This window comes from Candidatus Pseudothioglobus singularis PS1 (assembly GCF_001281385.1).
In the GTDB taxonomy this organism is placed as follows: domain Bacteria; phylum Pseudomonadota; class Gammaproteobacteria; order PS1; family Pseudothioglobaceae; genus Pseudothioglobus; species Pseudothioglobus singularis.
This window is the reverse complement of record NZ_CP006911.1, coordinates 576,537-632,693: the sequence shown is the minus strand read 5'-3', so window position 1 is coordinate 632,693 and position 56,157 is coordinate 576,537. Positions and strand designations below refer to the sequence as shown.

64 protein-coding genes and 5 tRNA genes (2 of these 69 running past the window's edge) are annotated in these 56,157 nt (G+C 37.0%); 30 read left to right on the top strand and 39 right to left on the bottom strand.

Going from position 1 to position 56,157, the window contains the following annotated elements:
* The 7 genes in view from W908_RS03250 to W908_RS03220 are tightly spaced (at most 13 nt apart) and all read right to left on the bottom strand, a layout consistent with a single transcriptional unit that may run on beyond the window.
* A protein-coding gene (locus W908_RS03250) for a PilC/PilY family type IV pilus protein (RefSeq protein ID WP_053819907.1) crosses the window boundary here: on the bottom strand, window positions 1-159 show its start. Its footprint begins 3,345 nt before the window's first position; 159 of the gene's 3,504 nt are visible here — the first part of the coding sequence; the start codon lies at window positions 157-159; the stop codon falls past the left edge of the window.
* A complete protein-coding gene (locus W908_RS03245) occupies window positions 160-693 on the bottom strand; it encodes a hypothetical protein (protein WP_053819906.1) in 534 nt (177 codons plus the stop codon).
* Between the two features lie 13 nt (window positions 694-706).
* Window positions 707-1,243, bottom strand: coding sequence for a hypothetical protein (locus W908_RS03240; protein WP_053819905.1), 537 nt, complete (start codon window positions 1,241-1,243; stop codon window positions 707-709).
* An 8-nt stretch (window positions 1,244-1,251) separates the two neighbouring features.
* Entirely contained in the window at window positions 1,252-2,751 is a 1,500-nt protein-coding gene (locus tag W908_RS03235) for a prepilin-type N-terminal cleavage/methylation domain-containing protein (protein WP_053819904.1), read from the bottom strand.
* Window positions 2,741-3,199, bottom strand: coding sequence for a type IV pilus modification PilV family protein (locus W908_RS03230; RefSeq protein ID WP_053819903.1), 459 nt, complete (start codon window positions 3,197-3,199; stop codon window positions 2,741-2,743). Before W908_RS03230 ends, W908_RS03235 begins: the two co-directional genes overlap by 11 nt.
* A 10-nt stretch (window positions 3,200-3,209) precedes the next feature.
* Window positions 3,210-3,731, bottom strand: a complete 522-nt coding sequence (locus W908_RS03225) for a GspH/FimT family pseudopilin (RefSeq protein WP_053819902.1) — start codon at window positions 3,729-3,731, stop codon at window positions 3,210-3,212.
* Between the two features lie 3 nt (window positions 3,732-3,734).
* Window positions 3,735-4,748 (bottom strand): type IV pilus twitching motility protein PilT, encoded by a 1,014-nt coding sequence (locus tag W908_RS03220; RefSeq protein WP_053819901.1) that lies wholly within the window; start codon window positions 4,746-4,748, stop codon window positions 3,735-3,737.
* Between the two features lie 80 nt (window positions 4,749-4,828).
* On the opposite strand from W908_RS03220, the gene W908_RS03215 reads away from it, so the two are divergent.
* Window positions 4,829-5,587, top strand: a complete 759-nt coding sequence (locus tag W908_RS03215; protein ID WP_053819900.1) for a prepilin peptidase — start codon at window positions 4,829-4,831, stop codon at window positions 5,585-5,587.
* A 57-nt stretch (window positions 5,588-5,644) separates the two neighbouring features.
* Here the strand turns inward: W908_RS03215 and W908_RS08785 are convergent, their stop codons facing one another.
* Entirely contained in the window at window positions 5,645-6,070 is a 426-nt protein-coding gene (locus tag W908_RS08785) for a tetratricopeptide repeat protein (protein ID WP_053819899.1), read from the bottom strand.
* A gap of 508 nt (window positions 6,071-6,578) precedes the next feature.
* Here W908_RS08785 and W908_RS03200 point away from each other — a divergent pair.
* Window positions 6,579-6,779, top strand: a complete 201-nt coding sequence (locus tag W908_RS03200) for a DUF6356 family protein (RefSeq protein WP_053819898.1) — start codon at window positions 6,579-6,581, stop codon at window positions 6,777-6,779.
* A 60-nt stretch (window positions 6,780-6,839) separates the two neighbouring features.
* Window positions 6,840-7,307, top strand: coding sequence for a hypothetical protein (locus W908_RS03195; RefSeq protein WP_053819897.1), 468 nt, complete (start codon window positions 6,840-6,842; stop codon window positions 7,305-7,307).
* Here W908_RS03195 and W908_RS03190 read toward each other — a convergent pair whose 3' ends face one another.
* Window positions 7,308-7,658 (bottom strand): nucleotide pyrophosphohydrolase, encoded by a 351-nt coding sequence (locus tag W908_RS03190; RefSeq protein WP_053819896.1) that lies wholly within the window; start codon window positions 7,656-7,658, stop codon window positions 7,308-7,310.
* Between the two features lie 100 nt (window positions 7,659-7,758).
* Here W908_RS03190 and W908_RS03185 point away from each other — a divergent pair, with 100 nt between their 5' ends.
* The 3 genes from W908_RS03185 (at window position 7,759) to W908_RS03175 (ending at window position 9,831) form a co-directional block, all read left to right on the top strand.
* Window positions 7,759-8,148 (top strand): hypothetical protein, encoded by a 390-nt coding sequence (locus tag W908_RS03185; RefSeq protein WP_020027736.1) that lies wholly within the window; start codon window positions 7,759-7,761, stop codon window positions 8,146-8,148.
* A gap of 19 nt (window positions 8,149-8,167) precedes the next feature.
* On the top strand, window positions 8,168-8,497 hold the full coding sequence (locus tag W908_RS03180; RefSeq protein WP_020024459.1) for a hypothetical protein: 330 nt from the start codon (window positions 8,168-8,170) through the stop codon (window positions 8,495-8,497).
* Window positions 8,498-8,577: 80 nt separating this feature from the next.
* A complete protein-coding gene (locus W908_RS03175; RefSeq protein WP_053819895.1) occupies window positions 8,578-9,831 on the top strand; it encodes an NAD(P)/FAD-dependent oxidoreductase in 1,254 nt (417 codons plus the stop codon).
* A 10-nt stretch (window positions 9,832-9,841) separates the two neighbouring features.
* On the opposite strand, the gene W908_RS03170 is transcribed toward W908_RS03175, so the two are convergent.
* The 3 genes from W908_RS03170 to W908_RS03160 form a co-directional block, all read right to left on the bottom strand.
* On the bottom strand, window positions 9,842-11,155 hold the full coding sequence (locus tag W908_RS03170) for an NAD(P)/FAD-dependent oxidoreductase (protein ID WP_236849165.1): 1,314 nt from the start codon (window positions 11,153-11,155) through the stop codon (window positions 9,842-9,844).
* Between the two features lie 7 nt (window positions 11,156-11,162).
* The gene (locus W908_RS03165; protein ID WP_053819893.1) at window positions 11,163-12,317 is read right to left on the bottom strand and encodes a saccharopine dehydrogenase family protein; all 1,155 of its coding nucleotides are present in this window, start codon (window positions 12,315-12,317) and stop codon (window positions 11,163-11,165) included.
* Between the two features lie 76 nt (window positions 12,318-12,393).
* Window positions 12,394-13,431 carry a trans-3-hydroxy-L-proline dehydratase gene (locus W908_RS03160; protein ID WP_053819892.1) on the bottom strand — a complete coding sequence of 346 codons (1,038 nt, stop codon included), beginning with the start codon at window positions 13,429-13,431 and terminating at the stop codon, window positions 12,394-12,396.
* Between W908_RS03160 and W908_RS03155 the strand changes: the two genes are divergently transcribed.
* On the top strand, window positions 13,421-14,554 hold the full coding sequence (locus W908_RS03155; protein WP_082345005.1) for an Ldh family oxidoreductase: 1,134 nt from the start codon (window positions 13,421-13,423) through the stop codon (window positions 14,552-14,554). The two genes, W908_RS03160 and W908_RS03155, sit on opposite strands and share 11 nt — an antisense overlap.
* On the opposite strand, the gene W908_RS03150 is transcribed toward W908_RS03155, so the two are convergent.
* The 5 genes from W908_RS03150 to W908_RS03130 form a co-directional block, all read right to left on the bottom strand.
* Window positions 14,551-14,868, bottom strand: coding sequence for a hypothetical protein (locus W908_RS03150; protein WP_053819891.1), 318 nt, complete (start codon window positions 14,866-14,868; stop codon window positions 14,551-14,553). The two genes, W908_RS03155 and W908_RS03150, sit on opposite strands and share 4 nt — an antisense overlap.
* Before the next feature lie 27 nt (window positions 14,869-14,895).
* Window positions 14,896-16,083, bottom strand: coding sequence for an acetyl-CoA C-acetyltransferase (locus W908_RS03145; RefSeq protein WP_053819890.1), 1,188 nt, complete (start codon window positions 16,081-16,083; stop codon window positions 14,896-14,898).
* Between the two features lie 164 nt (window positions 16,084-16,247).
* The gene (locus tag W908_RS03140) at window positions 16,248-17,888 is read right to left on the bottom strand and encodes a Na/Pi cotransporter family protein (RefSeq protein ID WP_053819889.1); all 1,641 of its coding nucleotides are present in this window, start codon (window positions 17,886-17,888) and stop codon (window positions 16,248-16,250) included.
* Entirely contained in the window at window positions 17,885-19,447 is a 1,563-nt protein-coding gene (gene glpD / locus W908_RS03135; protein ID WP_053819888.1) for a glycerol-3-phosphate dehydrogenase, read from the bottom strand. The genes W908_RS03140 and glpD overlap by 4 nt, the downstream gene beginning before the upstream one ends.
* Window positions 19,448-20,242 (bottom strand): HAD-IIB family hydrolase, encoded by a 795-nt coding sequence (locus tag W908_RS03130; RefSeq protein WP_053819887.1) that lies wholly within the window; start codon window positions 20,240-20,242, stop codon window positions 19,448-19,450.
* Window positions 20,243-20,448: 206 nt separating this feature from the next.
* On the opposite strand from W908_RS03130, the gene W908_RS03125 reads away from it, so the two are divergent.
* The 6 genes from W908_RS03125 to W908_RS03100 all read left to right on the top strand — a co-directional run bounded on the left by W908_RS03125 (window position 20,449) and on the right by W908_RS03100 (window position 26,190).
* A complete protein-coding gene (locus W908_RS03125; protein WP_020024475.1) occupies window positions 20,449-21,222 on the top strand; it encodes a DeoR/GlpR family DNA-binding transcription regulator in 774 nt (257 codons plus the stop codon).
* The gene (locus W908_RS03120) at window positions 21,219-22,256 is read left to right on the top strand and encodes an ABC transporter ATP-binding protein (RefSeq protein WP_053819886.1); all 1,038 of its coding nucleotides are present in this window, start codon (window positions 21,219-21,221) and stop codon (window positions 22,254-22,256) included. Before W908_RS03125 ends, W908_RS03120 begins: the two co-directional genes overlap by 4 nt.
* Window positions 22,257-22,314: 58 nt before the next feature.
* Window positions 22,315-23,592, top strand: a complete 1,278-nt coding sequence (locus W908_RS03115; RefSeq protein WP_020024477.1) for an ABC transporter substrate-binding protein — start codon at window positions 22,315-22,317, stop codon at window positions 23,590-23,592.
* A 65-nt stretch (window positions 23,593-23,657) separates the two neighbouring features.
* Window positions 23,658-24,533, top strand: coding sequence for a carbohydrate ABC transporter permease (locus tag W908_RS03110; RefSeq protein ID WP_020024478.1), 876 nt, complete (start codon window positions 23,658-23,660; stop codon window positions 24,531-24,533).
* Complete coding sequence (locus W908_RS03105) at window positions 24,530-25,348, top strand: carbohydrate ABC transporter permease (RefSeq protein ID WP_053819885.1); 819 nt, start codon at window positions 24,530-24,532, stop codon at window positions 25,346-25,348. Before W908_RS03110 ends, W908_RS03105 begins: the two co-directional genes overlap by 4 nt.
* Entirely contained in the window at window positions 25,345-26,190 is an 846-nt protein-coding gene (locus W908_RS03100) for an endonuclease/exonuclease/phosphatase family protein (RefSeq protein ID WP_053819884.1), read from the top strand. The genes W908_RS03105 and W908_RS03100 overlap by 4 nt, the downstream gene beginning before the upstream one ends.
* On the opposite strand, the gene W908_RS03095 is transcribed toward W908_RS03100, so the two are convergent.
* The 6 genes from W908_RS03095 to W908_RS03070 form a co-directional block, all read right to left on the bottom strand.
* Window positions 26,187-26,708: a DUF4442 domain-containing protein gene (locus tag W908_RS03095; RefSeq protein WP_053820777.1), complete on the bottom strand. Its 522-nt coding sequence runs from the start codon at window positions 26,706-26,708 to the stop codon at window positions 26,187-26,189. The genes W908_RS03100 and W908_RS03095 overlap by 4 nt on opposite strands.
* Before the next feature lie 57 nt (window positions 26,709-26,765).
* Window positions 26,766-26,841 (bottom strand) — tRNA-Asn (locus W908_RS03090).
* Window positions 26,842-26,918: 77 nt separating this feature from the next.
* Window positions 26,919-28,178, bottom strand: a complete 1,260-nt coding sequence (gene icd / locus W908_RS03085) for an NADP-dependent isocitrate dehydrogenase (protein WP_053819883.1) — start codon at window positions 28,176-28,178, stop codon at window positions 26,919-26,921.
* Complete coding sequence (gene rimI, locus W908_RS03080; RefSeq protein WP_053819882.1) at window positions 28,178-28,699, bottom strand: ribosomal protein S18-alanine N-acetyltransferase; 522 nt, start codon at window positions 28,697-28,699, stop codon at window positions 28,178-28,180. Before rimI ends, icd begins: the two co-directional genes overlap by 1 nt.
* Complete coding sequence (gene ilvA / locus W908_RS03075; RefSeq protein WP_053819881.1) at window positions 28,638-30,131, bottom strand: threonine ammonia-lyase, biosynthetic; 1,494 nt, start codon at window positions 30,129-30,131, stop codon at window positions 28,638-28,640. Before ilvA ends, rimI begins: the two co-directional genes overlap by 62 nt.
* On the bottom strand, window positions 30,115-30,876 hold the full coding sequence (locus tag W908_RS03070) for an HAD-IA family hydrolase (RefSeq protein ID WP_053819880.1): 762 nt from the start codon (window positions 30,874-30,876) through the stop codon (window positions 30,115-30,117). The genes ilvA and W908_RS03070 overlap by 17 nt, the downstream gene beginning before the upstream one ends.
* Window positions 30,877-30,969: 93 nt before the next feature.
* Between W908_RS03070 and dksA the strand changes: the two genes are divergently transcribed.
* The gene (gene dksA / locus W908_RS03065) at window positions 30,970-31,383 is read left to right on the top strand and encodes an RNA polymerase-binding protein DksA (protein ID WP_053819879.1); all 414 of its coding nucleotides are present in this window, start codon (window positions 30,970-30,972) and stop codon (window positions 31,381-31,383) included.
* Window positions 31,384-31,400: 17 nt separating this feature from the next.
* Here the strand turns inward: dksA and thiL are convergent, their stop codons facing one another.
* The 8 genes from thiL to cgtA are packed head-to-tail and all read right to left on the bottom strand — an operon-like array spanning window position 31,401 to window position 37,756.
* On the bottom strand, window positions 31,401-32,333 hold the full coding sequence (thiL, locus tag W908_RS03060; RefSeq protein ID WP_236849164.1) for a thiamine-phosphate kinase: 933 nt from the start codon (window positions 32,331-32,333) through the stop codon (window positions 31,401-31,403).
* Between the two features lie 3 nt (window positions 32,334-32,336).
* Window positions 32,337-33,275 (bottom strand): histone deacetylase family protein, encoded by a 939-nt coding sequence (locus W908_RS03055; RefSeq protein WP_053819878.1) that lies wholly within the window; start codon window positions 33,273-33,275, stop codon window positions 32,337-32,339.
* 42 nt (window positions 33,276-33,317) lie between these two features.
* Entirely contained in the window at window positions 33,318-33,896 is a 579-nt protein-coding gene (locus tag W908_RS03050; RefSeq protein WP_020024488.1) for an NfuA family Fe-S biogenesis protein, read from the bottom strand.
* Window positions 33,889-34,734, bottom strand: coding sequence for a pantoate--beta-alanine ligase (gene panC, locus W908_RS03045; RefSeq protein ID WP_053819877.1), 846 nt, complete (start codon window positions 34,732-34,734; stop codon window positions 33,889-33,891). The genes W908_RS03050 and panC overlap by 8 nt, the downstream gene beginning before the upstream one ends.
* A complete protein-coding gene (panB, locus tag W908_RS03040) occupies window positions 34,734-35,516 on the bottom strand; it encodes a 3-methyl-2-oxobutanoate hydroxymethyltransferase (RefSeq protein ID WP_053819876.1) in 783 nt (260 codons plus the stop codon). Before panB ends, panC begins: the two co-directional genes overlap by 1 nt.
* On the bottom strand, window positions 35,513-35,986 hold the full coding sequence (gene folK, locus W908_RS03035) for a 2-amino-4-hydroxy-6-hydroxymethyldihydropteridine diphosphokinase (RefSeq protein WP_053819875.1): 474 nt from the start codon (window positions 35,984-35,986) through the stop codon (window positions 35,513-35,515). Before folK ends, panB begins: the two co-directional genes overlap by 4 nt.
* On the bottom strand, window positions 35,980-36,753 hold the full coding sequence (gene proB / locus W908_RS03030; protein WP_053819874.1) for a glutamate 5-kinase: 774 nt from the start codon (window positions 36,751-36,753) through the stop codon (window positions 35,980-35,982). Before proB ends, folK begins: the two co-directional genes overlap by 7 nt.
* On the bottom strand, window positions 36,740-37,756 hold the full coding sequence (gene cgtA / locus W908_RS03025; protein WP_053819873.1) for an Obg family GTPase CgtA: 1,017 nt from the start codon (window positions 37,754-37,756) through the stop codon (window positions 36,740-36,742). Before cgtA ends, proB begins: the two co-directional genes overlap by 14 nt.
* A gap of 247 nt (window positions 37,757-38,003) precedes the next feature.
* Here cgtA and W908_RS03020 point away from each other — a divergent pair, with 247 nt between their 5' ends.
* Window positions 38,004-39,263, top strand: a complete 1,260-nt coding sequence (locus tag W908_RS03020) for a 3-deoxy-D-manno-octulosonic acid transferase (RefSeq protein WP_053819872.1) — start codon at window positions 38,004-38,006, stop codon at window positions 39,261-39,263.
* Between the two features lie 12 nt (window positions 39,264-39,275).
* Here W908_RS03020 and thiC read toward each other — a convergent pair whose 3' ends face one another.
* Window positions 39,276-41,144, bottom strand: a complete 1,869-nt coding sequence (thiC, locus tag W908_RS03015; protein ID WP_053819871.1) for a phosphomethylpyrimidine synthase ThiC — start codon at window positions 41,142-41,144, stop codon at window positions 39,276-39,278.
* Window positions 41,145-41,182: 38 nt separating this feature from the next.
* On the opposite strand from thiC, the gene hemB reads away from it, so the two are divergent.
* Window positions 41,183-42,175: a porphobilinogen synthase gene (hemB, locus tag W908_RS03010; protein WP_082345004.1), complete on the top strand. Its 993-nt coding sequence runs from the start codon at window positions 41,183-41,185 to the stop codon at window positions 42,173-42,175.
* Between the two features lie 27 nt (window positions 42,176-42,202).
* Window positions 42,203-42,655 (top strand): hypothetical protein, encoded by a 453-nt coding sequence (locus W908_RS03005; RefSeq protein WP_053819869.1) that lies wholly within the window; start codon window positions 42,203-42,205, stop codon window positions 42,653-42,655.
* 11 nt (window positions 42,656-42,666) lie between these two features.
* On the opposite strand, the gene W908_RS03000 is transcribed toward W908_RS03005, so the two are convergent.
* From W908_RS03000 to rpoZ, 4 genes are all read right to left on the bottom strand, one after another.
* Window positions 42,667-43,332: a nitroreductase gene (locus W908_RS03000; RefSeq protein WP_053819868.1), complete on the bottom strand. Its 666-nt coding sequence runs from the start codon at window positions 43,330-43,332 to the stop codon at window positions 42,667-42,669.
* Between the two features lie 33 nt (window positions 43,333-43,365).
* Complete coding sequence (locus W908_RS02995; protein WP_053819867.1) at window positions 43,366-44,247, bottom strand: DMT family transporter; 882 nt, start codon at window positions 44,245-44,247, stop codon at window positions 43,366-43,368.
* A gap of 25 nt (window positions 44,248-44,272) precedes the next feature.
* Window positions 44,273-46,189, bottom strand: coding sequence for an acetate--CoA ligase (gene acs, locus W908_RS02990; RefSeq protein WP_053819866.1), 1,917 nt, complete (start codon window positions 46,187-46,189; stop codon window positions 44,273-44,275).
* 137 nt (window positions 46,190-46,326) lie between these two features.
* On the bottom strand, window positions 46,327-46,671 hold the full coding sequence (gene rpoZ / locus W908_RS02985; RefSeq protein ID WP_053819865.1) for a DNA-directed RNA polymerase subunit omega: 345 nt from the start codon (window positions 46,669-46,671) through the stop codon (window positions 46,327-46,329).
* A gap of 53 nt (window positions 46,672-46,724) precedes the next feature.
* On the opposite strand from rpoZ, the gene dnaQ reads away from it, so the two are divergent.
* The 5 genes from dnaQ (at window position 46,725) to W908_RS02960 (ending at window position 48,923) form a co-directional block, all read left to right on the top strand.
* A complete protein-coding gene (gene dnaQ / locus W908_RS02980; protein WP_053819864.1) occupies window positions 46,725-47,399 on the top strand; it encodes a DNA polymerase III subunit epsilon in 675 nt (224 codons plus the stop codon).
* A gap of 73 nt (window positions 47,400-47,472) precedes the next feature.
* Window positions 47,473-47,549 (top strand) — tRNA-Pro (locus W908_RS02975).
* Between the two features lie 48 nt (window positions 47,550-47,597).
* Window positions 47,598-47,674, top strand: a tRNA-Arg gene (locus W908_RS02970).
* 13 nt (window positions 47,675-47,687) lie between these two features.
* Window positions 47,688-47,763 (top strand) — tRNA-His (locus W908_RS02965).
* Between the two features lie 215 nt (window positions 47,764-47,978).
* The gene (locus W908_RS02960) at window positions 47,979-48,923 is read left to right on the top strand and encodes a DMT family transporter (protein ID WP_053819863.1); all 945 of its coding nucleotides are present in this window, start codon (window positions 47,979-47,981) and stop codon (window positions 48,921-48,923) included.
* A gap of 68 nt (window positions 48,924-48,991) precedes the next feature.
* Here W908_RS02960 and W908_RS08780 read toward each other — a convergent pair whose 3' ends face one another.
* Window positions 48,992-49,129 carry a hypothetical protein gene (locus tag W908_RS08780; protein WP_158404000.1) on the bottom strand — a complete coding sequence of 46 codons (138 nt, stop codon included), beginning with the start codon at window positions 49,127-49,129 and terminating at the stop codon, window positions 48,992-48,994.
* Window positions 49,130-49,216: 87 nt separating this feature from the next.
* Between W908_RS08780 and W908_RS02955 the strand changes: the two genes are divergently transcribed.
* Together W908_RS02955 and W908_RS02950 are read left to right on the top strand one after the other, a co-directional pair.
* On the top strand, window positions 49,217-49,834 hold the full coding sequence (locus W908_RS02955; RefSeq protein WP_053819862.1) for a hypothetical protein: 618 nt from the start codon (window positions 49,217-49,219) through the stop codon (window positions 49,832-49,834).
* Window positions 49,835-50,115: 281 nt separating this feature from the next.
* Window positions 50,116-50,188 (top strand) — tRNA-His (locus W908_RS02950).
* 33 nt (window positions 50,189-50,221) lie between these two features.
* Here W908_RS02950 and W908_RS02945 read toward each other — a convergent pair.
* Window positions 50,222-51,310: a tetratricopeptide repeat protein gene (locus W908_RS02945; RefSeq protein ID WP_053819861.1), complete on the bottom strand. Its 1,089-nt coding sequence runs from the start codon at window positions 51,308-51,310 to the stop codon at window positions 50,222-50,224.
* Window positions 51,311-51,459: 149 nt separating this feature from the next.
* Between W908_RS02945 and W908_RS02940 the strand changes: the two genes are divergently transcribed.
* On the top strand, window positions 51,460-51,870 hold the full coding sequence (locus W908_RS02940; RefSeq protein ID WP_053819860.1) for a hypothetical protein: 411 nt from the start codon (window positions 51,460-51,462) through the stop codon (window positions 51,868-51,870).
* Between the two features lie 66 nt (window positions 51,871-51,936).
* Here the strand turns inward: W908_RS02940 and W908_RS08810 are convergent, their stop codons facing one another.
* The gene (locus W908_RS08810) at window positions 51,937-52,083 is read right to left on the bottom strand and encodes a hypothetical protein (protein ID WP_197503587.1); all 147 of its coding nucleotides are present in this window, start codon (window positions 52,081-52,083) and stop codon (window positions 51,937-51,939) included.
* A gap of 156 nt (window positions 52,084-52,239) precedes the next feature.
* On the opposite strand from W908_RS08810, the gene W908_RS02935 reads away from it, so the two are divergent.
* From W908_RS02935 to aspS, 5 genes are all read left to right on the top strand, one after another.
* Complete coding sequence (locus tag W908_RS02935; protein ID WP_053819859.1) at window positions 52,240-52,743, top strand: hypothetical protein; 504 nt, start codon at window positions 52,240-52,242, stop codon at window positions 52,741-52,743.
* Window positions 52,744-52,854: 111 nt separating this feature from the next.
* On the top strand, window positions 52,855-53,748 hold the full coding sequence (gene htpX / locus W908_RS02930) for a protease HtpX (RefSeq protein ID WP_053819858.1): 894 nt from the start codon (window positions 52,855-52,857) through the stop codon (window positions 53,746-53,748).
* A gap of 3 nt (window positions 53,749-53,751) precedes the next feature.
* Window positions 53,752-54,531: a type I methionyl aminopeptidase gene (gene map / locus W908_RS02925; RefSeq protein WP_053819857.1), complete on the top strand. Its 780-nt coding sequence runs from the start codon at window positions 53,752-53,754 to the stop codon at window positions 54,529-54,531.
* 169 nt (window positions 54,532-54,700) lie between these two features.
* A complete protein-coding gene (locus W908_RS02920; RefSeq protein WP_236849163.1) occupies window positions 54,701-55,234 on the top strand; it encodes a DUF502 domain-containing protein in 534 nt (177 codons plus the stop codon).
* Window positions 55,231-56,157: the 5' portion of an aspartate--tRNA ligase gene (gene aspS / locus W908_RS02915; RefSeq protein ID WP_053819855.1), read on the top strand. Its footprint extends 828 nt past the window's final position; 927 of the gene's 1,755 nt are visible here — the first part of the coding sequence; it begins with the start codon at window positions 55,231-55,233; its stop codon lies off the right edge, out of view. The genes W908_RS02920 and aspS overlap by 4 nt, the downstream gene beginning before the upstream one ends.

The following is a 56,157-nucleotide window of genomic DNA, read 5'->3' as shown; positions in this document are numbered from 1 at the left end:
AGAATTAACAGTTGCGCCCATAGATCCGGATGTATCAAGCATGATGTATATATTAGCTGGAACATCGGCCTTTCCAGTTCCAGGAGGTGGTGACTTTGCATCTATACCAAAGGCGCATATCAATAACAGAGAACCAACTAGTGCCTGAAGTTTTCTCATTTAGTTGCCGCCCTCTTGCTCGATTGCAAATTTTTCATAACTCTGCTGGTGATTAAGAGATTGAATAATCACTGACTCAACTACATCACTGGCAACGCTTTCAACTGAGTAGGCTATGACTGCTTTAGAATTTTCCCAAGACCACCTGGCAATTGGAAATTCATCATAAAAGCTGTTAGGTTTGTTTTCTTTAACGCCATAAATGGACTCAGCCCAAGTTATAAGGGAAGGAGATTCTGATACCCTCATAAGCTCAATTTGAACGAGCTTATTATATAAAAAGACAAAATGTATAGGGACACCTTGAAATGCTTTTTCACTCTTACAAACCTCTTCTCCAGGAGCAAATAAAAACTGCTGAGAGGCGCCTTTTATTTCGGGCTCCACAAATTCAGAATCAATTTTTAATTTGCTTACTGTTGATTTGTATGAGTCACCAAACTTGAAAGATTTGAAATCACACTTAGCCTGAACACTTCCGACAAATAGAAGCTGCAATAATAAAGTAAAAATGAGTATCTTGTTTTTTGACATATTTAATTTCTATTTAAAAAATCATTGAATCAATCACTTCGACCTGACTCAAAAAACTATCCACCCCTGACGCAGAGTTTAAACTACCTTGAGATCTAATTCTATACATATACTTGGTATTAGTTGCAGCAGCCCCATATCCGCTCCCCTCGCCAACATCAAACCCAACACCTTCACCGCCCTCATAGGCAACCTGACCTAATAAAGCAATAGTACATTCATATTTCTGATTTTGAGCTCTATTTTTTAGAATCTGGTTTTCAGAGTTGAGTTGCCATTTACTCATCCTGGCGCTCGACACTGAATGACATAAAGAGCCAGAGGCAGTATTTTTACAGGGTGCACCGGATGCTGATTGCGTCTTTAACCAAATCCTAGCCTCTGCAATGCAGCTCTCTGCAGAGTAAAAGGAGTCTGATTTGGTAATACTTTTGCCAACCATCTCAGAGGATTGTTTTGTTGAGTAATAAAGACCAATCCCCATAGTCATCATGACCAGCATTAAAGTTAATGAGACAACAATAATGAAGCCATGACGTTTTTTTTTCATATATTTATTCATTGTTTCATATTTCTAACTAAAACAGTTGATGTAAAAACATCTCTAAAAAAATCATCATTTTTATTAATAATATAATTTCCAGGATGGTAGTCTTTCTTTGAAAATTTCCTATTTTTTCCATACTTTCCTTTTGATCTTAATGATAAAGAAATTGAAACTAACCACTTGCTGCCAGAACTTTCACTAATAAAGGTTAAGGCATCAGTTCGATTTTTTGTTGGAATACTTCCAACCAAAGCTCCAGTATTTGGATTGAATATCCTAATTCCTGGATTATTTAGTGTGCCAACATATAAATAACCATCTGAACCAAATGCAATTGGACCAGGAACAGGGTTCGCAGAAATAAAACCAGTAATCACAGAATCACTTACTCTGAAGATCTTTACCACATATTTATTATTAGCAGAAATATAACCATTACTTTTTGAAAATGCAATATGCCCTGCAGATATTTTGTCATACACATCTCTTCCTGATTGAACCTCTCCAATCTTGGTGCCTTTAGATGTGCTATACATATAAACCGTAGTAAAGCTTTTATTTCCTGCGTATAAAATTCCATCAGGGCCAATAGCAATTGAAGAAATGTTAATACTTGTAGGAATCTCACCAATCTTTGATCCTGTTTCTGGATTATAAATTCTTATTCCAGTTGCTCTATTAAACCCAGCATAAATTAAACCACTCGAATCTACGGCCAAAGCACTAATTGCTTTATCTGTTTGAAAAAAACTCTTTCGTCCTGATTTGTTTTTAAATGGCTCATAAATCGTTATTCCTTCTTTCATTTCAGAGCCAGAATATAATTTTCCACCATTCCCAGAAGCTAAAGCTCCATTCTTAGATGTCCCAATAATCCATCCATCAGGCTGAGCTCTTGATTTGGTAGAGATATCAAATAACTCAATATTATCATTATAGTCAGAACCAGAAGCTAAAAATGTACTCGTAAGAATATCAACAAATTGTAAATCTTCAATATAGTCAGCCATCACATCCTTAGCTCCAACTCTGGGTGCTGCAAGGAGTGCATTATTTGTTCCAAGAATCGTTCTTCGTTTAAATAATCGATTTCTAGTTCCATGCTTTGAACTAGTATAAGGCTCTGTCCAGAATCTTGTTTTGACTCGCTCAACTGTGCTCGATGTAACCACACCTGAGGCATTAAGCGTGTCAAAGACTTCGTCATAAATAATTGTTACCTCGTCGCAGCATTTATTTCCACTATCAGTTGTGACAAGAGGTGCAGCAATGGTTCCATATGTCATTAATCCATTTCCATCTCGATATTCGAAACCAGCCATTCTAATTTCACGCTCAAGGATACTCATTACTGCTCTTCCCGAAGTATGAAGCTCTGCAACATCTATATTCTTTTTGTATTGCTTCTGAATAAGCTCAAATGAAGCATAAGTTGCTGCAACAATGATCGAACTGACTGCTAGCGCGACCAGCATTTCAACAAGAGTAAAGGCTTTTATATTATGGCGCATAGAAGATCCTCTTCATAAAGACAGACTTTTTGTTACTCTTCGCATTTAACTCAAGTGAGACTATATAGACATTATTTTGACCAACTTGTTTTTTTTCAACTCGAATAATTCGCTTATCTGAAGTTCTCTTATCACCAACCTCGCCTTTTATTTTGTTGCACCAGTTTTGCAATCGCTTAAGCTGGTCATCCTTCCCTGTTCCAGTCGTAATAGAGGAGCAGTTGCTCAGATCCTTGCCGTTGTATTCCATAATATTAGTTTGGTCAGCATTCAATGATTCAATAATTTCAGTGTTCTGATACTTTAATTTTTCTTTATCGATAGTATCGCTCATAACTCCATTAGATACAGTAACTAAGGCATAAACACCAGCAAAACCAATTGCAGTAATAGCAACAGAAACGAGCGCTTCAATAAGGGTAAATGCTTTTTTATTTTTTATCATCATCACAATTAACCTACAAATCTGAAAAAGATGAATCGCCAGGACGCTTTACTTTCTTTTCAAAGAGACCTGTCGCTCCAAAAATAAGTGTTTGCAATGTTTGGTTGCCTTTGCCGCAATCCCTTTGGACTTGATGAAGCTGAATTGAATTAGATGCTGTTGCCGTTCCATCAGAATTAAAGCATTGGTTGGCAACGCCTAAAAGTCTTGATTTATCGCTGATAACAAGTTTTGGAATATTTGGATCTAAAGATTGCGCTGAGCCTGATAAAGTGCAAGTTTTATTGGTGAGAAGATAAGCCGTATAAGTGGCTCCATTTGCTGGCAAGCTTCGATTCGCTCTCACAAGAACTGTTTGACTTCTATTTAAGGCTTCAGCTCGCGCTTTTTCAAATAACTGATTTAATGATTCGAAATCATTACGATGCTCTTGTTTGCAATTCCATCCTGTCAATGCGGGCCATCCAGTGCCTGCGATAATGCCGACTAAAGCAATCACTACCAATAGTTCAATTAGTGTAATTGCAGGCTTCACTAATTAATCTCTTAACTCAACGTCTTCGTAGTTAATTTTTCCAGAAGCAACTAGGCCTTCAACTGAGTGATTCATAGTGACCATGCCTTCACCTCTTGCAGTTTGCATAATGCCACTTATTTGGAAAATCTTACCCTCTCGTATCAAGTTCCTGACCGCATGATTACAGACCATAATCTCAAAAGCGGCAACGCGTCCCTGCCCATCTGCAGTCTTAACAAGCTGCTGAGTCACAACGAGTCTTAGGGATTCCGCAAGCTGAGATCTGACTTGGCCCTGCTGCGCCGCTGGAAAGACATCAATAAGACGGTTAATGGTATTAGGGGCTCCGGATGTATGAAGCGTGCCAAAGACAAGGTGTCCAGTTTCAGCAGCAGTAATAGCAAGCTGAACTGTTTCAAGATCTCTAAGCTCTCCAACCAGAATGACATCAGGGTCTTCACGAAGAGATGCCTTAAGGGCGGTCGCAAAAGATTTGGCATCCCTCCCAACTTCCCTTTGAGAAATAGCGCACTCCTTCGGATGGTGAATATATTCAATGGGATCTTCAATCGTAAGAATATGACCCTGCTTTGTGGCATTAATTCCATCAATAATTGAGGCCAAAGAGGTTGACTTGCCGGATCCTGTTGGCCCTGTAACAAGAACCAAGCCATTGGGTTTATCAACAATTTCTTGCATAACATGAGGAAGATTAAGATCTGCCATTGAAGGAATATTAGTTTCAATTTTTCTTAACACTGCAGAGAGGCCATCCGAAGTATAGAAAAAATTGACACGAAAACGATAATCTCCAACCTCTATTGCAAGATCCACATCACGAACCTCTGAGAAATGAGTTAACTGATCCTCAGTGAGCGATTCATGAGCAAACTCTCTAAGCTGAGCTGAAGAAATAACATCCTCTTCGGGGGTAATCATCTCACCATTGACGCGCAACATGACAGGCTGATTCTCCTTCAAATGAATATCAGAAAATTTATATTCTTCGATATATCTGCCTATGATCTCGTTCAAAACCCACCTCAAATTATTTTTTTATTTATTAAAACATTATATAGGACTAAAAAAAACCTTTCTAAGATAAAATATTAAAGATGATAATATCTTTAATAGTTTTCCTTGTTGGATTGGTATTTGGGTCATTTTTAAATGTTTTGATCTATCGACTTCCTCTAGGTATATCGCTTCTTAAACCCATAGGGTCTGCCTGCCCTCATTGCAACTACAAAATCAAGTGGTATGAAAATATTCCTGTTTTTTCTTATTTATTTTTAAAAGGTAGATGCTCTAGTTGCTCTGATTCAATATCTAAGAGCTACCCTATTGTTGAACTTATTACTGCAGCAGTGACCTTAATGCTCTATTCAAATTTTTGGATAGGCTGGGATATGATCATAACCATCTCTCTTTTTTACGTCTTGATTGTGTTGTCATTTATAGACTTAAAGTACAGGGCTGTTCCAGACTATCTCCTAATCATCGTCGTCATTCTGGCCATCCTAGTGGGGGACATCATCAATATCTTATTATTTACCGGTGGTTTTGTGCTGCTTGAGCTTGCCATTACATTCTACATTCAAAACATCAAAGCAAAAATTACTCAAAACAAGGAACTAGAAAATCAAAGAGCTCTCGGTGAGGGTGACATGCCTATTGTTGGGGTTATTGGTGGCCTTCTGGGGGTTCAGCTAGGCATTACGGCGATCTTTCTGGCTGCAGTTCTAGCCTTGTTACCGGCAATTTATAACCTATATTCAAAAAAAGAAATAGAAACTGCCTTTATTCCATTTCTATCCTTGGGCCTTTTAGTTACAATTTTTAGTGGGATTAATTTATTTACCCTGTTCACATAAAAGGCAAAAAAAAATATAGTTGTTGTTTGTAAGAAAAGACTTTAATTTAAAATGAGACTAGTACTTCCAGAGCTCATACTCATCCCAAATTACTTTAGCGCCGTTGAAATTATTTTCATAGGCAAGTTTGGTCCAATACTTTGCATTTTTGAATGATTTAATAACCCCATCACCCTCAGCATAAATTTTTCCTAAGATATATTGAGCCTCAGGTTCATTTTGTTCAGCAGCTAATTTAAGCCACTTCACTGCTTGGGAATAGTCCTTAAGAACTCCCTTACCATTAAAATACAAAATACCTAGATTTGATTGTGCCTTAGCATCCCCTTTTTCAGCAAGTGGCTTCCATTCCTTAGAGGCTGTTTTAAAGTCACCATTTCTATAGGCATCCCATCCATCGTTAAAGTCTGCATGAGCTGAACCCATCATAATTAAAGGCAGGAATGCAGAAAGAAAAAGAGTCGATATTTTGTTCAATTTCATAATCAATTGTTAGAAGTTTCTAGTTGCATAATATACACGTGAACATATCAAATTTTAATAATCTTCCACTAAATTATTAAACTAAAAGCCTTTTAGGAAAGTATTTTGTTCGTTACTTTAAATCAGACTTAAAGCTCCAATTATATTTTTTCCAAATATAAAGACTGATAACTCTCGTTATGACTCCCAATATTACCAAAACTATAATTGAGTTCTTCATTAATGGCATCAATTGAAAAATAGAAAAGTTCTGGCTGAACAACAAAAGGCTAATCGCCATACCCAATGCCACTCCTATAAGCAGAGTAGGCCAAAAAGAAAAACTGATTAAAACTTTCTCTTTTAACGAATAATTCGACTTTATTTTTTTCATAGTTATTTCCTAATGACATAAAAGATTTCTTAAGCTCATAAAACTTACAAATAGTATAATCACTCAAGACAATTTAAAATCCTTAGCAGAAGTAAGTGTATATACTGAAGACTTAATTTAATGATTGAATTTTAAATGCTAAATATTTTTTCAAAGCACCCAAAAGAAGTTGGCGAGACCTACCTTCAACACTTTGTTGCAGCCTGTAAATACAGCTTCGTTTTATTTGGACTATTTGTCATTGCTATTATTCATGCAGTCTTTCCATTTGTCTTTAAAAAAACTGTGAGTGAAAAAATTTTAGAGTTGGCAGATGAGTTACAAAAGAGGAAATAATTCGCACAAAACACATTAATAATTCACAAATTACGGTTTGACTTACACTAAACTCTGATTATGAAAACTTTATTTACAACATTATTTATATTCTTATTTACATCGGCCTCAAACGCCGCTATGTCTCCTCGTTTCTATGAAACTGAAATACTTGGTAACTGGATTTGTAAGGACTTCTATCCAGGTTATGCAGCCTTTGAGATGATTAGATATAAAAAAGATGGGACATGGAACAGCTTTGGTGAACTCATTGTTGATTTTCCTATCGAAGAAAATAAAGTAAAGGTTGTATACAGTGCTCTTGGGACTGGTGTCTGGGAGATTGAGGATCAAAATTTAGTAAGTATGATTGATTCAATTAAAGTTACCAATAGAAATCATCCATGGCTTGACCAATACTTTAATATGCAAGAGCAGTTCACCCTTAACGAAAGAAACTCAGAACAGATCATGGTTTTGGCGGATGACTACATTAACTTGCAACCGTCATCAGGTAAGCCCTATGAGTGCTTTAAAGTTGAGATTTAACTAATCACCCCTCTGATTATATTTTTTTGCATTTCCCTTCGATAGAGTCACAGGATACTTCTGTGCATTTTTAACTAATTTTTCCTCTATTGCCCTTTCTAAGTTAACATCTAATAAATCACAAAAACGAAGTAAATACATCGCGATATCAGCGACCTCACTATTAATTAATTCAAGCTGCTTTTTATTAGGTAGCTGTGACTCCTCAGGTTTAAGCCATTGAAAAATCTCGACAAGCTCTGAAGATTCAACGCTCAGCGCCATAGCTATATTCTTAGGGGTATGAAACTGCTCCCAGTCTCTTTCAGAAGCAAACTCTTTCAGTTGGTTTTGTATATCAAATATATCCATAATTTTTAAATTGTTTTATTTCAACTCGATATGAAAAAAATTTAGTATACTTAACCCGCTTGATTTTACTCAAGTTTTTAAATAACTAATGGGGGTCATTATGAGTATTCCACTTCTTTGTCATGTTTTTTTAATTCTGTTTGGCGGTTTCTTTGCCATTCAGCTTTCATTTAATTCTCAGAAATTTGCAGAATCCAATCGAATGGACTCGCCTCAAGCAGGCTTTGCATTTAAACCAGCAGGGTTCCTCATGTTTGGCTTTGTTTTAATGCTAATTGCAACTTTGCCAATGTTACAAATTGGAGGCTTTAGCTCTGCAAAAGAACTTGTTGCTGGTGTTGGAATTTTTACTCTTTCTGCGTTTATTTTTAATATGGGACTTGTATTAAAAGTTTGGTCAACATTTGATGGTGCTGATCATGAACCAAAAAATGCGATTAGACCTCTAATTCCTCTAATAGCAGTTATTATTTATTTTGTAACATCTTAATTAATTATAAGGAGACATTATGTCAGTATACAAAGCACAAGAAGCAGCAAGAGAAGCCAATGATATGGAAGCATATGCTGCAACACTTCATGATGATTATCAATTTGTTATGCACCTAGATAACTCAAAAAAGAATAAAGAAGAGTCCATGGAAATGTTTACATTTATGATGAACAGTGATGATTTTGTTACACATGATTCACGCTGCCTTTATGAAAGCAGTGAGGCAATGGTAACTCATGGCGTCATGAGCTTTCCTGATGGAACGCGTGAGGCAGTATTAGCCTTTCATCAAATCAAGGATGGGCAAGTTATTAGGATGGAAACAGGTGCAACACTCCTTCCTTAAAGAGATATAAATTCAAGAAAAGGCGCTTTAGGGCGTCTTTTTTATTTACTATATTCATAGGAATAGATAACGAATTATTAATGCTACAAAATAACCTTTGGGAAAATAGCTCAAAAGAAAATATAGGTTTTGAGCAACTAAAAGACTCAGTTGTCTCTGACTTAACGATTGTGGGTGGCGGCTACACGGGCTGTTCAGCTGCTTTATCTGCCGCTGAAAACGGACTTTCAGTAACGCTTATTGATAACAAAATTGGGTTTGGAGGTTCAGGCAGAAATGTTGGTCTAGTGAACTCGGGGTTATGGCTTCCTCCAAAAAAAGTTGAGAGTATCCTTGGAAAAGATTCAGGCATTAAACTCAACAAGGCTTTATCCAAAGCGCCAGATTTAGTATTCGAACTTATAGACAAATATAAGATAAATTGCAGCGCCAAAAGAAATGGAACCCTTCACTGTGCACATTCTCAAAAGGGCTTTAAGGATATTCAAGATCGCTATCAACAGCTCACTGAGCGTGGTGCAGAATTAGAACTTTTAGATCAAAAAGAGGCAGAAAAAAGAATTGGTTCATCTAAATTTCATGGCGCCCTACTCAATAAAAAAGCTGGCACAATTAATCCACTAAGCTACTGTCGGGGTTTAGCTAGAGCGGCGCAATCTAAAGGGGCAAATATTTTTGAAGCATCCCTAGCAACAAAAATTAAACGCAAGGACAATTTCTGGGAGATTCAAACAGAGAGTGGGTCAATTCAATCCAAGATGTTATTGATTGCAACGAACGCCTACCAGCAAAATATAAAAGGCATTGACCCATCAAAATATACACCTGTATATTATTTTCAAGCAGCAACAAAACCACTATCCAAAGATTCTTTAGAGGGTGTTTTGACGAATAAAGAAGGATGCTGGGATACGGCCACTGTGATGTCATCTTTCCGACTAGATGATGAAAATCGTTTCATCATTGGTGGTATTGGAAACCTTGGTCCTAATATTTCTAAAATTCACTCATCATGGGCCAAAAGAAAAACTCAATCTATTTTCCCTTCTCTAAAGAATATTTCCTTAGATTATTTCTGGGGCGGTCAAATTGCGATGACAGATGACCATATTCCAAAAATTTATAAAATTGGTCAAGGTGCATATTCAATTTTTGGATATTCAGGAAGGGGGATCGGCCCTGGAACCTACCTTGGTAAATCTATCATTGAGAGTTTTTTAACTGGTAGTGAGGAGTCTTTACCGATTAAACCAACTCATAGTAACAATGAGATGTTTGGAAAGCTAAAAGGGAATTTTATTGAGTTTGGAGCAAAACTAAACCATCTTGCTTAGTGCCTCGTCTTTAACGATCTTTTCCAACCCCACTAAATCTTTGTTTTGTGATGTACCACGCTCCCAGATCTAAGAGAGGTCTTGGAGGGAGCCATTTAGCTTCTTCAGTCCCTAAACAGTCACTCACTAATTCGAGATCATTACCACTTGCAAGTTCAGCAATAGCTAGTCCAAAAGCGGTTCCCTTAGTAATGCCAGAGCCATTATAGCAACCAGCAAAATAGAGGTTAGAAGACAGCCTTTTAAAGATATTTGTTTTATTAGCGGTGACTCCTTCAACACCCGAATATAAGTGCTCAAATGGCACGTGGCTGAGATCTGGAAATCGATTATCAAATGACTGACGGTGAATTTTTTGTCTTGCCATTAGTTGGCCTTTATTTAATAAGCGATGATTATTGTATTCAGCAGTGTTCCTAATTGAAATCCTTTTATCATCAGTCAGCCTAACCGTTGCACCGCCGCTGTGAAGAGACAAGACACCCCATGACGTTTCAGTACCTAGTGTTTCAATTTCATCCTGAGTCAGCACCCTAGTGATACTTCCTGAGAGGGTAACGCCGACGACTCTTTGTTTTTGTTGACCACTTGCCAAAGGCTCATAATTACACGCCATAATTACATTTTCAGCTCTAATCGTTGACTCTGGCGTCCTCAAAGTATTAATTTTGCCTTTCCTGATATCGATGACTGGTGAATTCTCATAAAGCTCAACATTTTTGGGAAGCTTGTCAGCAAGACCAAAAACAAGTTGCGCTGGCTGAACCAAAGCGCCATTCATGACCTTAACACCCTTTTGATACCAATTTGTTCCCAGCTTTAGATGACTTTGTTCCTGAGAAAGTGGCTCATGTTTAATCTCCCTTTTCTCTAGGTAATCAACAAAATAATCGCATTCTAAGAATGAACTTTCGTCAGCAGCCATATGGTATATACCAGACTCCTTAAAGTCACAATTAATATGGTTTTCATTTATGACGGCGCTAAGAGATTCAAGGCCCGCTTGATTGATACGGTCAATCCTTTTATATTGTCCAAGTTGATCCTTTTGATATCTCCCAGAAAAATGACTATGCGCTACTGCGTATCCTGAGTTTCTTCCAGATGCGCTTTGGCCAATCTCTCTAGCCTCAAGCAAAATAATCTTATCACTTGGATTCAGTTCAGCCAATCTTCTTGCACACGAAAGACCTGTGAAACCTGCACCAATCACAAGCCATCTCGTATCTATATTTGAGGTTAAATTTGACTGCGGATTTCTCCGGGGTATTAAATCTGCCCAGCCCTTAGTTTCATGATCAAATTTAAGGCTCAACTGGCTCACCCAATGATTAATTCAAGTGGTCAACTAAAACAAAGTGATCACTTATGTCATCCGCTTGTTTAAGCCATCTATCAACGAGTTTACTATCATGAGGCGCTGCGCTCACGCCAGCAGAAATTTCATTGCCCATAACTGCTTCAACAGCGAGTGCTACTGAGCATGAGACGAGTTGAGCCATTGCACTACCCATTGAGTTACCAAGTGTGTCTAGCAAAAATTGCTTGTGCCAAACAACCTTAGAGTCATTTTTAACCTTGAGCTCAACAGTCAAAATGACCCGATCAACTTCATCTTCTTTGTAAGAGTAATTGCTCCATAAATCATCACTAATCTCTTTAAGCCTAGCTTCTGAATCTGCACTATTGAGTGAGTCTACCTCTGAAAAAATATTACTCCATGCACTCTTCCAACCCTTATATCTGAGAGTTCCTCTGACGAATTGCTCAATTTTGAGGTCATCATCCATTTGGTATTGCTCTATAAAAGGACGTGAATCACGATTAGGATACACCTCAAATTCATCCTCGCCCCATGGCATTGGGAGTGGATAAATCTCTACGGACTCCCATGGCTTGGTTACAGTATAAACTTCACTATTTCGGATACTCACAGAGGTTGACATTAATGCCTTAAGAACGCCGAGAGGTGACCAACTAAACTTGTAGCAAAAGTCATTTGGAACATCACTCAGACCGCCACAATAACTTAAAAAAGAATGGCTATTTTCTTTAGAAAATACGCTTGAATTTCTATACTCTTCAACTAAGGCGTGTGACATACTATGATCGATACCTGGATCCAGTCCAACTTCGTTTACAAGGCATAAACCCTTCTTTATGGCAGCGCTGTTTAAGTCTCTCATCTCATCTGAGATATAAGAGCTAGATACGAAATGTGCATCTAAAGAGATGCAGAGTTCAGCAACTGGCACATGAAAGTTGCCTGGCAGCATTGAAACAACTACATCACCAGCATTTGCGTATTTTTTAACTGCTTCAATTGAAAATGGAACAACCTGGTAATCTCCATCCACTCCTGACAAGGCTTCTATTGCCTTGTCTACTGTTCGATTGTAAACAATGACAGAATGTCCATGCTCAATTAGTTTTTTGAGTCCTGGGATAGCTGAAAGACCAGTCCCTAACCAATGAATTGTAGGCATTTATACTCCTTAAATAATTTTTAACTATAAATTTATTTTTACACTAGTTTTTAGATAAATCTTCAAAAATAAATATCTATATTGACTGTTTTTTGGGCCAGGTATCGCTGAGTCGGTAACCCTCTGGAAAAAGGTCATCTGGATCAATTGTCAGTTGATGCGTTCCAGTAATCCAAGCCCTCCCTCTTATAGATGGGATAATTGCATTTTGATTGCCAATGAGCACTTCATCTAGTATCTGACAGTCAAACCTTGAATTGAGAATGGAGCGACCTATCATGCGGTCTCCTTTAATTAACTCTCCTTTTGCATGAAGCACTGCCATTCGCGCTGAGCAGCCTGTTCCACATGGAGAGCGATCAAGCTTGCCGGGATCAATAACCACAGTATTCTTACTCACCTTAACGCCCTCTTCCTCAAAGATTGGGAGCGCAAACTCACAGAATGAAATGTGATTCCACTCGGAATTTTCTGGATGCTTAAAGCCTAGCTGTTGATTTGCTGCTAAGGTAATCTTTGCTCCTAACTCGGATATATCTCTAGCCTCATGAGGCTCTATTTCAAAACCAATCTCACGCGCATTAACCAAAACAAAACTATCTCCCCCATAGGCAGTGTCGACCTTCAAGGTTCCAACACCTTCGACCTCTAAAAAAACATTAAGCTTATCGGCAAATGACGCAACATTATGAATCTCAATACTTACTGCCTTGCCATCTTCACAATAGGCTTTAATCGGAACAAGGCCCCCTGGCGCCTCAAGGATAAATTCTGTGATTGGCTCATTGATTGGAATGATTCCAGTATTTAATAGGACCGTTGAAACGCAGATCGAGTTTGAGCCCGACATGGGAGGTGTATGCTCAGGCTCCATAACAATAAAACCTTGGACTGCTTCAGGATTTTTAGCAGGAACTAAAAGATTGACATGTTTAAAAACGCCCCCTCTTGGTTCATTTAAAACGAACTGACGAAGAGATTGATCTTCATGAATCCATCTTGCTTGCTCCCAAAGGGTTTTGCCTGGAGGCATTTCAACTCCTGAAACAATAACATTACCCACCTCGCCTTCAGCATGGCATGAGACAATTTGAATAGTTTTATTGTTTTTCATTTTGATTGCGTGTGATTTTTTTATTGCATGTTATCATTTTTTTGTAACTTGGCTGCTGAATTCCTTATACTTAGCAACTTACCTTCCTGAATGGATATTTAATAAGAGGATTAACCTAATGACTTCAACGACATCCGAACTGAGCCTTGATGAGATTTTCAACCTAGCTAAAGCAGCGCTTATAAATAATGGCGCTAATGAAGAGAATGCTGATGCAGTTGCAACTACCGTTACAAATGCTGAGAGAGATGGCTCAGTCTCTCATGGTTTATTTCGAATACCTGGGTATGTTAAGGCTCTTAAAAGTAACAAAGTAGATGGCTCTGCTAAGCCAGAAATTGAGGAAGTTACGCCAACAATATTCAGATGTGATGCTCACAATGGTTTTGCGCCACTTGCACATAAATATGGACTTGAAAAATTAATCCAAGCAGCTCACACTTTTGGAATCGCGGGGCTAGCTATTCAGCGTTGTCATCACTTTGCAGCCCTATGGCCTGAAGTAGAGGCAATCAGTGATGAGGGCCTCGTTGGCCTAACGTCAGTTTCATACACACCGGCAGTTGCTCCTTCAGGAGGAACAACTGCATTATACGGGACTAATCCAATGGCATTTTCATGGCCAAGACCTGGAAAAAACCCAATCGTTTTTGATATGGCAACAGCATCAATGGCTAAAGGAGAGATTCAAATTGCAGCACGAGATGGGCACTCTGTTCCTCTTGGAACTGGACTATCTCCATCAGGAGAACTGACGACAGATGCAGCGGAAATTGATAAAGGGGTTTTACTTCCATTTGGAGGCCATAAGGGGTCTGTCATTGCTCTTATGATTGAACTTCTATCTGGCCCACTAGTAGGTGAAACTTTTTCATATGAATCAAAGGAGCGTGATAACGGGGATGGAGGGCCAGTTCAAGGTGGGCAGTTTATTCTTGCAATGTCTCCTAAAATATTATCTGGAAAGGATACCTCCAGTCAAACTGAAGATTTTCTAGAAAAATATAAGTCAATTGATGGCGTTCGAGTTCCAGGAGCTAGAAGACATAATAACCGAAAAGATACTGGACCAAGACAAGTCAATACTGCCTTAATAGAAACAATATCCAACCTTGGATCTTAAAGCAAACTAGAGTATAGAAAATCTGCCAAATCAACAGTATCATTTTGTGGATTTTTATTACAATAATTTACGGTTGCTATATAAACCAACTCAGGATCAGGCTTTGCAGGATAGCTAGAAGTTTCATAATTTCTTCCAGTGTAATAACCGCTAAACCAAAACATAATCATTGTTTTAACGTCTGGATTATTGTTTTGAACTAGTTCATTCACTTTCTCACATTTCATATATCCGACTGCTAGATAGGCATGACTACTTCCTACAAGAAATAAATTGGCTAATACTAAGCTGAAGATAATTAAATATTTTTTCATTAATAGTTCTGAATGATTATTGGAGAACTACTGAAGTCTTTCAACAGCCATAGCAACACCCATTCCTCCACCAATACAAAGAGTAGCGAGACCTTTATCTGCTTTATCACGCTCCATGCCATGCACAAGTGTTACTAAAATTCTAGCACCTGAAGCACCAATCGGATGACCTAACGCGATAGCCCCTCCAGTAACATTTACTTTAGACTTATCCAGACCAAGAGAGTCATTCACGGACATGGCCTGCGCTGCAAATGCCTCATTAGCCTCAATTCTATCAAGTTCAGAAGCTTTCCAGCCAGCCTTTTCTAAACACTTAGTACTTGCAGGTATTGGTCCAGTTCCCATAATTTTTGGGTCAACACCAGCACTAGCATAAGAAACGATTTTGGCCATGGGTTTCAAGCCAAGCTCCTTTGCCTTAGATGCACTCATTACCATTACAGCGGCTGCTCCATCATTGATACCCGATGCATTGCCTGCAGTAACTGTTCCATCTTTCTTAAAAGCGGGCCTTAGCTTTGACAAGGATTCCTCAGTTGTTCCATGCCTTGGAAATTCATCAGTATCAAAAACGATATCTTCTCCCCGTCTTTGAGGAATAGTAATTGGTGTAATTTCATTACGAAATAAATCAGAAATCTGAGCAGACTCTGCCTTTTGCTGAGACTCTGAGGCAAAGTGGTCTTGAGATTCTCTTGAGTAGTCAAATTTTGAAGCAATATTTTCAGCAGTAACGCCCATGTGATAGTCATTAAATACACACCACAAACCATCAACTACCATTGTATCAACCATCTCCCATGGACCCATTTTTTTGCCTTCTCTTGACTTCGGTAGGACGTGCCCAGAAAGACTCATATTTTCTTGACCACCTGCAATAACGATTTCAGCATCCCCACAAGCGATAGCTTGAAATGCTAGCTGTACTGCCTTTAAGCCGCTCCCACAAACCTTATTAATGGTCATTGCTGGTGTCACATTTGGGAGGCCAGCATCTAAAGCTGCCTGCCTAGCTGGATTTTGGCCACTGCCAGCAGTCAGCACTTGACCCAAAATTACCTCATCAACTTGGTCATTAGCTACTCCTGTCTTCTCGAGCAATGAGGCAATAACAGCAGAACCTAACTTATGGGCTGGAATTGACGAAAGCGAACCTCCAAAAGAACCTAAAGCTGTTCTGGTAGCAGAAACAATTACTATTTCATTATTCATAATTTACATTATTTTTTTTAATGGAATTATTATAGAGGTTGAAAAACAAGAGACTTACTTAATCTTGTGTATCTAATCATTATAAGGGCCCTACAAAAGGAGAAATAAAGAGCCCTTAAGATGAATCTTCACAATTAAAGCGCTTACTTATTGCACCTTAATAATTAACTATTTTGCTTCAGCCTTGTTTCCAATATCTCACCAGACGCAAATAATATTGGATAGGCTATTGATGATAAAAGGCTATTTATTCTTTTATAATCTCTTATCACGTCGATATGCATTGAGCTGGTCTCAAGGCTGTCAGTGACTCCCTTTCCAATTCGCTGAAGATGTTTAGAGACTGATTTAGTTTCCAGCTTATGAAGCTCTTGTTTTTTTCCATAAAGGACTTTAGCTAACTCACAATCATTCGACATAAATGTACTAATAGCGAGATCATAATCAGAACAAACTACTTCATGAATAGAAATAATCTCACTGAAACCTTCTTTAGAAAACTGTATATGTTTTGAAATTTTCTTTTTAGAAATGTCCATTAAACTATTATTTACAATATCACCTATATGCTCCATATTCGTAGTAAAGTTAAGTATATTGAGTGCTTGTTGGCTTTCTGCTGGAGTAAGTTCTTCTTGCAATATTTGAGCAATATAAAGCTTTATGGAGTCAAAGAGATTATCAACAGTATCCTCATTTTTGATAATTTCATTTCTTAACAGATCATTATCATCTCGCATTACTGCAAGTGATGACACAACCATATTTTGAGAGACTTCTGCTATCCTAAGCGCCTGCCTCTTAGCATTCGCAAGAGATACAGCAGGCATAGAAAAATCATCTGATTCTAAAAACTTTGAATCACTTTTAGTATCATCAGTATTGCTCTCTAGTTCAAGTTTAGAAGTAAAGCCAAGAATCTGAGTTGAAAATGCAATACCTATAACAGCAACTATAAGATTCAAAGTAAGGTGATAAAGCGCCGGAACTAGTTCCATTGAAGCAAAGCTTAGGAAGAATTGAGCAAATAAATCAACAAATGGATAAAAAATTATAATACAAAAAATTCTTACAAGTAAATTAGCAATTATTGGAGTCTTCTCAACTACAGAAGAATTCCAGCTTGAAATAAGAGGCAGCATACCACTTCCAAGGTTCGCCCCCAAAACAAGATAGAGCCCTTCATTTAACCCAATAACGCCTGTTGCTAAAAAACTAACAGACAATAACACGATTGCTAAACTTGAATAAGAAAGATAGGTCATCACAAGAGCCAAAAGAACAAAAAATATTGGCTGATTACTAAAAATCTCTAATAGTGACTTAAACTGCTCAAATTTAGAAAGTTCTCCTGCAGTATTTGATATCAATAATAGTGCAAATAAAATTAAACCTAAGCCGCTCACTGCGCGAAAAACATTTTGCCACTTGTTCTCTTTTGAGCCTATAAAACCAAAAACACCAATAGCTAACAATAATGGAGCAACAGTCGTAAATTTCTGAGATGCAATGAGAACTGCAATTGAAGTTCCTACATCTGCCCCCAACATTGTTATAAATGCTGATCCAACCCCAATAAGATTTTGGCCAGCAAAAGATGCGGAAATTAAAATCGTAGCAGTACTGCTTTGAAGAAGAGCTGCAACTACTAAGCCCGATAAAAATGCTGGAAAGATTTTTCCTTCTGATCGACGAGCAAAGCGCTTTAAATTCGTACCATAAGCCCGCATTACGCCTGTACGAACCATTCTTAAGCCCCATAAGAGGAGCGCTACTGAGCCTAAAAGTTCGATGAGTATACTCATACAGTCTCCGCTATGTTATCTTGCTTAACAGAACTTTCAGAAGTTTTACTCAGCTTTTGGTATTTTTCTAAAAATTGATCTAGCTTTTGTTTTTCATTTTTTGTTAGAGACAGTCCAAGCTTTGACCTTCTAAATAAAATATCTTCAGAGGTTCTAGCCCACTCATTTTGGACCAGGTAGACGACCTCTTTTTCATAAAGACCTGAGCCAAAACTCTCGCCAAGTGACTCTATATTTTTAGCACTAGGAAAAATATCAAATGAGACTGTCCCATATGACCTGACTAAGCGCTTGACAATCTCTTCATTTAAGAAAGGATATTTTTCCTGAATCTTATTATTTAAGTCAAATAGCCCATCGACATCAATATCTCCCCCTGGAAGAGAAGAATTATCAGTCCAAGGACCACCTCTTTGCCCAAGGAATGTTTCGATATGCTTAAGAATGGCCTCAGATAGGCGGCGGTAGGTCGTAATTTTACCCCCAAAAATATTAATCATCAGTGATGAGTCATGCTCTTCAGCTTTAATGACATAATCACGAGTGGCTTCTTGTGCTTTGCTTGCTCCATCATCATAAAGAGGCCTGACCCCTGAATAACTCCAAACAATATCTGATAGTTTGATTTCTGAATTTAAATAGGCATTAGCTGAATCACAAATGTATTGTTTTTCTTCTTCACTTATCTCAACTTCACTAGCTGATCGACCATGATCAATATCTGTAGTTCCAATTAACGTGAATTTATCTTCATATGGAATCAAAAAAAAGATTCGACCATCATCATTTTGACAGATAAAGGATTTATCATGATCATAGAGCTTATTAACAACGATATGACTCCCCCTAACGAGACGAACATTTTTGGTATTTTTATTGCTAAAGGACTCTTGCAATACATCATCAACCCATGGTCCAGATGCATTGATAAAACATTTCGCTTTAATTGTATTCTGAGTATTATCTATTGAGTCAGTAGTGGTAATAAGCCAAATGCCATCAGACTTAGTAACTTTTGTTACCTTAGTGTAGTTTTGTAATTTAGCGCCATTTTTAGCTGCATCAACAGCATTTAAGATAACCAGTCTTGAATCGTCAACCCAGCAATCAGAATACTCATATCCAAACTTATATTTACTTTTAAGGGTGCTTTCTAAGACGCCATTATTCAAATTGACTGAGCTCGTACCTGGCAGTATTTTTCGAAACCCTAAGTGATCATATAAAGCAAGGCCTAACCTCAAAAGCCAGGCAGGCCTCATTCCTTTAGAGTGAGGCAAGACAAATCTCATCGGCCAAATGATATGGGGCGCCATTTTAAGAAGCACTTCACGCTCTTTTAGAGACTCTTGTACCAAGCGGAATTTATAGTGCTCTAGATATCTGAGGCCACCATGAATTAGTTTTGTTGAATTAGATGATGTGCCAGATGCAAAGTCATTCATTTCACATAGACAAACTGAATAACCTCGACCTGCTGCATCTCTTGCAACGCCAAGACCATTAATACCTCCACCGGCTACAAAAACATCATAAATTTTTTCACCTTCTTTTAGCATCTAGTTATCTTTTAATATGAGGTCTGCCAGTTCAACAAAGCCTTCGCCTGAGTATTTTGAGGTTATATATTTTGGCGGACTATCAATTTTATGCATCATATCTACAACGTTAGCAACGCCAATCGAATTATTAAAAAAACCAAACATCATAGAATCATTTGGAGAATCTCCAACAAACAAGGTTTTGCTCTGCATTTCTTCATCATTAAGACCAAAGCTTTCTTTAAGAATTTTTAAGCTAGTAGTGAGTTTATTGTGCTCACCAATCCAGCAATTTACATGAATCGAGCTCACTTTTGCTGTAGCGCCATTATTCTCAGCAATGTCAACAATTTCATTGATTTTATCAATAGAGAGTTTCGGAACATCCTCAGCAAAATCAATAGCTAAATCTGTAACGCGATAATCTTGATCAGATGCTACAGCGGTTCCTGAAACGCTACTGAGAACGGTGTCTTTAATTTGATGAAGAAGTTTAAAGTTAGACTGTCTTTCTAATTCGGTTTGACTGTAGACATTGTGCATTTTTTTATTCATATGGTCATATTGGTAAAAAAAAGCACCGTTTTCTCCAACCACCCCATCGACTGGCCACATCCTGGCAATGTGATCACACCATCCTGCGCATCTTCCAGTAACAGGGATTACTTTATATCCCGAGAGGGATAATCGCTCCATAGCATTATAGGCATCGCTTTTCAATCTTCCCTCTGTGGTCAATGTGTCATCAATGTCTGTAAGAATGAACTTTATATTGTCAAGTTGAGTCGAAGACATAGTTGATAGATTTTTCATTTATTTACCTGAGAATTAAAATTTAATAATTTGCACTACAGCAATTATTTAAATGAAAATAATTATTTTCATATGAACATATATATGAATATTTTAGCATAATTGTCATTTAAATATAGAAAAATATTCATTTGACTAAAAAATATTGTTCATTTTTTATCTTTTATGTTAGAATTAGCGTTCAAATGAACAATTTGGAGCTATAGATGGATTTAACTGCTAGACAAGCAGAAATTTCTGACCTACTTCGCCAAGAAGAATTTATTACTGTTGAAAGTCTTGCTGACCGTTTTAGTGTCACAACTCAAACAGTAAGAAGGGACATTAACGTCCTTTGTGATTATGGGCAAGCAAAACGAAAGCATGGAGGTGTAGAGCCTTTATCCACTGATGGTAATCTTGCTTATGGTACAAGACAGGTGCTTAATAGAGTAGCCAAAAGATCTATAGCAAAAGAGGTTGCCAATCAAATTCCAAATGGTAGCTCTATATCTCTTGGGATAGGCACTACCCCTGAGATGGTTGTGAGAGCACTTTTAAAACATAAAAATCTTAAGATTTATACCAACAACCTAATCATTGCTCAAACTGCAAGTACGAATTCCAGTTTTGAGGTATACAGCTCGGGTGGCAGAATACGAAGTGGTGATTTTGATATGGTTGGAAGTCCTGTTGAAAACTTCTTTAATTCATATAAGACTGACTTTGGAATATTTGGCGTTGCAGGTGTTGATAATGATGGTGTATTACTAGACTTCTCTGATGAAGAGGTTCAGATAAGAAGAGTTATCCTTGATAATTGTCGCGAAAGCCTTTTAGTTTTGGATCATGAAAAATTTGGCCGAATTGCCCATGTGCGAGGAGGACAGATTGAAGAGGTTACTAAAGTTTTTTGTGACCAGAACCCCCCCAATGAAATTATTCAAATAATAGATGATTCAGAATCTCAATTAATAATTTGTGATAAGGAAGATGTATGAGTGCAATTGAAGTAAAAAATCTATCCAAAAGCTGGGGTGATATTGATGCCGTAAAAAATGTTTCTTTTTCTGTCAAAGAAGAATCATTTACAGTTCTACTGGGTCCTTCAGGTTGCGGTAAGTCAACAATTCTTAAAATGCTATCGGGCCTGGAAAATGTGACCTCTGGAACAATTAAAATTGAAAACAAAGATGTTACTGAAGTTGAAGCCTCAAAAAGAGGAGTCTCTATGGTCTTTCAGTCCTACGCCCTATTCCCTCACCTGAATGTCAAAGAAAACATACAGTTTGGTTTAAAAGTAAGAAAAGTGCCTCCTGCTGAACGTGAAAAACGAGTCAATGAAGCAGCAAAGGTTGTTGGACTATCTGATTTACTCGATCGAAAACCAGCAAATTTATCAGGAGGTCAGCGTCAGCGCGTTGCTTTAGCTAGATCAATTGTATCAGATCAATCTGTTTGCCTGATGGACGAACCATTGTCAAACCTAGATTCAAAGTTACGAGCAGAAATGCGCGATGAAATTCGTGACCTTCAGAAAAGGTTAGGATTGACTGTTGTTTATGTGACACATGACCAAGTAGAAGCAATGTCTATGGCTGACCAAATAATACTTCTCAATTCTGGTGAAATTATTCAAAATGGCGCCCCTGAGGAAATATATAACTATCCCAATAGCATTTTTAGTGCTCAATTCATTGGGCTTCCACCTATGAATATTTTAAAACTCAAAGATCTTCATATTGCATCTCTTAGCAAAGAGAATCAAGAAAAAATTAAAGCCAGTAATAATTCTATTAATCTTGGAATAAGACCCGAACACCTGGTTTTTTCCAAAAAAGGACTTCCTGTTGTTGTCAATGGAATTGACTACTTTGGGGGTGAGACTGTTTTTAAAGTAAGTCACTTAGATCAAGAGTTCTTTCTACGTGAACCAAGACAGCCAAAAATTAATCTGAATGACAAGCTAAATATTAGCTGGAGTCCAGATGATATGCATTTGTTTAAAAAAAATAATCAACGTATAACTTCGTAGGTGCGTTGATAAATAGCAAATGAAAAGAACTACGATTATATAAACGAGGAGAAAGTAAATGAATAAGCTCTTAAAAAAAGTTTCGTATAGCTTGTCTGTTGCTCTTGGTATTTCAATGATATCAAGTGCTGCAATAGCAAAAACGGAATTAACAATGTACTACCCCGTTGCTGTGGGTGGCGCATTAACGCAAACAGTTGATGCAATTGTTGCAGATTTTATGTCAGAAAATCCTGACATTGAAGTAAATGCAATTTATTCAGGCAACTATGATGATACGAGAATAAAGGCACTTGCTGCACTTGAAAGTGGAAAGCCAGCACAGTTGTCTGTTATGTTTTCAATTGATGTTCATGAATTACGTGAATTAGATGCAATCATACCGTTTGATGATGTTGTTTCAACAAGTGAAGAAAAAGCATGGTTAAACTCTTTTTATCCATCACTAATGGAAAATGGAATTGCAGCAGGAAAGACTTGGGGTATTCCTTTCCAACGCTCAACTATTGTTATGTACTATAACAAAGATGCATTTCGTGAAGCTGGTCTAGATCCTGAAACACCACCAGCAACTTGGGGTGGTCTTCTTGCGGCATCAAAAGCACTAACTAAAGATGACGGCTCTCAGTGGGGTCTTATGATTCCATCAACTGGCTATCCTTACTGGATGTTTGGTGCTCTTGCAATGCAGAATGGTCAAACACTTATGACAAGTGGTGATAAAACTAACTTTGATCATCCAGATGTTGTTGCAGCACTTGAACTTTGGAAGGCATTCGGAAGTGAACATAAAATCATGCCAGAGGGAACGATTGAATGGGGTACGCTTCGTCAAAACTTCTTAGAAGGCAAGACAGCTATGATGTGGCATTCAACTGGTAACTTAACTACAGTTAAAAAGAATGCTAACTTCGACTTTGGTGTTGCAATGCTTCCAGCAGGAAAGCGTCGCGGAACACCTACAGGTGGAGGAAACTTCTACATGTTTAAGGACACTACTGCAGAAGAACGTGCAGCGTCAATGAAACTAATTAAGTTCATGACTGCTCCTGAAAATTCTGCCAAGTGGTCTGTAGCAACTGGCTACATGGGTGTTAGTCCTGATGCATATGAGACAGATACTTTGAAATCATATGTTTCAGATTTTCCACCAGCGGCAGTTGCTCGTGATCAGCTAGCATATGCAACAGCTGAATTTTCAACATACCAAACGAGTCGAGTTAAAAAAGGATTGAATGATGCAATCCAAGCAGCACTCGTTGGAAGTAAATCTCCAAAAGAAGCTCTTTCAGAGGCGCAAGCCGCTGCAGAGCGTATTTTAAAACCTTACCGTTAATTTGGTAATTTTGGTGGACGTCAAGTGACGTCCACCAATTAATTCTAAGACTAAATAAAATAATAATGAAAGATAGTACTCGTAATTTTCAAGGTTGGTTATTGTTTGCACCTGCAGCAATATTGCTTTTGGCATTTACTCACTATCCAACCATAACGACCTTTATTCATAGTCTTTATACAAATAAATCTTTTATAAGGCCCAGAAGATTCTCTGGCATTGAAAGTTATGAAAGTATGTTTAGTGATCCAATATTTGTTAAAGTTTTCATAAATAATATGTGGCTTGCTCTTGGAACTATTCCTACATCAATTGGGCTAGCAATTATTATGGCCTTAATTGTTAATAAAGCTATTCCTGGAAGAGGACTACTTCGAATGGCTTACTTTACTCCAACCATGCTTCCGATGATTGCAGTTGCTAACATATGGTTGTTTTTCTACGCACCAGAAATAGGATTGATCGACAAAACAATGGCTATTTTTGGCTTTGAAAGTACAAACTGGCTTGGAAGCCCATCAACTGTGCTTCCTTCAATTATGGTTATGACAGTTTGGAAAGAAGCTGGTTTTTTTATGGTTTTTTATCTTGCAGGCTTACAGACCATTTCACCAGAACTTGAAGAGGCCTCAAAGCTTGAGGGTTCATCTCGTTGGAATTATTTCTGGCGAATTCAATTTCCTTTGCTGTTGCCAACTACCTTATTTGTACTGATTAATGCTTTTTTGAATTCTTTTAAACTTGTAGATCATCTTTTTGTTTTAACAAAAGGAGGTCCAGATAATGCAAGTAATTTAATCCTATATTACATTTATGAGACTGCTTTTGCATTTTTAGATATTTCTTATGCCTCAGCATTGACGATATTCTTGCTTGCACTACTTGCCCTTACTGCTTTGGCGCAATTTTTATTTATTGAAAAAAGAGTACACTACAGATGACATATAGCAAAAGAATTTCATCTAATATAGAACTAATGGGTGCATATATACTTGCAGCATTTTGGGTACTCCCACTGCTGTATGCTTTTTGGGCTGCGTTTCATTACAGTAGTGATGCTATTCATTTTGATATTCTAGCGCCGCTTACACTAGATAACTTTCGTGAGGCATGGAGTCAGGCTCCTTTTATGCGATATGGCTTGAATACATTCCTACTTGTTTCCTTTATACTGCCATTGCAGCTATTAATTTCTACTCTGGCGGCCTATGCATTTGTTCGTTTTAAATTTACTGGTGCAAATGTTGCATTTGCCTTAGTGTTGGTTCAGTTAATGATTACTCCAGAAATATTGATTGTACAAAACTATGTAACACTTTCTAAACTAGGCTTAATTGATACAATAACTGGTATGGGATTGCCTTATGTTGCTAGCGCATTTTGTATCTTTTTATTACGCCAAACATTTAAATCAATTCCAAAAGAATTAGAAGATGCAGCTCAATTAGAGGGTTGTAGTACAATGGGAATTTTATGGAAGGTCTATGTTCCTTTGGCGACGCCTACTTTTATTGCATTTTCTTTAGTTTCTGTCAGCCACCATTGGAATAACTTTTTATGGCCACTCATTATTTCTAACTCAGTTGAAACTAGGCCACTGACAGTTGGTTTAGGTATTTTTGCTGCGCCTGAGACGGGTGTTGATTGGTCAGTTATGTCTGCTGCAACATTAATTTCAGTAGCGCCCCTTTTGATTGCTTTCCTCATATTTCAAAAACAGTTTGTCCAATCATTCATGCAGGCTGGAATTAAATGATTCAAATCCTAAGCTGGAATATCCAGAATGGAGAAGGTGTTGATGGGAAAATTTCTTTAAATAGAATTGCTGATACTATTTTTAGTATGGCTACTCCCGATGTTATTTGTCTTCAGGAAGTCTCTCGTAATTCAATCCTTAAAGACAATACAAAGCCTGATCAATTAAAACAATTATCAAATTTATTTTTAGACTATAAAGCTTTTTATGGTTCAGCGTACGATGTTTTAAGGGATGGAGAGGGCCAAAGAGAGCAGTTTGGCAATATCATACTTTCAAAACTACCTGTCTTATCTTCTTTTAATCACATACTTCCACAACCGACAAATAGTAGTTTCAGACATATGCCTAGACAAGCTTCAGAAGTTACTGTCCAAACACCCTCCTTTCCTTTGTGCGTTATTACAACTCACTTAGAGTACGGTTCTCAAAATCAACGTTATGAACAATTTAAGCGAATTTTATCCATTAAAGATGATATTGATAATTTGTCAATTAACCCTGCAACCATCCAAGAAGATAGTCCATATGCTAAACTTGAACGTTCAAATAAAGTTGTCATTTGTGGAGACTTTAACTTTGAATCAAGCTCTAAGGAGTATGGTCTTATCTCAAGTTACAGTGATAAGCCTCTAATTGACTCTTGGACGCATCTAAATTCAAATTTAAAGCATGCGCCTACCTGTGGAATTTTTGACAAAAAACAATGGTCAGAAGGCCCTCATTGCAGAGACTTTGCATTTGTAAGTGACAACCTTAAAAATAATATTGGAAACTTCATAGTCAATGAAGAAACTGATGCTTCAGATCACCAGCCTATAGTCCTAACGATTACTGATTAATTAGTTTTTTTACGCTTATTTTTGAAGAATGTTTTGTTGGCAATATAAACTGTTTTTCGAACCTCACAAAAAACAATACTTTTATCTTTATTTGTTAACTTGGTCTTCTTAACGATTTCAAATTCATTATTCTCTGTTGCCTTCTTCTTAATCTCATTCAGCTCTTCTAAAGTATATGTAAATTCTGCATAAAGATCCTCCCTTGCCGGCCTTCTAAATAGAATTTCAGCAGCTTTATCCCAAACTACATAATCATCGCCAATTAAGTTCATCAACTGAGTCATTGGAAATGGATCTACCGCAGAAAACATACTACCGCCAAATATGGTATTGACGTAGTTTGCATTTTTGTAACTATAGGGTAGTTTTATTTTTATCTCAGAAAAATCCTCAGAAATGTAGAGAACTTTTGCAGAGGTCCTTCTATACATTGGAGATAAGTTAAAGCCATATTTCATAACCTTTGATTTGGATATGAATTTAGAGGCTATCTTGGCAAGTTTTTGATAAGTAATCATTTTGAAATTGATTATAGAAACAAAAAAGACATCCGAAGATGTCTTTGATATTAAATTTGGCTCCCTGACCTGGGCTCGAACCAGGGACAAACGGATTAACAGTCCGTTGCTCTACCAACTGAGCTATCAGGGAATAGCGAGAGATTATAACGAGCTATGAATTTTGAGTCAATCAAATCTTAGCTTTTATAATCGTTTATTGGTGATTATTTAGCTTGCTTGCTTTATTGAGTCCTCAAGTGCCTTTCCAAACTCAGAACATGAGAGTAAAGTAGCGCCCTCAATTAATCTTTCAAGGTCATAAGTAACGGTACCTTTTTGTATTGTATTTGACATTGAGTTAACAATTAAATCAGCTGCCTCAGTCCATCCCATATGTCTAAGCATCATCTCAGCAGAAAGAATTAAAGATGATGGGTTGACCATATCTTTTCCTGCATAGCCTGGCGCTGTTCCATGAGTCGCTTCAAATACTCCAATAGTATCTGAAAGATTGGCTCCTGGCGCAATACCAATGCCGCCTACTTGTGCTGCCAAGGCATCAGAAATATAGTCACCATTAAGATTTAAAGTCGCAATGACTGAGTACTCTGATGGACGCAGGAGTATCTGCTGAAGAAAGGCATCTGCAATTGTGTCATTTATAATGATTTCATTTCCATTATTTGGATTTTTAAAGCTGCACCATGGACCTCCATCAATCTCTTTTGCGCCAAATTCATCTTTAGCAAGTTGATATGCGGTATCTCTAAATAACCCCTCAGTAAACTTCATAATATTGCCCTTGTGAACAATTGTTACTGATGGCTTATCATTATCTATTGCATATTGAATAGCTGCCCTGACAAGTCTTGAGGTGCCTTCAGTTGAAACCGGCTTAATACCAATACCTGATGTTTCTGGAAACCTAATCTTAGTTGCGCCCATTTCTTGTTGAAGAAACTCAATGACCTTTTTCACTTCGGCTGAACCTTTAGGAAACTCAATACCTGCATAAATATCCTCAGAGTTTTCTCTAAAAATGACCATATCCACTTTTTCAGGATGCCTAACTGGCGAAGGAGTGCCTTCAAAGTACTGAACAGGTCTTTGGCATATGTAAAGATCTAAAATTTGCCTAATGGCAACATTAAGTGACCTCATTCCTCCACCTACAGGAGTAGTTAGTGGGCCTTTAATTGAGACCGAAAATTTCTTGATTGCGTCTACAGTTTCCTCCGGCAAGTACTCACCATAAATACTATCTGCCTTTTCGCCTGCAAAAATTTCCATCCATTGTATCTCTCTCTCACCACCATATGCTTTTTGAACTGCGGTATTGACCACATCTAGCATCACTGGTGTAATATCAGCACCAATACCATCCCCCTCTATATAAGTAATGATTGGTTTATGAGGTACATTTAGCGCATTATTTTTAATTGAGATTGACTCACCAGTAGTTGGCACTGTAATATTTTTATAGGTCATTATGTCTTGTTAGTTGTTGAGATTTCTAGACGCATTATTATACCGTCTTCTTTCACTGAAGGGTCATTTGAGTTTTTCGTATAGTAATTTTTTCGAACTGATATCTCTTTAAAACCCAAAGCTAGATAAAATTTAATTGCAGAAAAATTACTCTGCCTTACCTCCAACAAAGCTTCATTCACTCCCCTCTTGTTAAGAGCTTGAACCAAGTGCTCTATTAATGCTTTTCCAAAACCCTTTCTTTGATAACTTGAATTAATTGCTATATTTAGAATGTCGGCACTTTCAATGACTGGCATTGCTATCAAATATCCAATAATTTCTGACTTATAAATTAATGAATAATTTAGATTGACTGGATTTTTAATACTTTCAAGTAACTGTGTTTGAGTCCACGGATTGTTTGAACTCTGCCTCTCAATCAAGAGGACAGATTCAATATCTGTCTCAAGTAGCTGATTAAAGGAAGTACTGATAAGCTTTGTTGTCAGTTTCGTTTTGGTAATAGTATCCAATTTCATCAAACCTAGCCTCAAGGTCAGCAACATCATCAACCTGAAGGCCAATTAGTACTCGACCAAAATCTGCGCCATGGTTACGGTAATGAAAGAGCGATATGTTCCATTTTGTTTTCACTTTTTTAAGAAAATTCAAAAGCGCTCCTGGTCTCTCAGGGAACTCAAATCTGTAGATGACTTCATTCTCAGCATTTGCATGGCCGCCAACCATGTATCTGATATGCGTTTTTGCCATTGAATTATCACTCATATCAATAACCTCAAAGGATTTAGACAATCTTGAAATTAAAGCCTGTTTTTCACCCTCCCCTTTACTCAGCTTAATGCCAACAAAAATGTGTGCATCTTTTTTAGCTGAGTACCGGTAATTAAACTCTGTGATAGAGGAGTTATCAAGCATTTCACAAAATTTAAGGAAGCTGCCTGGCTCTTCAGGAATTGTAACAGCAACAATAGCCTCATTAAGCTCGCCCAGATCAGCTCGCTCTGCAATATACCTTAATCTGTCAAAGTTGACATTAGAGCCTGACACGACAGACACAATATTTTTATTTTTTAAATTATTTTCTAAGATATATTTTTTAACTCCAGCTGTTGAAAGGGCTCCAGCAGGCTCAGAAACAGAACGCAAATCTTCATAAATATCTTTTATAGCTGCGCACATTTCATCATTACTCACCAGAATGACGTCATCAACTGACTCTTTAGCAATTTCGAAAGGAAGTTCACCAATTTGTTTCACTGCCACGCCGTCAGCAAACCGCCCTACATCATCAAGTATGACTCTTTCATTCGCCTCTAATGCTTTAAAAAGGGTAGGAGAGTCTGTTGGCTCCACTCCAATAACTTTAATGTGCGGAGCGTAATGCTTTATGTAGCTTGCCATTCCAGATATAAGTCCTCCGCCTCCAACTGGGGAAAACACGTAGTCTATTTTATCAAGTTGAGATAGTATTTCTTTGGCTACAGTGGCTTGACCGGCTATTACCTCAAAGTCATCATAAGGACTGATAAAGCAAAGATCATGCTCATCTACTAGCTTCTGTGCATGGTGAAATGCGTCATCATAAACATCGCCATGGAGTATGACTTCAGCTCCCAATTGCTCGACCGCCTGAACCTTAATTTTAGGAGTGCTAGTAGGCATAACGATAATAGCCTTTATATTTAATTTACTGGCGCCAAGGGCAACACCTTGAGCATGGTTGCCAGCTGAAGAAGCAATAACGCCTTTGCTTTTTTGCTCTTCACTCATTGAGCTCATTTTTTGATAGGCACCGCGCAACTTAAAAGAGTGGATCACTTGATCATCTTCGCGCTTTAAATAGATATTATTATTAAACCTTTTGCTTAGCTGAGGGGCAATCGATAAAGCCGATTCTTTTGCTACCTCATAAACGTTACTATTGTCTGCCAGGTTAACGAGTGCACTCATAGAGCTCCTTAATATAATCTACACTTACCATCGTATGACTGGAAAGTGGGCCATTAATTATCCAAAAAGGCTGGCTCTCTTCACCTAAGTGATCGAGAACAACTAGTGCGCCTTCAAAGTTTTTTGTCATAGTATACTCGCTCACAGTTATTAGAGTCCTAAGTCCTGCTGCAGATGATGAATTAAAACCAATTTCAGAGTCTTCAATGGCTATACATTCATTCGCATTTAAATTCATCTTTTCTAGAACATAATTATAAATCTCTGGGGATGGTTTTTTTTTATCCACTATATCCCCAGCAGCAATAATTTCAAAGTTATTGAGCGCTTCCTCGCCTAAAGCAGAAACCAAAATTGCTTTAACATTTTCATAAGACGTTGTAGTGGCAATTGCTAGTCTTAAATGATTATCAAGTGCATCATTAATGAGTCTTTCAACCCCAACCCTTAAAGAAATATATCCATCAGTTATTTTATTGATAAAAATGTCGGTCTTTTTTTTATGTATCTTGGCTATATCATCTTTAGTTAATGGGCTTGTTAGTTTTGGATTATATTTTTGTATGAAATGACTAAGCCTTTCTTTCCCCCCACTAACACTCAAAAGCTCACCATAAAGCTCACTATCCCAATACCAGTCTAACTCAAAAAAATCGAACGCCTCATTGAATGCTTTAAGATGAACATCATGCTCTGTATTAGCAAGAGTTCCATCTACATCAAATATAATTGCTTTCAAGGCCATAGTCGTAAATTTAATTAGGTCAAAAATAAAAAAATCATTGCTATTTTAGGCAATTTTTGGTAAAAACTACTTTTTTTTACAAAACTAACACTAATGACTGCAGAACCTAACTTTGACGAAATTCCTGCCTACATTCCAAAAAAGGGTGAAGAGTTCATGTCTGCTGGGCAACTTAAGCATTTCATCCTTAAGCTTAAAGTCTGGAGAGAGCAGTTGGTTTTTGAGGCAGAATCAACGATTAATCACATTCAAGAAGATTCGGCGCCTGTTGCAGATATTAATGACAGGGCTACAATTGAAGAGGAATTTGCTTTAGAGCTTAGAACAAGAGATCGTGAAAGAAAATTAATCAATAAGATTGATAAGACACTTCATTTAATCGATATGGGTGATTATGGTTACTGCAAGACTTGTGGCATTGAAATCGCTCTCAATCGTCTAGAGGCTCGCCCTACTGCCGATAAGTGTATAGACTGTAAGACTGTAGAAGAAAGAAAAGAAATCTAAATTCTAGTTTTTACTCCTTAGAAGTGTTGATAAGACTCGCTTGAGCCTTCATAACCTCTAATTTCTAGAGTCTGTGAGTTATTAATGACTCCTATCTTTGTGATTCTAATTTTAAGACTCTCTGATATTTTTTTTATTTCCATTTGATTTGATTGATCAGATGTAAAGCATAATTCATAATCATCGCCCCCACATAATGGCAAACCTAAGTCTTGGCTAGTCTTTAGATAATCCTTAACTGAATCGCTTAATGGTAAGTTCTGAGAGTCTATGATTGCTCCGACCTTTGAAGCCCTTAGGATGTGAGTTAAGTCTTGCTCAAGTCCATCTGAAACATCAATACATGAGCTTGCTATATTTATTAAGGCAGGACCGAGTTTAACTCTTGGAGCTGGTTGATTAAGTTTATTGAGTTCGGATGAGTTTGGGTTAATGCCCTCGTTCATTTTTTTTAGACAAAGGGCAGCATCACCAAGATTACCAGAGACATAAATATCATCCCCATTTTTAGCGCCAGATCTTTTAATCGCCTTAGATTTTTTAACGACTCCCATAATCGTAATCGTAATATTTAAGGGGCCTTTCGTCGTATCTCCACCGATCAAACTAACCTTAAAAAATTCGGATGCCTCCTTGAGGGATTCTGAAAACTCTTTTAACCAGATTTCATCCAGTTTAGGAAGCGTAAGGGAGAGTGTAAAGCATTTAGCCTTGGCTCCCATTGCTGCAATATCACTGAGATTAACTGCTAATGATTTATAGGCAATATCGCCAGGAAGTGCGTCCTTAAAGAAGTGAACACCTTCTGAGAGAGTGTCGGTAGAGGTTACAAGCTGGCAATCAGCATCAATTTCAAAAAGTGCTGCGTCATCTCCAACCCCTAACTCAATACTAGGATCACTTAATGGCCAATTAAAGTAATGATTAATTAACTCGAACTCGTTCATCATCTTTTAAAGACTTAACCCCTTAAAATGGGCTTCAATTGATTCTGAGAGGGCTAAAAGATCATAGCCGCCCTCTAAAAAAGAAATGACTCTTCCACTGCAATGTCGATCGGCTATCTCAACAATTGCCTGAGTCAACAGAAAATAATCTTCAGAATCTAAATTAATCGCTGCCAAAGGGTCTCTCTTGTGCGCATCAAAACCTGCTGAGATTAAAATCACCTCAGGCTTGAATTTATCTACATTTTTTAAAATTTTTTCATTAAAAATTTTAAGAAAATCTTCACTTGTAGTTCCAGAATCAATGGGTGCATTAAAGATATTCCCAACCCCTTTTTCAGATTCCATGCCTGTCCCCGGGAAGAGGGGATACTGATGAATTGAACCATAGAGTACAGACTCATCATTATAGAAAATCTCTTGAGTACCATTGCCATGATGAACATCAAAGTCAATGATAGCAACCCTATTGATATCGAATTGAGACTGCAAATAGCGAGCTGCAACAGCTGCATTATTAATAAAGCAAAAGCCATTGACTCTTGTAGTTTCTGCATGGTGTCCTGGTGGACGAATGGCGCAAAAGAGCCTTTTAAAATTTCCACTCATGAGATCTATTGAAGCGCCAATGCCAGCCCCGCAGGCTCTTAATATTGCTTCTTTACTATTCTGACACAAGAGCGTATCGGCATAGGGCTCTTTCTCAACGCCCACAAGACCATCATCTGGAATCATTTCAAAGATCTCATCAAGATAAGACTGAGGATGGACTCGATTGACATCTTTATACTTAGCTAGGGGCGCTTCTTTAAAGTCAATGTTGATTGTATCAAGACTTTGAATAGAGTCCATTATCGACTGAAGTCGCTCTTTTCTCTCAGGATGACCTTCGCCGTTCTCTTTAGAGAGGCATGCAGAATGGGAGTAGACCCTTATATTTTCCATTCATTCCCTTAATTTAAAGTCCAACAAAAGAAAACTGAAAAACTACATGTAAGCGTTTTCTTTGTAAGAGTGGTCTGTCGCATCAAGGACTGCAGATATTTCTGGGTACAATGTTTTCAGCTGTTTTTCGACGCCATCTTTAAGCGTCATATTGACTGAGCTACAGCCTTGGCAACCGCCTCCAAAATTCAGGACAACTTCATTTTTTTTAGTGATTTCAACTAAATCTACAAACCCGCCATGAGAAGAAAGGCTAGGATTGACCTCGGTGACAATGGTAAACAGGACTTTCTCTTCTAGAGGTGCATCATCTTTAGGCGCCTCTCCTTTAGCATTTGGAGCAGTAATGGTCAGTTTTTTGTTAGTACCATCAATCTTTAAAGCAACATGGGAGTCACTCAAGTATTGATTATTAGATTCATCAATAAAGGCACTAAAACCAATAAATGGAAACTCTTGATAACTATCAGGGAGGTCACTTTTAATACAAAAATTAAATGTGACTGTTGCAACTGGTGTCCCAGCTTTTTCAACATCCACCTTTAAGCCCAAATCCTTTTCGTCTTGCTGCTCAAAAAGATCTGCAACATAGACTTCTGCTTCTTCTGTAATACTAAACATTCGTTCTCCTAAAAACAATATTGTCTATTAGACGCGTTCCGCCAAATCTAATTGCAGATATTATAATAATTTTTGAGGTTTTAGTCTCGATTTGTGTAAGGTTATTCGCATCTAGAACCTCTAAATACTCCGTCTCAAATTCCTCATCTAAATCATCAATCGCTCTCAACCTTGATGTTTCAATAGAATTCCCATCCAGTATAGACTTTTTTAGCGCATTAAGTTTTAAATAAAAGTTGGGAGCTTTTTTACGATCTTCATGACTTAGGTATTGATTTCTTGTGCTCATTGCCAAACCATCGATCTCTCTCTGAGTTTCTACAGACTCAATGAGAATATCCAATTTAAGTTTATCAACCAATGATTTAATAATCAAAAGTTGTTGATAGTCCTTTTCACCAAAAACTGAATAATCAGGCTTAACAATATCAAAAAAACGCTGAACAACTTGTGCAACACCGTCAAAGTGACTTGGTCTAAATGCACCACACAGTATTTGACCGATTTCACCAACCTCGTATTCATTATGCAAACCATCAGGATAAATCTCCCCTTTAGAGGGAAGAAATAATACGTCAACTCCTTTTGATTCTAGTTTTTTTTGATCACTAGAAAGATTATTGGGGTAGTCTTCGAAATCCTCTCCTCTAGCAAACTGAGTTGGATTAACAAAAATACTAACAACAACAATATCAGAGATTGCTCTTGCTCTATTGACTAAATTTAAATGACCGTCATGAAGCCCGCCCATTGTAGGCACTAGAGAAATTTTTTTGTTATTATCCCGACAATCCTCTAAAAAACCCTTAAGACCTGTCGTTGTTTTGAAAATTTGCATTAATAGCTCTCACTATCAGATGGAAAGGTTCCCGTCTTTACCTCTTTGATATACGACTTTACAGCAGCTGAAATAGAGTCTTGAGAATTTAAAAAATTTCGAACAAATCTTGGCTGTCTCCCTGAAGTAATTCCAAGCATATCATAGCTGACAAGGACTTGGCCATCACAATCTCTTCCAGCACCAATTCCAATTGTTGGTATTTTGATTTGCTCGCTAATAACCTTTGCTAAATCGCTGGGAACACATTCAAGGACCAACACACTCACCCCAAGTGACTCTAATAGCATTGCATTATCAATAATTAATTTCGCAGAGCTCTTATCTCTTCCTTGAACTTTATAATCACTTGAATCGATGACAAGCTGAGGCTGAAGACCCAGATGACCACATACATTGATATTATTAGATATCAATGCTTTAATGACCTCAGTATGTTCAATACCGCCCTCTATTTTAATCATTTCAGCGCCATGATCTATTAAAGCTTTTGCATTGCTTAAGGCAGATTGAGTATCCTCATAGCTATTAAAAGGCATATCCGCTATGACCAATGACTGTTTACAAGCACCTGAGACAATAGAGGTATGGTAAATCATATCTTCCATTGAGACTGAACGCGTATTTTCTGCGCCTTGAATTACCATTCCCAGTGAGTCACCAATCAAAATTGTGTCAACACCCGCACTATCAATCAAACTAGCCATTGAGGCATCATAAGCTGTCAAACAGGTAATTTTTTCACCTTTCTGTTTATAACGACTTAAATCTGAGTGCTTCATAATTTTTTTAAATCTTGCGTATTAACTCTATCAATTAATTTTTTTATTGATCCTAAAATAGGAACCTTAATCTCTTTATCAATTTCGTACATTGGCACCAAAACAAAAGCCCTATTAGTTATCTCAGGATGAGGAATAGATAACCTTTCGCTTGAAATAACTTGCTGCCCATAAAGGAGTATATCTAAATCAATTGTTCTTGAGCCCCATTTTACCTCTCTTACTCTCTTTTGATCATTTTCAATACCTTGACAGACGTCCAATAAATCAATTGCATCCAGTGAGGTTTTAATACTGCAAACTGCATTGATATAATTTGGTCCAGGCATATCTAAAAGAGGCTTTGATTCATAAAAACTTGAAACCTTATTCACGGTGACTTCATTAGAAAGATTTAATGCTGAAAGTGCTTTTTCAATTTGAACCTTTGGATTTTCTAAATTTGAGCCTAAACCGATATATACTAACAATGAATTAAGGTCCCTATATATTCACCTTGATAAATCCTAGTTAGCACCTCTTTCTCGCGCCCCCAAGCAATATTCGAGATTGTATATGACTCTGCGGCCTGCTTAGCAGCCATGACTTTTGAGTACATACCGCCAGAGCCCAGAGCGCCTCCTGTTTTTCCAGCTACTCGCTCTAATTTTTCATCATTAAAGTGAATTTTGTCTATCAAATTTGCATTGACATTTTTTCGAGGATCAGCATCAAAAACACCATGCTGATCAGTCAATATTACTAATCTTTCTGCATTTAAAAAATTGGCTACAAGAGCAGCTAAAGTGTCGTTGTCTCCAAACTTAATCTCCTCAGTGGCGACTGTATCATTTTCATTGATGACAGGTACAATTCCAAAATCAAGCAAGTTGGCTAGTGTTGCTGATATATTTTCGAAATGCTTAGAATTGATAAGATTATCACGCGTTAGAAGGACTTGAGCAGTTTGGACATTGTATTTTGCAAATAATGACTCGTAAGCTTGCACCAATCCCATTTGACCAACTGCAGCAGCAGCCTGAAGTTTGTGGATATCACTTGGCTTCTCATTCCATCCCAATCGTTTCATTCCTTCAACAATAGATCCACTCGAAACCAACACAACATCAATGTTATGAGCTTGAAGACTCACAATCTGCTCTACCCATTGGGAGATTAATTGTTTGTCAATTCCTTCTCCATTGTTAGTAAGAAGGGCAGACCCAATCTTAACGACCCAACACTTATTCTTCTTCATTTTTTTGCTCTATTAAATCATACAAACCAAAAATTAAGGATTTACAGCCTAAACCATTTAGTGCTGATATGTTAAACACAATTCCTTTGTATTTGATTTTTTTCAGAAAACCCTTAATGACCTTGTCTCTTTCACTTTCTTCAATTAAGTCGATTTTATTAATTGCAACAATCCTAGATTTGTTGAAGAGTTCATCATCAAACTTTTTTAATTCAGATTCAATCGTTAAATAATTTTTAACTGGATCTGAACCATCAAATGGCAATATATCAACGACATGAAGAAGCGCTCTGGCTCTTGACAGATGCTTAAGAAACTCAAATCCAAGTCCAACACCCTCACTCGCTTTTTCAAGAAGGCCGGGAATATCCGCCATGACAAAGTGATTATTTCCTGCTTTGACAACACCAAGACTAGGATGAAGTGTAGTGAAGGGGTATTCAGCAACTTTTGGACGAGCACCCGAGATTTGTCTAATCAAAGATGATTTACCTGCATTTGGCATTCCTAAAAGTCCAACATCAGCCATTATATTTAACTCTAATGCAACCTCCCTGGATTCTCCTGGAGTCCCTGGAGAAGTTTGTCTGGGAGCTCGATTGATTGATGACTTGAATCTTGCGTTACCTAATCCATGAAACCCCCCCTTTGCAACAAGTAAATTTTGCTTGTGGAGTGTTATTTCACCAATGACCTCATCTGTAGAAAGGTCGATGATTTTGGTGCCTAGTGGAACCTCGACATACAAGTCATCGGCAGACTTTCCTCTTCGATCACTGCCCATTCCTGGCATTCCATTCTTTGCTCGATAAAGTCGATTGTATCTGAATTCACTTAACGTATTTAAACCCTCTTGACCTTGAAAGTAGACATTTCCTCCATCACCGCCGTCTCCACCATCGGGTCCACCATCTGGAATATATTTCTCGCGACGAAAACTTAGGCAGCCTGCCCCACCTTTTCCAGCCTCAACGACAACGCTTGCAGAGTCTACAAATTTCATAATTTTTTTAAATAAATAATAAATTAACAGCTAAGATCATAATTAAGAATCAGTCTAAATGAAATAGATGTAATGAAAGTTAAATGATAAAGCTATAATATCTTGCAACTATTATACCTTTTTTCCTATCATAAGCCCTCTAGAAGAGAATCGAACTTGATTAAGACTTTATCAAAACTTTGAATCTTGAGTGCCTAGATAAACCATATGATCATTTTTTCCCTTAAACATTTAATTGACCCTGCCTATGAATAGATTTCTATATTCATTGGTGTTTTATTTTAGTATTCCATTTGCTATCTTTAGGCTTCTCATAAAAGATACTCACGATGCATCTTGGACAAGAAAACTAAAAAATCAATTCGGCATCGTTGAGAAAATAACTGGAAGAGTGATTTGGACTCACTGCGTTTCTGTTGGAGAGTTTAATGCCTCTAAGCCTCTAATTGAAAAGCTTATGAGTCAATATCCAAATCATCAGATTGTTATTTCAACTACAACAATTACAGGTTTTAATGCAGTTAATAATCACTATAAAAATAACGTTAAACACTGTTTTTTCCCTTTTGATATTCCCTTTATATTAGAATCATTTATTCGAAAAATAAACCCGGAGATCTGCATCCTTCTTGAGACTGAAATTTGGCCAAACTTAATAAATACACTTAAAAAGAAAAATATTCCATCAGCACTCATCAATGCGCGTTTATCAGATAAGTCATTTCAAAGATATGACAAGTATTCAGCAAAATTAGTCAAGGTGTCTTTAAACAGCCTAAGTTTGATTTGCGCCCAAAATTCATTTTCATCTGATCGACTCATATCACTTGGAGCGAATCAAGATAAGATGATTACAACTGGCAGTTTAAAGTTTGATAGTGACAATATAATTGACGATAAGTCTATCAAAACTTTAAAAAAAATAATTGGAGAGAGGAAAATAACTGTTTTTGCCAGTACTCGTGAAGGTGAAGAAAAACAAATCATTAAAAGTTATATCAATTCTGCAGATAATATTAACTCTCTTTTAATTATTATTCCAAGACATCCTGAGAGGTTCAATGAGGTTTTTAAGCTTGCAAAAGTAGGTGGGCTTAAGGTTGAAAGAAGATCTACAGCATTAGAATGTTCTAAAGATACTGATATTTTAATTGGTGATACTATGGGTGAGATGATGTCATATTACTCTGTCTGCGACCTTGCGTTTATTGGAGGAAGTCTTTCTGATAATGGCTGCCAAAACATGCTTGAAGCTGCATCCTTATCAAAACCAATTATTTTTGGTCCTAGCGTATTTAACTTCGAAGAAATCTCAAAAAAACTATTAATGAGTGATGCCGCAATCCAAGTCGCAAATGCTGATGAATTGATGAGCACAATTTCTGAGCTACTTAAAAGTGATCAAAGAAGAGAGCAACTTGGTGTTAATGCCAAAAAAACCTTCGATCAAAATCGCGGCGCAGTTAATAAGATTCTTGAAGTCATTACGCCGCTGATCAAAATTTAACTCTAACTAGCTTTAAGCCCCTTCCTTTAAATAAATTTCACTATCATTATCTAGGAATTCTTCAGATTTTTTATCCATCTCAATTTGAATTTCTTGAATTTTCTCAACCGTAGCACTATCAAGTCCCTTAATATCTTGTGAAATTTTCATAGAGCAAAACTTAGGTCCACACATAGAGCAGAAATGCGCAGTTTTAGCGGCTTGCTTTGGAAGCGTTTCATCATGAAAGCTTCTGGCTGTATCTGGATCAAGTGCCAAGTTAAACTGGTCTTCCCATCTAAATTCAAATCGGGCTTTGGAGAGCGCATTATCTCTGATTTGAGCTCCTGGATGTCCTTTAGCAAGATCAGCTGCATGCGCAGCAATTTTATAAGTAATAATTCCTGTCTTAACATCATCCTGGTTAGGTAGCCCAAGATGTTCCTTAGGAGTTACATAGCAAAGCATCGCACAGCCATACCAGCCAATTTGTGCTGCTCCAATTGCTGAGGTAATATGATCATATCCAGGCGCAATATCTGTGGTCAATGGACCGAGTGTATAGAAAGGCGCTTCACCACACTCTTCAAGCTGCTTTTCCATGTTATCTTTAATCATGTGCATTGGCACATGACCCGGACCTTCAATGAAAGTTTGCACGTCATGCTTCCAAGCTATTTTAGTAAGTTCACCTAAAGTTTCTAGCTCACCATACTGAGCGGCATCATTTGCATCGGCAATTGAGCCCGGTCTCAAACCGTCTCCGAGTGAGAAGGTTACGTCATAAGCCTTCATAATTTCACAAATGTCTTCAAAGTGAGTATAAAGAAAACTCTCTGTATGATGCGCAAGACACCATTTCGCCATGATAGAGCCGCCTCTAGATACAATTCCAGTAACCCTGTTCATCGTCAACGGGACGTATTTAAGGCGAACACCAGCGTGAATCGTAAAGTAGTCGACGCCCTGCTCAGCTTGTTCAATCAACGTGTCTCTAAAGATCTCCCAGGTCAGGTCCTCTGCAACACCTTTCACTTTTTCAAGCGCTTGATAAATAGGTACAGTTCCAACAGGGACTGGTGAATTACGAATAATCCATTCACGCGTCTCATGGATATTTTTACCTGTTGATAAATCCATAATGGTATCAGCGCCCCAACGAACACCCCAAACCATTTTTCCGACCTCCTCATCAATTGAAGATCCAAGCGCTGAGTTACCAATATTTCCATTAATTTTAACTAAGAAGTTTCTACCAACAATCATTGGCTCTGTTTCAGGATGGTTAATATTATTAGGAATAATTGCGCGGCCCCTAGCTACTTCGTCTCTTACAAATTCTGGTGTAATGATCTTTGGTGTTGCAGCGCCAAAGCTTTCACCTTGATGTTGTCCAATTTGGTCTTGATATTCTTGCCAAAGGCAATTTTCTCTAATTGCAATGTACTCCATTTCAGGCGTTATAATGCCTTTTTTTGCATAATGCATCTGAGTAACATTTTTTCCCTTCATTGCCTTTCTAGGTGCTCTTAAGTGCTCAAACCTAAGCTCATCAAGTTCTTTGTTATTTAGTCTTTCAATAGAAAAATTTGAACTCACACCATCTAATAATTCTGTGTCTCCTCTTTCCTCAATCCAATTCGAGCGAACTGATTCAATCCCATCTCTGTAACTAATCGTTTTAGTAGGGTCTGTATAGGGTCCAGAAGTATCATAGACATGGATTGGATCGTTTTTTTCAGCCAAATCTCCTATAGTATCTGTAAGCTTAATTTGCCTCATGGGGACATTGATATCGTCCCTTGAGCCTTTAGCATAGACTTTTTTAGAATTGGGAAAAGGCTCAATAAAAGCCTTGTTAACGCTTGATAAACTTGTAAGTGTTTCGGATGATTGCTTCATTATTGTATAATTTGGTTAATGTTACTTTAGGAATGAAAATGTCCATTTTAACTCATCGACCAAGAAGATTGAGAAAACAAGAATTTAATCGTTCTTTAGTTCGTGAACACACTCTAACTTCTAATGATTTAATCTACCCTCTATTTGTTATTGAGGGAGAAAACATTAAGGAAAAGATAGACTCAATGCCTGGTATTGAAAGACTAAGTATTGATCAACTTTTGATCGAGGCTAAGGAAATTGTTGATTTAAAAATTCAAGCGATAGCCCTTTTCCCCGTTATTTCTTCTGAGAAAAAAACTGAAGATGCTGAAGAGTCTTATAATTCAGATGGTCTTGTTCAAAGAACTGTTCGCGCAGTTAAGAGAAGCTTCCCAGAGCTAGCAGTTATTACTGACGTTGCATTAGATCCATTTACAAGTCATGGTCAGGATGGATTAATAGATTCTAATGGATATGTTCTCAATGATGAAACAGTCGATGTTCTCATCAAACAAGCCCTTTCACATGCCGAAGCGGGTGCGGACATCGTTGCGCCCTCTGACATGATGGATGGAAGAATAGGGGCAATTCGAAATGCACTTGAGGAATCAGGCTTTATCCATACCAACATTCTATCGTATGCTGCTAAATATGCCTCGTCATTTTATGGGCCCTTTAGGGATGCAGTTGGTTCTTCTGGAAGTCTTGGAAAGTCAGATAAAAAGACCTATCAGATGGACCCTGGAAATGCTAACGAAGCAATTCGTGAGGTCGAACTTGATATTAATGAGGGTGCTGATATGGTCATGATCAAGCCAGGCTTACCTTACCTTGATATTGTATCCAGTGTTAAGCAGACATTCGGAGTGCCAACTTTTGCCTATCATGTCAGTGGTGAATATGCTATGCTTAAAGCAGCTAGCCAAAAGAACTGGATTGATGAAAAGTCAACGGTTCTTGAAACACTGCTCTGCTTTAAAAGGGCTGGTGCAGATGCCATCTTGACTTATTATGCAAAAGATGCTGCCAAATGGATTAAAGATTCTTAATAAACTTTTATTATAAGATAGATAAAAATGGACCAAAAAATTGCCTTCTATTTGATATCAACTGTGGTTGTTTTTTTTATAGGGCATTCTTATTCACAATTTAATATGAAGACTCCTGATCCTATCATTATCTCCATTGACAACTCTGAAGAGATTGAACAATACAAATTAGATCTTGTAAGTTTGCAAACGCAATTGAATGATTTAGATAATCAATTAGTAGAATCCCTTAACTTGCTGAACTCATCGAGTAAAAAACTTAATCTTTCATCTAGCAAGGTTCAAGTGCTTGAAGCTGAGATGAATTTAATTAGAACTCAAAATAACCAACTTCAGTCTGAACTTAGTCAAAGCGAATCTTTTGTAATTGCAAATGATAATCAAATTAAATTATTAACGGAAGAGCTTTCAAATGCCCTCATCGAGCTTGAGCTAAGTCAATTTGAGCTTGAGCTTGCAAAAGTGCAGGCTGAAAAATAAATCTATTTATTCTAGTTATAGTACCTTACAAAACAACCTATATCTTCCCTTGGTGTTCTATATGAGTTAACGATTTGATCCTTATCTTCATAGCCCAAAGCTAAACCGCAAAGTACCATTTTATCCTTATACTCTGGAAATTCTTGACGAACAATATCAGGATACTCTCCCAAAGCCGCCTGAGGACAAGTTGCCAATCCTTTTTCGACAGCTGAGAGCATAATCGATTGAATAAACATTCCATAATCCATAAAAGAGCCTTTCTCCATTGATCTATCAATAAAAAATAGAAGAATAACAGGCGCATTAAAGGCTTGATAATTAAGTGCCCACTGATCAAGCTGTCTTTCTTTATCTTCTCGACTTATATTTAAGGTTGAGTAGAGCATCAAACCACATTCCTTCCTTCTTTGTTTATATTCATCAAGCCACTCAACTGGATAATACTTATAGTCCATAGCGCCTTTTACTCCGCCTCTAAAAGCCTTCTCAAACTTATTACAGAGGTTATTTTTACTCTCGCCCTTTATGACTGCAACCTGCCAGGGCTGTGTATTGACTCCAGAAGGTGCTGTTTTTGACTGCTCAATGATTTCATTTATTGTATCCATGGACACTTCTTTGTCTAAGAAAGCCCTTGTCGATTTTCGCTCCATTAAAGTAGTTTTTAAATCCATCAGATACTCCCTTTAGTTTCTTTAGCAATACATCTAGTTGGCTGGCTTTGCATAAAGAACGATTATATTACCAATAATAATTAATAATACACCTATTAAACCTATCCAGCTCCACTCATAATTTTCAAATAAAGTGGACAGAAGAAGCGCGATGGTTGGTGTAAAAATATTCACATATGAAGCCTTGTCTGCCCCAATATTTCCAACAAGCTTTAAATAAAATCCAAAACCAATAACAGATGCAATTAGCGCTAGATAAACTAGTGATATAACATAACTATAACTAGTATTAAAGCTGAAGCTAACATCACTCACAGTTATATAAAATACTAATATCAGTGAGCCATACAGCATACTAAAAGCATTGCTTTGGACTAATGGCATTTTACGAGCCTGAAATTGGCCTGATAAAAGCATACCAATTGAGGCAAAAAAAGTTGCAAATAGCATCCAAAGAAAACCCTTAACAACTCCTGACTCAAGAGACCAATCAGTACTACTAATTTCATTTGAAAATATTACTGAAAGCCCAGCTATACCAACCACTGCTCCAATTAGTATAGGCAGCCTTATTGGTTTTTTAAAAAAAACAAAGCCGTTGAAAACAGTAAACAAGGTAAGGGTTGAAAAAATAAGGCAAATTAAACCAGAAGCAAGATAAAAGGTACCAAAATAAGCACAAATATAATTAACACAAAATAGAAAAAAACCTAGCAAAAGCCAACTTAGATGATCTCGCCATGGGAATGAGAGCTTGAGGCCTCTAAAATAACACCAAATGAAAAGAATTATCGAGGCAAGCAAAAATCGCCAAACTATTGAAACCTGGGGCGCAACATCTCCCAATTGAAAGCTAATGGCAAACCATGATGACCCCCAAGCCAAGAGCACCACAAAGTAGAGAAGTGCGTTCATCGTTTTACTTAGGTACTTTAGGTGACTATTGTATTCTATTAGAAATTAAATCCTCAACTACGCCAGGCTCCGCAAGCGTTGAAGTATCTCCCAACTCTTTATAGTCATCTTCTGCGATTTTTCTTAAAATTCGTCTCATAATCTTTCCAGATCTTGTTTTAGGAAGGCCCTGTGCAAATTGAATTTTATCAACAGTAGCTATGGGTCCAATCTCTTTTCTGACAAGTGCAACTAGTTCTTTTTTAAGCTCATCAGTTCCCTCAATACCACTCATTAGAGAGACGTAAGCATAGATTCCTTGCCCCTTAATATCATGAGGCATTCCAACAACTGCAGCCTCACTGACATTACTATGAAGAACTAGTGCAGATTCAATTTCTGCGGTTCCAAGACGATGCCCAGAAATGTTTAAGACATCATCCACCCTTCCAGTAATCCAATAATATCCATCGGCATCACGCTTCACGCCATCACCAGCAAAATATTTCCCAGGATACGTTGAAAAATAAGCCTCCATAAAGCGCTCATGATTGTTATAAAGCGTCCTCATTTGACCGGGCCATGAGCGCGCCAAAACCAGAACACCTGAAGCTTCACCTTCTAACACTTCACCACTCTCAGTTAAAACTTGAGGCTCAACACCAAAAAAAGGTTTGGTTGCAGAGCCAGGCTTTAATTCAGTGGCAAATGGCATTGGTGTAATCATGTGGCCGCCTGTTTCAGTTTGCCACCAGGTGTCTACAACAGGGCATCTCTCTTCACCTACAATACTATAGTACCATTCCCAGGCTTCAGGGTTGATTGGCTCTCCAACAGTTCCTAGTATTTTTAAACTAGATCTAGAAGTTTTTTGAACGAGCTCATTTCCTGCACCCATCAAAGCCCTAATCGCAGTTGGAGCAGTATAAAAAATGTTAACTTGGTGTTTATCAATGACCTGCCAAAATCTTGAGGCGTCTGGATAATTTGGAATACCCTCAAACATCAAAGAGGTTGCACCATTAGCAAGTGGCCCATAAACAATGTACGAATGGCCCGTTACCCAGCCGACATCAGCAGTGCACCAATATATATCCCCCTCTTGATAATCAAAAGTATATTTATGAGTCATTGCTGCATAAAGCAGGTAGCCACCAGAGGTATGAAGAACACCTTTGGGCTTTCCAGTTGAGCCTGAAGTGTAAAGAATAAAAAGTGGCGTTTCAGCATCAAACATTTCACAAGGGAAGTTGGACGATACATCTTTGACCAGTTCATCGTACCAAACATCTCTGTCTGACCAACCTATATCACTGCCAGTCCTCTTAACAACTACAATATGCTCAACACAACCGCACTCTTTTGTTGCAATATCTACATTGGCTTTAAGTGGTATAGATTTACCTCCTCTAACACCTTCATCAGCAGTAATAACCATCTTGCATTCACTATCAAGGATTCTATCTCTTAAAGCGTCAGGTGAGAAGCCACCAAAAACAACAGAATGAATAGCTCCAAGCCTTGCACATGCAAGCATTGCAACGGTTGCTTCAATAATCATTGGCATATAAAGGCAAATACGATCACCCTTCTCAACACCGAGATCTCTCATTCCATTTGAAAATTTACAAACCATTTCATGGAGCTCTTTGTAAGTGACAGACTGACTTGAATCTGGATCATCCCCTTCCCAAATAATCGCTACCTGATTTGCCCTTTCAGGAAGATGACGATCAAGGCAGTTATATGAAACATTAAGAGTGGCGCCCTCAAACCAAGCAATTTTTCCTTTAGAAAAATCAACATCAGAAACTTTATCCCACTTTTTATCCCAACTAATAAACTGATCTGCCTGATCTGCCCAAAATTCATCAGGCTGAGACATTGACTGTTCGTACATCGATTCATATTTTTGAGCATCAATTAAAGGCTTTCTATTACTTTGCATGATTGGGTATTTCATTTAAAACCTCGAGTTATATTTCTTAAAAAATTCATGTTACCAAAGTCAGTGATTGGAATGATATAAAAATATCTATAAATCAAGCAAAAAAAAATGACGCAAGAGCGTCATTTTTTCTTTAAAAAATTTAATGGTGTTTATTCATCTTCATCTTTAACAGCTAAATCATCAGTCGCAACCTCAGAATCGAGCGAAGCCTCTGACAGCTCTTCTTTAACTTCACTCATCTTAGCTTGATCTGCAAGCTTTTCCTGTGCGTTAAGCTCTTCTTCAATTGCATACTCTTCTGTCAGAATTGAGGCATTAATTAATCCAGCCTCAATTTCTCTTAAAGCCAAAACAGTTGGTTTATCTTTTCCAACGTCTAAGGTTGTTCTAAAACCACCAGAATTTAATTGGTGAGCGCGCTTAGCAGCCACTAAAACCAATTCAAATCTATTCTGTACCTTATCTAAACAATCTTCTACTGTTACTCTTGCCATAATCTTTGTTAACCCTTAAAGGTGAATGCTAAAATGCAGTATTTTACTTTATTATGCAAAATATGGAAAGGCTTATTGTGCTTGATACAGAGACAACTGGAATTAATCCAAAAGAGGGTCATCGCATTATTGAAGTTGGAGCTGTACAAATTGAAAATAGAGAAGTCTCTAATATTGAATTTCACAAATATATTCAACCTAATCGAACTGTTGGTGACTCCGTTAATATTCATGGAATTACAGATAAATTTCTAATCAATAAGCCTCAATTTAATCAAATCTCAGATGATTTATTATCCTTTATCGAAGGGGCAACATTGATTATTCATAATGCACCATTTGACTTGGGCTTTCTTGACAACGAACTTAAACTTAATGGCATAAAGAAAAAGATACAAGACTTATGTCCAGTTATTGATACTCTTGAATTATCAAAAAAACAAAGGCCTGGCACAATGCATAATTTAGACGCCCTTTGCCGTCGATTTGGTGTTGATACAAGCGAAAGAACTAGACATGGGGCTCTATTAGATGCTCAGATTCTTGCTCAAGTTTATATTGCAATGACTGGCGGTCAGTCCAATTTATTTCAAGAAACCCAAAGCAATGTATCCGAGTTAACTGACCCTTCACTCATCAAAAAAAATATTGCAAATAGTGAAAAAATTAAGGTTATTTTGGCCAATAAAGATGAAACAGAACTTCATAATAACTATTTTAATAATTAAATAAAATGATCTAATAAATCAAGCTTAATTAAGCATTGACTAAGAAGACTATGACAGTATAATTACACACCTTCGGAGTGTAGCGCAGTCTGGTAGCGTATCTGGTTTGGGACCAGGTGGTCGGGGGTTCAAATCCCTCCACTCCGACCAAAATTAATTTTTAAAGTGCAAGCCTAAACTTTATTAAAGCAAAGTTATGCGCCCATAGCTCAGCTGGATAGAGCAACGGCCTTCTAAGCCGTAGGTCATACGTTCGAATCGTATTGGGCGCGCCACTTTTTTTTTATGGCGGGAATAGCTCAGTTGGTAGAGCCCCGGATTGTGATTCCGGTTGTCGCGGGTTCGAGCCCCGTTTCTCGCCCCACTTCCTATTAGGGTTTTAGCCTAATACTCAACTAAAAATAAGTCAAAAAGTCCTTTTGTGTGATCTTTTGCGTGTCATAAAGAGCTTTTTTTTGGAGAAGTTTTATGACTTACTTTTTAATGGTGAATAAGATTTAATTCCCAATTAAATTAGGTATATAATCACTCAAAATTGACTCCACACTTAAACAAGAGCCTTAAATTTGGAGGTTTAAAATGAGTAACGATAAACAGGGAATTTTTTTTATCTTGTTAGGAATGTTTTTCTTCAGCATTCAGGACGTTTTAGTTCGTCAGCTTGCCGATTATGCTTCTTTGACTCAAATAATGTTTATTCGTGGAATGGTTGGCAGCATCATACTTATTATTTTTCTTAAATTAACTAAGCGTCGTATCGACTTCAGTTCATCGTTTCCAATTCTTGCCATCACTAGAGTCTTACTATTTTTTATAGGTTTTTTATGTTTCTATTTTGCGTTGGCAAAAATGGAGTTTGCAGAGGCAACGAGCTTATTCTTTGTGACGCCATTATTTATAACAATATTATCAAAGTTTATGTTCAAGTCAGAAGTTGGTTTCTACCGTATTTGTGCCATTATTGTCGGTTTTATTGGTGTTTTACTTATTGTTAAACCAAGCCCTACAGGATTTAATTACTTTACTTTACTGCCTATAATTACTGCTTTTACATACTCAGTATCAATGATGCTTGCTAAATATACAAGCGAAAAAGATAGCGTTTTCCAACAGATGCTTCATCTATATGGAGGAAGTGTTGTACTTGCTTTTGGTGCTTGGTTGATAATTCCGTTAATCGAATTTGAACCCTCTCAGGCTAAAAACCTAGAATACCTTATAAGAGATTGGTCAATTTACAACAATTCAGTGCTTGTAATGCTTCTTAGTATTGCAGCTGTTGGAAGTGCTGGAATGCTTCTACTTACATCTGCATACCGAATTGGCTCACCCCCAGTTATTGCACCTTTTGAGTATATTATGTTAATATTTGCTATTGGAAGTGGTTACTTTATTTTTAGCGAGATACCTGATATTTATTCAATACTAGGAATGCTACTCATTACTGCAAGTGGACTCTTTGTTTTTATTCGAGAGGGAGTAAAGAAAGAACCAGTAGCAGTGAAAACCAGTTTGCGCACCTAATTAATATACTTTTCCTTTGATAACAAAAAAGGAATTTGACAAAACAAACCCTCATCTTTCTTCTATTTTTATTTGGCGAATTTCTCTGGTGATTTATTTGTATATTTTTTTATAAACCTTAATACATAATCTTCACTTAGTGATGACTCTGTCATCTTGTCCAGTCGACCCCAAGAAGCCATAGCAATTTGAGTATCATTCGCCATCCTAGAGCCCTTAAAATAGTTAGAAAGTAGAGCCTTATTTGGTACTAATAGTAGTCAAATATAGTCTTATTAAGGTATAGTAAGTTTATGAAGAAACTAATCCTAATTGTAATCCTATCCCTCTTATCAGCTCAAAGTCTTGCGGGCTCGTGTCCTCAAGGCAGTGAGGTAATAAGGACAGTATCTCCAGATGGTAGCTATTTTTTATCCAGCTGTGCCACTATGGAAGAGATTCGTATTCAGAAGGAAGACGCTTTTCTCAAAAAGCAGGATTTAACAACTGATAGCTTAGAACAATTAATTATGGCAAGTGTTAAACTTGGGATATCGTCTTTGGAGGCAATTTATGACGTTGATGGTAATCTTCTAAATAGAACTGAATTAATAGATGAATTATTATCTATAAGTACAATAATTAGTTCGGAAGAGAAAGTAGAGATGAACTTGGCATTAGAAACTCTCCCGAATCAAGAAGCGTTCAGTTTTGATAACATAGTTGTTATTGAAGACAGCAATGGTAACCCAATAATGCCAGATTCTGATTTATCATCATCCTTTAATACTTTATTCCCTGATGGTAGCTCAGGCTCAGGCTCAGGCTCAGGTGCAGGTTCAGGTTCAAGTGCAGGTTCAGGTTCAGTTCCAACTGCAGGTACACCTTCAGCTTCACCTCCAACTGATACTTACAAAGCCCCTGACACTTAAGCTAATTTGAGTCACTCTGGTGTAACTCAAATTTCACATCTGACCCAGTTTCCCCGATTAAGTAGTCATTCAAAAGGGGTGCCCTACCCCCTCTGCAATACCTTTTTCAGGCATACCTATTCCGTGCACTTTTACGTGCACGCTTTTAACTTTATGCCTGAAAAAGATGTATTTATCTGTTATTATTAGGTAGGTTTTTATACGGATTTATTGACCTATTTTTTGTTGAATGTATTGCAACCGTAGGGCATACGTTATTGGGCGCACCACTTTTTTTTATGGCGGGAATAGCTCAGTTGGTAGAGCCCCGGATTGTGATTCCGGTTGTGGCGGGTTCGAGCCCCTTTTCTCGCCTCAATTTCTTATAGATATTAATGAGATTCCAAATCAGATTGGTTTAAATGCGTATACCTTACCCTCAATCCAATTCTCGCCCTCTTTTCTTAATTTTACATTTTGAGAATTAACCAAATCAAAAAGTTCATTAGTTTGATGCATAATGTATTTATCTGAGTGGGCATAACGGGAGCTTTTTAATAGAGAGTATCCATTCTCATCTTGAATCTCAACAGAAAAAACAAAAAGCGAGTCGGAGTTACAAGACTTGTGGACTGCTTTAAAAATTGATTCTACATCTCCAATATAAATTAACACATCAAGAGCTACAAATAAATCAAATTTGCCTGGGAACGAGTTTAACTTTTCAACTATATCTCCAACAATGAGGGTATCAAAAATACCTAACTTTTTCGCTTCAGAGATCATATTTTCTGAAATATCAATACCTAAAAGATTAGTACTTATATCCCTCAAATCTTTTCCAGCTAAACCTGTTCCACATCCTAAATCTATTACATTTAGATATATACATTTCTTACTATTAATTTGAAGTATAAATTCCTTAATAATAAAAGGGAGGCTGTATTGAAGATTATTAACAAGGGCATCATTAAATCTATAAGCATAATCATCAAAAAGATTTTTTACATACTGTTTTGGTGGTTCTTTACTAGTATAACCAGTTAAAGAATTAAGCATATGTTTTGGAATAGCATATTCTGGTTCAAGTTCAATAGCTTTTTGATAATTTTCAATTGCCATCTCAACCATACCAATACTTGCAAAACATCCTCCAAGCATATTAAAAAGGAGTGCTTCTCTTGGATTTTTCTCCACGAGCATATTAAGAATTTCCAGTGCTTGTTGAATATCTCCCTGAGAGAAAAAATAAATAACACTAAGAATTTTATTTTCACTGGTCACAGCATAGTCAGAGTCTAAAGCTACAACTTTCTTAAACAATCTTACTGCTTGATCTAAGTTACCAAGTTTATAGTTTACTATGCCAAGATTATTTAAAGCTTTGGTAAAATTAGGTTTGAATTGAAGAGCTTTTTCAAAAGAATTTTTTGCCTCAATAAATTGTTTTTTTCTTAATAGTTTAATACCTTGGTCATTAAATGACTCATGTTTCATAAATTTTTTTTAGATAAATAACTTTAAGAGAAAGTATAGTTCACAATGGTTTATTAAATTTATAACTTTATAAAATAATCTTAATTATTGAATTTATTAATTGAAATCTTATTGGTATACTAATTTGAAAAGTTAATTAAGATTTTTAAATGAATACTTATAAAGTTCTTCAACATGCAACTAAAGATTTAAAAGCAGTTAAAACTGGTTTTGCTTGGTTAGCTATTCCTTTTGTAACCTGTTTACCAGTTTTTCCAGTATGGTTCTTATTTCGAGGACTCTGGAAGATTTTCATAGCCTACATTCTTACAATCCTCATATTGGCTAGTATCGATTATGAACTATACGGATATCTTGGATTTTTTAACTTTTCAACTGCAGATGGTCTTCAAGTTGTAATTATTATAGTTGAAATAGTGATATTAACCATACCAGCCTTCAAGGGAAACGATTGGGTTATTTCGAACCTACTAGAACAAGGTTATAAAGTTTCATATTCTGTTCAGGCTTCTAACGAAAAAGAAGCTTTGAAACTTGCTCAAAGTAAATATATTGATTAAACAATTAAAAAAATCCCATAAAAATAAGTAATTCTTATGAGATTTGAAAAGTATTACTAGAGAGTATTAAAAAATACTTGTTACAGCACCCCAAATACCACCTACTACGTTACCAACGCCATTAACTGCAGCAGCAGGTACAGCCATAATTGTATCCATACAGCCACTAACAAGCAATGCTAAAACAGCAATAAATAAAAATCTTAACTTCATTTTTAAAACTCCTTCAAATATTCGAAATTTTATTATAAAGTAGTTTAAATTAGTTATCCAATCAAATTTAAGATTTATTCAGTCAAGTAAATTTTCATATTACTTTTGATAATGGGGGTATATTGAAAAGTAATCTTGAAAATCGGATACTTCTAAATGAATAATTACCTCCTCAAATCTTTATCACTATTATTGTTTTTTTACAGTTTTTGCTCTTATGGATCAAATTTATCTGACGATGCTACTGCGCGGGGTATTAATACAACCTGCTCTTCATATCTAAGTCAAATAGAAAAATCTTATAATTTGAATGGATTAAACATTACATTTGCTCATCCCGATATTCCTTCAGAGCTTCCTTCTCTTCATGTTTCTTCTCAAAAATATAACAATGGAACCTCATCATTCAATGCAACCTTAATACCTGATGGCGAATATTGTTATCTGTCTACAATTTTAGTAACTTCTATTAATAACCAATCTTGCTCTGAAATTGCTCAACTAAAAGCTGAAAACGAAAATCTTGAATTATCAAACTATGCAAATGGAGGATTTATTATTCTCACTCCTGACGATAAATCTTATCAAACAATCTTGACATCTGCTGGTGAAAATTCCTGCACAATGACTGAATCACGAATGATGTGGCCTGGTAAGTAGTTTTTTTGATTTAAGGATATATATAATTCCTGCAAAAATTCATCAATATCACATCAATAAAGTTATTTATTTATATAATATAATTAATTATTTTTGATTCAAGGAAACAATATGCAAAGAATATTTCTCTTCCTACTTACTAATATTGCCATTATGGTGATTTTAAGTATTACTCTTAGAATTCTGGGGGTTGAGAGCCTTCTGATGCAAAATGGTAGTAATTTAAATATTAATGCTCTTGTAATTTTTTCTGGTGTTTTTGGTTTTGGCGGTGCATTCATCTCTCTAGCTATTTCAAAATGGATGGCTAAAAGAATGACAGGTGCCACTGTCATTTCTTCACCAAAAAATAATATGGAAAAATGGCTTATTGAAACGGTAAAAAAACAGTCTAAAATTGTTGGTATCAGGATGCCAGAAGTTGCTATCTTTCCTTCAAGTCAAATGAATGCATTTGCTACTGGAGCCAGTAAAAATAATGCCTTAGTGGCAATTTCGCAAGGTCTTCTTGATAATATGACCCAGGGTGAAATTGAAGCAGTAGTTGGTCATGAAATGAGTCATGTTGCCAATGGAGATATGGTTACACTGACTCTTATTCAAGGCGTTGTTAACACCTTTGTAATATTCTTCTCAAGAGTTATTGGTCATATTGTTGATCGAGTAATACTTAAAAACCAACGCGGCTATGGTATAGGATACTTTGTTACCACTATTTTTGCCCAAATAGTTCTTTCAATTCTGGCTAGCATTATTGTTATGTACTTTTCCCGTAAGAGAGAGTATATCGCTGATACTGGTGGGGCAGATCTAGCGGGTCATCAAAACATGATTAATGCATTAAAACGACTAGGACAGAGAGAACCAGAGCCTTTACCAGAACAATTAGCTGCATTTGGAATTGGAGAAAAACCAAAATCTAATCGTTCTCAACTCTGGTCATCTCACCCGCCACTTGAAGATAGAATCAAAGCTCTTGAAAAAAGAGCAAAAAATTCTAGATAAAAAATGTCTATCTCAATTAAATCATCAGATCAAATCGAAAAGATGCGTCTAGCTGGAAAGCTAGCATCGAGTGTACTTGAAATGATTGGTGAACATGTTAAAACAGGCGTTACTACTGAAAAGCTCGATCAAATTTGTCATGATTTTATTGTTAATGACTTAGATTCAGTTCCTGCTCCTCTTAACTATAATGGATTCCCAAAATCGATATGTACTTCTGTTAATAATGTAGTTTGTCATGGGATTCCTAGTGAAAAAAAACTCAAAAAAGGTGATATTATTAATATTGATATTACAGTTATTAAAGATGGCTTTCATGGTGACACTTCGAAAATGTTTATCATTGGTAAGCCCAGTGTTAAAGCCTTAAAAATATGTAACGTTGCTAGAGATTCTATGATGTTGGGTATTGAAAAAGTAAAGCCTGGTATTCACTTGGGAGAAATTGGCAAAGTTATTGGTACTTATGTTCATAGTAAAAACTGTTCTGTTGTTAAGGATTATTGTGGACATGGCATCGGAGAGGTCTTTCATGAACTCCCTCAAGTTATTCATTATGATGATGGAAAAATAGCTCAAAGCCCAGTTCTTGAGCCTGGAATGACTTTTACTATAGAGCCAATGGTTAATTTAGGTGGTTATGAAGTAGTTACTTCAAGAATTGATGGCTGGACAGTTACAACAAAAGACAGGTCGCTTTCAGCTCAGACAGAGCATACAATTTTAGTGACTGAAAATGGTTATGAGATCCTAACACTTAGGGATGAGGAGCTCAATCAATAACCACTTATATTAAGCTCTCGAGTACCATATTGACAATACAGCTTGTGTTAAAATAACCCTTTTTTTAGATTAATCTTCAAGTTCAGTGAAGCGCTTAAGAAATTACTTTATATCCGGGCTTTTATTTTGGATTCCACTTGCTCTAAGTGTACTCCTAATCAAATTCTTTTTGGAAATTGTAAATAACCTTGTTCCAACTAGACTTCTCCCAGAATCTCTACTTAATCTAGATACCACTATTCCGGGATCTGGAATTGTTTTAGTTATTCTTGTTATCCTTATTACAGGAGCCCTTGTTACAAATATTTTAGGTCGTAAATTGCTAGACTTATGGGAGCGTGCGTTAAACAAAATACCTGGTTTTAGAAATATTTATAACGCACTAAAGAAAATCTCTTCAACTGTTTTAAACACATCAAGTGAAAGCTTTAGAAAAGCATTTTTAATTCAATATCCAAGCAAGGGAATCTGGGTTATTGCTTTTCAATCAGGTGACTATAAAGGTGAGGTAGAAAGCATTATCGGGAAAGATGTTATTAATTTGTTTGTTCCAACAACACCCAACCCAACTTCAGGCTTTTTTGTGATGATTCCAAAAAAAGATGCGGTCGAGTTACAAATGAGTGTTGAAGAGGCGTTTAAACTAGTTATATCAGCAGGTGTTGTGACGCCTGACAATTTAAAAATTAAGGAAAAAAAATGAGGACACATTTTTGTGGTGAACTAAATAAGTCAGATCTTAATTCACAAGTAAAGCTTTGTGGCTGGGTCAATAGGAGGCGTGACCATGGAGGTGTAATATTTCTTGACGTTAGAGATAAAAAAGGAATCGCTCAAATTGTTATCAATCCAGATACTGCAAATACTTTTAAATTAGCCGAAACGATTAGGAATGAGTTCGTTCTTCAAATTACTGGCCAAGTTGTTGCTAGGGCGAATGAGATGGTAAATAGTAAAATTCCAACTGGTGAAATAGAAGTTCTTGCTTCACACATTGAAATATTAAATTCTTCAAAACCTATCCCCTTTCAACTTGATTCGATGGAAACTTCTGAGGAAGTTAGACTTAAATATCGTTATTTAGACCTCAGAAGAGAGGAGATGCAAAAGCGTTTACGACTAAGATCAAAAGTAACACACTTTATGCGTGACTTCATGGATAGTAATGACTTTCTAGACATTGAGACGCCTTTTTTAACTAAAGCAACGCCAGAAGGTGCAAGAGACTATCTCGTTCCATCAAGAACACATGAGGGTAACTTCTTTGCTCTTCCTCAATCACCACAACTGTTCAAACAGCTCCTAATGATGTCTGGATTTGAAAGATACTATCAAATTGTTAAATGTTTCAGGGATGAAGACTTAAGGGCAGATCGTCAACCCGAATTCACTCAGCTTGATGTCGAAACATCTTTTATGAATGAAGATGAAATTACATCTCTTATGGAAGAGATGATAAGAGGACTTTTTAAAGAGGTTGGCAATATTGATTTACCCTCTAAATTTCCAACAATTAGCTATAAAAAAGCCATTAATCTCTATGGTGTTGATAGGCCCGATATGAGAATTCCATTACATATGGTCGATGTGAATGACATCATGAAAGATGTAGAATTCAAAGTTTTT

Excerpts from the sequence above, each read along its gene's own strand:
- W908_RS03245 (WP_053819906.1), bottom strand. The coding sequence starts at position 693 with ATGTCAAAAAACAAGATACTCATTTTTACTTTATTATTGCAGCTTCTA.
- W908_RS03240 (WP_053819905.1), bottom strand. The coding sequence starts at position 1,243 with ATGAAAAAAAAACGTCATGGCTTCATTATTGTTGTCTCATTAACTTTA.
- W908_RS03235 (WP_053819904.1), bottom strand. The coding sequence starts at position 2,751 with ATGCGCCATAATATAAAAGCCTTTACTCTTGTTGAAATGCTGGTCGCG.
- W908_RS03230 (WP_053819903.1), bottom strand. The coding sequence starts at position 3,199 with ATGATGATAAAAAATAAAAAAGCATTTACCCTTATTGAAGCGCTCGTT.
- W908_RS03215 (WP_053819900.1), top strand. The coding sequence starts at position 4,829 with ATGATAATATCTTTAATAGTTTTCCTTGTTGGATTGGTATTTGGGTCA.
- W908_RS08785 (WP_053819899.1), bottom strand. The coding sequence starts at position 6,070 with ATGAAATTGAACAAAATATCGACTCTTTTTCTTTCTGCATTCCTGCCT.
- W908_RS03200 (WP_053819898.1), top strand. The coding sequence starts at position 6,579 with ATGCTAAATATTTTTTCAAAGCACCCAAAAGAAGTTGGCGAGACCTAC.
- W908_RS03195 (WP_053819897.1), top strand. The coding sequence starts at position 6,840 with ATGAAAACTTTATTTACAACATTATTTATATTCTTATTTACATCGGCC.
- W908_RS03190 (WP_053819896.1), bottom strand. The coding sequence starts at position 7,658 with ATGGATATATTTGATATACAAAACCAACTGAAAGAGTTTGCTTCTGAA.
- W908_RS03185 (WP_020027736.1), top strand. The coding sequence starts at position 7,759 with ATGAGTATTCCACTTCTTTGTCATGTTTTTTTAATTCTGTTTGGCGGT.
- W908_RS03180 (WP_020024459.1), top strand. The coding sequence starts at position 8,168 with ATGTCAGTATACAAAGCACAAGAAGCAGCAAGAGAAGCCAATGATATG.
- W908_RS03175 (WP_053819895.1), top strand. The coding sequence starts at position 8,578 with ATGCTACAAAATAACCTTTGGGAAAATAGCTCAAAAGAAAATATAGGT.
- W908_RS03165 (WP_053819893.1), bottom strand. The coding sequence starts at position 12,317 with ATGCCTACAATTCATTGGTTAGGGACTGGTCTTTCAGCTATCCCAGGA.
- W908_RS03160 (WP_053819892.1), bottom strand. The coding sequence starts at position 13,431 with ATGAAAAACAATAAAACTATTCAAATTGTCTCATGCCATGCTGAAGGC.
- W908_RS03150 (WP_053819891.1), bottom strand. The coding sequence starts at position 14,868 with ATGAAAAAATATTTAATTATCTTCAGCTTAGTATTAGCCAATTTATTT.
- W908_RS03145 (WP_053819890.1), bottom strand. The coding sequence starts at position 16,083 with ATGAATAATGAAATAGTAATTGTTTCTGCTACCAGAACAGCTTTAGGT.
- W908_RS03140 (WP_053819889.1), bottom strand. The coding sequence starts at position 17,888 with ATGAGTATACTCATCGAACTTTTAGGCTCAGTAGCGCTCCTCTTATGG.
- glpD (WP_053819888.1), bottom strand. The coding sequence starts at position 19,447 with ATGCTAAAAGAAGGTGAAAAAATTTATGATGTTTTTGTAGCCGGTGGA.
- W908_RS03130 (WP_053819887.1), bottom strand. The coding sequence starts at position 20,242 with ATGAAAAATCTATCAACTATGTCTTCGACTCAACTTGACAATATAAAG.
- W908_RS03125 (WP_020024475.1), top strand. The coding sequence starts at position 20,449 with ATGGATTTAACTGCTAGACAAGCAGAAATTTCTGACCTACTTCGCCAA.
- W908_RS03120 (WP_053819886.1), top strand. The coding sequence starts at position 21,219 with ATGAGTGCAATTGAAGTAAAAAATCTATCCAAAAGCTGGGGTGATATT.
- W908_RS03115 (WP_020024477.1), top strand. The coding sequence starts at position 22,315 with ATGAATAAGCTCTTAAAAAAAGTTTCGTATAGCTTGTCTGTTGCTCTT.
- W908_RS03110 (WP_020024478.1), top strand. The coding sequence starts at position 23,658 with ATGAAAGATAGTACTCGTAATTTTCAAGGTTGGTTATTGTTTGCACCT.
- W908_RS03105 (WP_053819885.1), top strand. The coding sequence starts at position 24,530 with ATGACATATAGCAAAAGAATTTCATCTAATATAGAACTAATGGGTGCA.
- W908_RS03100 (WP_053819884.1), top strand. The coding sequence starts at position 25,345 with ATGATTCAAATCCTAAGCTGGAATATCCAGAATGGAGAAGGTGTTGAT.
- W908_RS03095 (WP_053820777.1), bottom strand. The coding sequence starts at position 26,708 with ATGATTACTTATCAAAAACTTGCCAAGATAGCCTCTAAATTCATATCC.
- icd (WP_053819883.1), bottom strand. The coding sequence starts at position 28,178 with ATGACCTATAAAAATATTACAGTGCCAACTACTGGTGAGTCAATCTCA.
- rimI (WP_053819882.1), bottom strand. The coding sequence starts at position 28,699 with ATGAAATTGGATACTATTACCAAAACGAAACTGACAACAAAGCTTATC.
- ilvA (WP_053819881.1), bottom strand. The coding sequence starts at position 30,131 with ATGAGTGCACTCGTTAACCTGGCAGACAATAGTAACGTTTATGAGGTA.
- W908_RS03070 (WP_053819880.1), bottom strand. The coding sequence starts at position 30,876 with ATGGCCTTGAAAGCAATTATATTTGATGTAGATGGAACTCTTGCTAAT.
- dksA (WP_053819879.1), top strand. The coding sequence starts at position 30,970 with ATGACTGCAGAACCTAACTTTGACGAAATTCCTGCCTACATTCCAAAA.
- thiL (WP_236849164.1), bottom strand. The coding sequence starts at position 32,333 with ATGATGAACGAGTTCGAGTTAATTAATCATTACTTTAATTGGCCATTA.
- W908_RS03055 (WP_053819878.1), bottom strand. The coding sequence starts at position 33,275 with ATGGAAAATATAAGGGTCTACTCCCATTCTGCATGCCTCTCTAAAGAG.
- W908_RS03050 (WP_020024488.1), bottom strand. The coding sequence starts at position 33,896 with ATGTTTAGTATTACAGAAGAAGCAGAAGTCTATGTTGCAGATCTTTTT.
- panC (WP_053819877.1), bottom strand. The coding sequence starts at position 34,734 with ATGCAAATTTTCAAAACAACGACAGGTCTTAAGGGTTTTTTAGAGGAT.
- panB (WP_053819876.1), bottom strand. The coding sequence starts at position 35,516 with ATGAAGCACTCAGATTTAAGTCGTTATAAACAGAAAGGTGAAAAAATT.
- proB (WP_053819874.1), bottom strand. The coding sequence starts at position 36,753 with ATGAAGAAGAATAAGTGTTGGGTCGTTAAGATTGGGTCTGCCCTTCTT.
- cgtA (WP_053819873.1), bottom strand. The coding sequence starts at position 37,756 with ATGAAATTTGTAGACTCTGCAAGCGTTGTCGTTGAGGCTGGAAAAGGT.
- W908_RS03020 (WP_053819872.1), top strand. The coding sequence starts at position 38,004 with ATGAATAGATTTCTATATTCATTGGTGTTTTATTTTAGTATTCCATTT.
- thiC (WP_053819871.1), bottom strand. The coding sequence starts at position 41,144 with ATGAAGCAATCATCCGAAACACTTACAAGTTTATCAAGCGTTAACAAG.
- hemB (WP_082345004.1), top strand. The coding sequence starts at position 41,183 with ATGTCCATTTTAACTCATCGACCAAGAAGATTGAGAAAACAAGAATTT.
- W908_RS03005 (WP_053819869.1), top strand. The coding sequence starts at position 42,203 with ATGGACCAAAAAATTGCCTTCTATTTGATATCAACTGTGGTTGTTTTT.
- W908_RS03000 (WP_053819868.1), bottom strand. The coding sequence starts at position 43,332 with ATGGATTTAAAAACTACTTTAATGGAGCGAAAATCGACAAGGGCTTTC.
- W908_RS02995 (WP_053819867.1), bottom strand. The coding sequence starts at position 44,247 with ATGAACGCACTTCTCTACTTTGTGGTGCTCTTGGCTTGGGGGTCATCA.
- acs (WP_053819866.1), bottom strand. The coding sequence starts at position 46,189 with ATGAAATACCCAATCATGCAAAGTAATAGAAAGCCTTTAATTGATGCT.
- rpoZ (WP_053819865.1), bottom strand. The coding sequence starts at position 46,671 with ATGGCAAGAGTAACAGTAGAAGATTGTTTAGATAAGGTACAGAATAGA.
- dnaQ (WP_053819864.1), top strand. The coding sequence starts at position 46,725 with ATGCAAAATATGGAAAGGCTTATTGTGCTTGATACAGAGACAACTGGA.
- W908_RS02960 (WP_053819863.1), top strand. The coding sequence starts at position 47,979 with ATGAGTAACGATAAACAGGGAATTTTTTTTATCTTGTTAGGAATGTTT.
- W908_RS08780 (WP_158404000.1), bottom strand. The coding sequence starts at position 49,129 with ATGGCGAATGATACTCAAATTGCTATGGCTTCTTGGGGTCGACTGGAC.
- W908_RS02955 (WP_053819862.1), top strand. The coding sequence starts at position 49,217 with ATGAAGAAACTAATCCTAATTGTAATCCTATCCCTCTTATCAGCTCAA.
- W908_RS02945 (WP_053819861.1), bottom strand. The coding sequence starts at position 51,310 with ATGAAACATGAGTCATTTAATGACCAAGGTATTAAACTATTAAGAAAA.
- W908_RS02940 (WP_053819860.1), top strand. The coding sequence starts at position 51,460 with ATGAATACTTATAAAGTTCTTCAACATGCAACTAAAGATTTAAAAGCA.
- W908_RS08810 (WP_197503587.1), bottom strand. The coding sequence starts at position 52,083 with ATGAAGTTAAGATTTTTATTTATTGCTGTTTTAGCATTGCTTGTTAGT.
- W908_RS02935 (WP_053819859.1), top strand. The coding sequence starts at position 52,240 with ATGAATAATTACCTCCTCAAATCTTTATCACTATTATTGTTTTTTTAC.
- htpX (WP_053819858.1), top strand. The coding sequence starts at position 52,855 with ATGCAAAGAATATTTCTCTTCCTACTTACTAATATTGCCATTATGGTG.
- map (WP_053819857.1), top strand. The coding sequence starts at position 53,752 with ATGTCTATCTCAATTAAATCATCAGATCAAATCGAAAAGATGCGTCTA.